The organism is Streptomyces sp. NPDC041200 (assembly GCF_055591805.1).
Genome location: NZ_JBVIZF010000006.1, coordinates 1 through 52,753 on the forward strand (window position 1 = coordinate 1; position 52,753 = coordinate 52,753).

General features: G+C 72.3%; 64 protein-coding genes (1 of these 64 cut by a window edge). 35 read left to right on the plus strand and 29 right to left on the minus strand.

Annotation, left to right across the window (positions count from 1 at the left end; all coding sequences use genetic code 11):
- The 3 genes from ACZ6CL_RS16945 to ACZ6CL_RS16955 all read right to left on the minus strand — a co-directional run.
- On the minus strand, positions 1-1,018 hold a 1,018-nt coding region (locus tag ACZ6CL_RS16945), incomplete at its 3' end, for a PAS domain-containing protein (RefSeq protein WP_468936838.1).
- Positions 1,019-1,106: 88 nt separating this feature from the next.
- On the minus strand, positions 1,107-1,961 hold the full coding sequence (locus tag ACZ6CL_RS16950) for a caspase family protein (protein ID WP_468936840.1): 855 nt from the start codon (positions 1,959-1,961) through the stop codon (positions 1,107-1,109).
- Positions 1,962-2,088: 127 nt separating this feature from the next.
- Entirely contained in the window at positions 2,089-2,718 is a 630-nt protein-coding gene (locus ACZ6CL_RS16955) for a TetR/AcrR family transcriptional regulator (RefSeq protein ID WP_468936842.1), read from the minus strand.
- A gap of 94 nt (positions 2,719-2,812) precedes the next feature.
- Here ACZ6CL_RS16955 and ACZ6CL_RS16960 point away from each other — a divergent pair, with 94 nt between their 5' ends.
- Both ACZ6CL_RS16960 and ACZ6CL_RS16965 read left to right on the plus strand, forming a co-directional pair.
- Positions 2,813-3,238, plus strand: a complete 426-nt coding sequence (locus ACZ6CL_RS16960; protein ID WP_468936843.1) for a nuclear transport factor 2 family protein — start codon at positions 2,813-2,815, stop codon at positions 3,236-3,238.
- Positions 3,231-4,079 carry an NAD(P)H-binding protein gene (locus ACZ6CL_RS16965; protein ID WP_468936845.1) on the plus strand — a complete coding sequence of 283 codons (849 nt, stop codon included), beginning with the start codon at positions 3,231-3,233 and terminating at the stop codon, positions 4,077-4,079. Before ACZ6CL_RS16960 ends, ACZ6CL_RS16965 begins: the two co-directional genes overlap by 8 nt.
- Before the next feature lie 30 nt (positions 4,080-4,109).
- Here ACZ6CL_RS16965 and ACZ6CL_RS16970 read toward each other — a convergent pair whose 3' ends face one another.
- The 3 genes from ACZ6CL_RS16970 to ACZ6CL_RS16980 all read right to left on the minus strand — a co-directional run bounded on the left by ACZ6CL_RS16970 (position 4,110) and on the right by ACZ6CL_RS16980 (position 5,996).
- Complete coding sequence (locus ACZ6CL_RS16970; RefSeq protein ID WP_468936847.1) at positions 4,110-4,871, minus strand: sulfite exporter TauE/SafE family protein; 762 nt, start codon at positions 4,869-4,871, stop codon at positions 4,110-4,112.
- A gap of 61 nt (positions 4,872-4,932) precedes the next feature.
- Positions 4,933-5,418 (minus strand): hypothetical protein, encoded by a 486-nt coding sequence (locus tag ACZ6CL_RS16975; RefSeq protein WP_468936849.1) that lies wholly within the window; start codon positions 5,416-5,418, stop codon positions 4,933-4,935.
- Complete coding sequence (locus tag ACZ6CL_RS16980) at positions 5,415-5,996, minus strand: ATP-binding protein (protein WP_468936851.1); 582 nt, start codon at positions 5,994-5,996, stop codon at positions 5,415-5,417. The genes ACZ6CL_RS16975 and ACZ6CL_RS16980 overlap by 4 nt, the downstream gene beginning before the upstream one ends.
- Before the next feature lie 354 nt (positions 5,997-6,350).
- On the opposite strand from ACZ6CL_RS16980, the gene ACZ6CL_RS16985 reads away from it, so the two are divergent.
- Complete coding sequence (locus ACZ6CL_RS16985; RefSeq protein ID WP_468936853.1) at positions 6,351-7,136, plus strand: SDR family NAD(P)-dependent oxidoreductase; 786 nt, start codon at positions 6,351-6,353, stop codon at positions 7,134-7,136.
- A gap of 108 nt (positions 7,137-7,244) precedes the next feature.
- On the opposite strand, the gene ACZ6CL_RS16990 is transcribed toward ACZ6CL_RS16985, so the two are convergent.
- Entirely contained in the window at positions 7,245-8,645 is a 1,401-nt protein-coding gene (locus ACZ6CL_RS16990; protein ID WP_468936855.1) for a hypothetical protein, read from the minus strand.
- 292 nt (positions 8,646-8,937) lie between these two features.
- On the opposite strand from ACZ6CL_RS16990, the gene ACZ6CL_RS16995 reads away from it, so the two are divergent.
- The 5 genes from ACZ6CL_RS16995 (at position 8,938) to uppS (ending at position 12,647) form a co-directional block, all read left to right on the plus strand.
- Positions 8,938-9,807, plus strand: coding sequence for a helix-turn-helix domain-containing protein (locus ACZ6CL_RS16995; protein WP_468936857.1), 870 nt, complete (start codon positions 8,938-8,940; stop codon positions 9,805-9,807).
- Positions 9,804-10,043, plus strand: a complete 240-nt coding sequence (locus ACZ6CL_RS17000) for a DUF397 domain-containing protein (protein ID WP_468936859.1) — start codon at positions 9,804-9,806, stop codon at positions 10,041-10,043. Before ACZ6CL_RS16995 ends, ACZ6CL_RS17000 begins: the two co-directional genes overlap by 4 nt.
- A gap of 193 nt (positions 10,044-10,236) precedes the next feature.
- Entirely contained in the window at positions 10,237-10,839 is a 603-nt protein-coding gene (locus ACZ6CL_RS17005; protein ID WP_468936861.1) for a hypothetical protein, read from the plus strand.
- Between the two features lie 65 nt (positions 10,840-10,904).
- Positions 10,905-11,723, plus strand: a complete 819-nt coding sequence (locus ACZ6CL_RS17010) for an SAM-dependent methyltransferase (protein ID WP_468936863.1) — start codon at positions 10,905-10,907, stop codon at positions 11,721-11,723.
- 114 nt (positions 11,724-11,837) lie between these two features.
- Positions 11,838-12,647, plus strand: coding sequence for a polyprenyl diphosphate synthase (gene uppS / locus ACZ6CL_RS17015; RefSeq protein WP_468936865.1), 810 nt, complete (start codon positions 11,838-11,840; stop codon positions 12,645-12,647).
- Positions 12,648-12,675: 28 nt separating this feature from the next.
- Here the strand turns inward: uppS and ACZ6CL_RS17020 are convergent, their stop codons facing one another.
- A complete protein-coding gene (locus tag ACZ6CL_RS17020; protein WP_468936867.1) occupies positions 12,676-13,902 on the minus strand; it encodes an acyl-CoA dehydrogenase family protein in 1,227 nt (408 codons plus the stop codon).
- A 178-nt stretch (positions 13,903-14,080) separates the two neighbouring features.
- Here ACZ6CL_RS17020 and ACZ6CL_RS17025 point away from each other — a divergent pair, with 178 nt between their 5' ends.
- Positions 14,081-14,740, plus strand: coding sequence for a TetR/AcrR family transcriptional regulator (locus tag ACZ6CL_RS17025; protein ID WP_385444196.1), 660 nt, complete (start codon positions 14,081-14,083; stop codon positions 14,738-14,740).
- Between the two features lie 82 nt (positions 14,741-14,822).
- Here the strand turns inward: ACZ6CL_RS17025 and def are convergent, their stop codons facing one another.
- Positions 14,823-15,371 carry a peptide deformylase gene (gene def / locus ACZ6CL_RS17030; RefSeq protein WP_468936869.1) on the minus strand — a complete coding sequence of 183 codons (549 nt, stop codon included), beginning with the start codon at positions 15,369-15,371 and terminating at the stop codon, positions 14,823-14,825.
- 176 nt (positions 15,372-15,547) lie between these two features.
- On the opposite strand from def, the gene ACZ6CL_RS17035 reads away from it, so the two are divergent.
- The 5 genes from ACZ6CL_RS17035 (at position 15,548) to ACZ6CL_RS17055 (ending at position 20,003) form a co-directional block, all read left to right on the plus strand.
- On the plus strand, positions 15,548-16,786 hold the full coding sequence (locus ACZ6CL_RS17035) for a Mur ligase family protein (RefSeq protein ID WP_009712884.1): 1,239 nt from the start codon (positions 15,548-15,550) through the stop codon (positions 16,784-16,786).
- Positions 16,787-16,810: 24 nt separating this feature from the next.
- Positions 16,811-17,551, plus strand: a complete 741-nt coding sequence (locus ACZ6CL_RS17040) for a type 1 glutamine amidotransferase (protein WP_468936871.1) — start codon at positions 16,811-16,813, stop codon at positions 17,549-17,551.
- 156 nt (positions 17,552-17,707) lie between these two features.
- Positions 17,708-18,733 carry a 6-phosphofructokinase gene (locus ACZ6CL_RS17045; RefSeq protein WP_468936873.1) on the plus strand — a complete coding sequence of 342 codons (1,026 nt, stop codon included), beginning with the start codon at positions 17,708-17,710 and terminating at the stop codon, positions 18,731-18,733.
- Between the two features lie 73 nt (positions 18,734-18,806).
- Positions 18,807-19,757, plus strand: a complete 951-nt coding sequence (locus ACZ6CL_RS17050) for a cytochrome c oxidase assembly protein (RefSeq protein ID WP_468936875.1) — start codon at positions 18,807-18,809, stop codon at positions 19,755-19,757.
- 93 nt (positions 19,758-19,850) lie between these two features.
- Entirely contained in the window at positions 19,851-20,003 is a 153-nt protein-coding gene (locus ACZ6CL_RS17055) for a hypothetical protein (protein ID WP_385444205.1), read from the plus strand.
- 39 nt (positions 20,004-20,042) lie between these two features.
- Here ACZ6CL_RS17055 and ACZ6CL_RS17060 read toward each other — a convergent pair whose 3' ends face one another.
- From ACZ6CL_RS17060 to ACZ6CL_RS17090, 7 genes are all read right to left on the minus strand, one after another.
- Positions 20,043-21,467, minus strand: a complete 1,425-nt coding sequence (locus tag ACZ6CL_RS17060; protein ID WP_468936877.1) for a cytochrome P450 — start codon at positions 21,465-21,467, stop codon at positions 20,043-20,045.
- A complete protein-coding gene (locus ACZ6CL_RS17065; RefSeq protein ID WP_468936879.1) occupies positions 21,464-22,087 on the minus strand; it encodes a GTP-binding protein in 624 nt (207 codons plus the stop codon). The genes ACZ6CL_RS17060 and ACZ6CL_RS17065 overlap by 4 nt, the downstream gene beginning before the upstream one ends.
- Entirely contained in the window at positions 22,068-22,430 is a 363-nt protein-coding gene (locus ACZ6CL_RS17070; protein ID WP_468936881.1) for a DUF742 domain-containing protein, read from the minus strand. Before ACZ6CL_RS17070 ends, ACZ6CL_RS17065 begins: the two co-directional genes overlap by 20 nt.
- Entirely contained in the window at positions 22,427-22,834 is a 408-nt protein-coding gene (locus tag ACZ6CL_RS17075) for a roadblock/LC7 domain-containing protein (RefSeq protein WP_468936883.1), read from the minus strand. The genes ACZ6CL_RS17070 and ACZ6CL_RS17075 overlap by 4 nt, the downstream gene beginning before the upstream one ends.
- Positions 22,835-22,837: 3 nt before the next feature.
- Positions 22,838-24,373 carry a sensor histidine kinase gene (locus tag ACZ6CL_RS17080; protein WP_468936885.1) on the minus strand — a complete coding sequence of 512 codons (1,536 nt, stop codon included), beginning with the start codon at positions 24,371-24,373 and terminating at the stop codon, positions 22,838-22,840.
- A gap of 378 nt (positions 24,374-24,751) precedes the next feature.
- Positions 24,752-26,341: an alpha/beta hydrolase gene (locus tag ACZ6CL_RS17085; protein WP_468937121.1), complete on the minus strand. Its 1,590-nt coding sequence runs from the start codon at positions 26,339-26,341 to the stop codon at positions 24,752-24,754.
- A 176-nt stretch (positions 26,342-26,517) separates the two neighbouring features.
- Entirely contained in the window at positions 26,518-27,102 is a 585-nt protein-coding gene (locus ACZ6CL_RS17090) for a TetR/AcrR family transcriptional regulator (protein ID WP_468936887.1), read from the minus strand.
- A 117-nt stretch (positions 27,103-27,219) separates the two neighbouring features.
- On the opposite strand from ACZ6CL_RS17090, the gene ACZ6CL_RS17095 reads away from it, so the two are divergent.
- Together ACZ6CL_RS17095 and ACZ6CL_RS17100 are read left to right on the plus strand one after the other, a co-directional pair.
- Complete coding sequence (locus ACZ6CL_RS17095) at positions 27,220-27,672, plus strand: tautomerase family protein (RefSeq protein WP_468936889.1); 453 nt, start codon at positions 27,220-27,222, stop codon at positions 27,670-27,672.
- Positions 27,665-28,693 carry a zinc-dependent alcohol dehydrogenase gene (locus tag ACZ6CL_RS17100; RefSeq protein WP_468936891.1) on the plus strand — a complete coding sequence of 343 codons (1,029 nt, stop codon included), beginning with the start codon at positions 27,665-27,667 and terminating at the stop codon, positions 28,691-28,693. Before ACZ6CL_RS17095 ends, ACZ6CL_RS17100 begins: the two co-directional genes overlap by 8 nt.
- Here the strand turns inward: ACZ6CL_RS17100 and ACZ6CL_RS17105 are convergent.
- The 6 genes from ACZ6CL_RS17105 to ACZ6CL_RS17130 form a co-directional block, all read right to left on the minus strand.
- Complete coding sequence (locus ACZ6CL_RS17105; protein ID WP_468936893.1) at positions 28,644-29,453, minus strand: urease accessory protein UreD; 810 nt, start codon at positions 29,451-29,453, stop codon at positions 28,644-28,646. The genes ACZ6CL_RS17100 and ACZ6CL_RS17105 overlap by 50 nt on opposite strands.
- On the minus strand, positions 29,450-30,142 hold the full coding sequence (gene ureG, locus ACZ6CL_RS17110) for an urease accessory protein UreG (RefSeq protein ID WP_468936895.1): 693 nt from the start codon (positions 30,140-30,142) through the stop codon (positions 29,450-29,452). The genes ACZ6CL_RS17105 and ureG overlap by 4 nt, the downstream gene beginning before the upstream one ends.
- Positions 30,143-30,166: 24 nt before the next feature.
- Positions 30,167-30,883 carry an urease accessory protein UreF gene (locus ACZ6CL_RS17115; protein WP_468936897.1) on the minus strand — a complete coding sequence of 239 codons (717 nt, stop codon included), beginning with the start codon at positions 30,881-30,883 and terminating at the stop codon, positions 30,167-30,169.
- A gap of 254 nt (positions 30,884-31,137) precedes the next feature.
- Positions 31,138-32,859, minus strand: coding sequence for an urease subunit alpha (locus ACZ6CL_RS17120; protein WP_468936899.1), 1,722 nt, complete (start codon positions 32,857-32,859; stop codon positions 31,138-31,140).
- Positions 32,856-33,161, minus strand: a complete 306-nt coding sequence (locus ACZ6CL_RS17125; RefSeq protein ID WP_468936901.1) for an urease subunit beta — start codon at positions 33,159-33,161, stop codon at positions 32,856-32,858. The genes ACZ6CL_RS17120 and ACZ6CL_RS17125 overlap by 4 nt, the downstream gene beginning before the upstream one ends.
- Before the next feature lie 16 nt (positions 33,162-33,177).
- Entirely contained in the window at positions 33,178-33,480 is a 303-nt protein-coding gene (locus ACZ6CL_RS17130) for an urease subunit gamma (RefSeq protein ID WP_468936903.1), read from the minus strand.
- A 179-nt stretch (positions 33,481-33,659) separates the two neighbouring features.
- Between ACZ6CL_RS17130 and ACZ6CL_RS17135 the strand changes: the two genes are divergently transcribed.
- Complete coding sequence (locus ACZ6CL_RS17135; RefSeq protein ID WP_468936905.1) at positions 33,660-34,613, plus strand: M28 family metallopeptidase; 954 nt, start codon at positions 33,660-33,662, stop codon at positions 34,611-34,613.
- A gap of 22 nt (positions 34,614-34,635) precedes the next feature.
- Here the strand turns inward: ACZ6CL_RS17135 and ACZ6CL_RS17140 are convergent, their stop codons facing one another.
- The gene (locus ACZ6CL_RS17140; protein ID WP_468936907.1) at positions 34,636-34,935 is read right to left on the minus strand and encodes a type II toxin-antitoxin system Phd/YefM family antitoxin; all 300 of its coding nucleotides are present in this window, start codon (positions 34,933-34,935) and stop codon (positions 34,636-34,638) included.
- 67 nt (positions 34,936-35,002) lie between these two features.
- On the opposite strand from ACZ6CL_RS17140, the gene ACZ6CL_RS17145 reads away from it, so the two are divergent.
- The 6 genes from ACZ6CL_RS17145 to ACZ6CL_RS17170 all read left to right on the plus strand — a co-directional run bounded on the left by ACZ6CL_RS17145 (position 35,003) and on the right by ACZ6CL_RS17170 (position 38,847).
- Positions 35,003-35,638, plus strand: coding sequence for an ATP-dependent Clp protease proteolytic subunit (locus ACZ6CL_RS17145; RefSeq protein WP_468936909.1), 636 nt, complete (start codon positions 35,003-35,005; stop codon positions 35,636-35,638).
- A gap of 8 nt (positions 35,639-35,646) precedes the next feature.
- A complete protein-coding gene (locus ACZ6CL_RS17150; protein WP_468936911.1) occupies positions 35,647-35,955 on the plus strand; it encodes a hypothetical protein in 309 nt (102 codons plus the stop codon).
- Positions 35,956-36,223: 268 nt separating this feature from the next.
- Positions 36,224-36,697, plus strand: a complete 474-nt coding sequence (locus ACZ6CL_RS17155) for a C40 family peptidase (protein ID WP_468936913.1) — start codon at positions 36,224-36,226, stop codon at positions 36,695-36,697.
- An 85-nt stretch (positions 36,698-36,782) separates the two neighbouring features.
- Positions 36,783-37,004, plus strand: a complete 222-nt coding sequence (locus ACZ6CL_RS17160) for a VOC family protein (RefSeq protein ID WP_468936915.1) — start codon at positions 36,783-36,785, stop codon at positions 37,002-37,004.
- Between the two features lie 73 nt (positions 37,005-37,077).
- Positions 37,078-38,283, plus strand: coding sequence for a nucleotidyl cyclase domain-containing protein (locus tag ACZ6CL_RS17165; RefSeq protein WP_468936917.1), 1,206 nt, complete (start codon positions 37,078-37,080; stop codon positions 38,281-38,283).
- Between the two features lie 24 nt (positions 38,284-38,307).
- Positions 38,308-38,847 (plus strand): DUF6328 family protein, encoded by a 540-nt coding sequence (locus tag ACZ6CL_RS17170; protein WP_468937122.1) that lies wholly within the window; start codon positions 38,308-38,310, stop codon positions 38,845-38,847.
- On the opposite strand, the gene ACZ6CL_RS17175 is transcribed toward ACZ6CL_RS17170, so the two are convergent.
- A complete protein-coding gene (locus ACZ6CL_RS17175) occupies positions 38,844-39,272 on the minus strand; it encodes an ATP-binding protein (protein WP_468936919.1) in 429 nt (142 codons plus the stop codon). The genes ACZ6CL_RS17170 and ACZ6CL_RS17175 overlap by 4 nt on opposite strands.
- A 278-nt stretch (positions 39,273-39,550) precedes the next feature.
- On the opposite strand from ACZ6CL_RS17175, the gene ACZ6CL_RS17180 reads away from it, so the two are divergent.
- Both ACZ6CL_RS17180 and ACZ6CL_RS17185 read left to right on the plus strand, forming a co-directional pair.
- Positions 39,551-40,423 carry a helix-turn-helix domain-containing protein gene (locus ACZ6CL_RS17180; protein WP_468936921.1) on the plus strand — a complete coding sequence of 291 codons (873 nt, stop codon included), beginning with the start codon at positions 39,551-39,553 and terminating at the stop codon, positions 40,421-40,423.
- Between the two features lie 9 nt (positions 40,424-40,432).
- Entirely contained in the window at positions 40,433-40,666 is a 234-nt protein-coding gene (locus ACZ6CL_RS17185) for a DUF397 domain-containing protein (RefSeq protein ID WP_468936923.1), read from the plus strand.
- 33 nt (positions 40,667-40,699) lie between these two features.
- Here the strand turns inward: ACZ6CL_RS17185 and ACZ6CL_RS17190 are convergent, their stop codons facing one another.
- Positions 40,700-41,869 carry an 8-amino-7-oxononanoate synthase gene (locus ACZ6CL_RS17190; RefSeq protein WP_468936925.1) on the minus strand — a complete coding sequence of 390 codons (1,170 nt, stop codon included), beginning with the start codon at positions 41,867-41,869 and terminating at the stop codon, positions 40,700-40,702.
- A gap of 212 nt (positions 41,870-42,081) precedes the next feature.
- Here ACZ6CL_RS17190 and bioB point away from each other — a divergent pair, with 212 nt between their 5' ends.
- The 4 genes from bioB (at position 42,082) to ACZ6CL_RS17210 (ending at position 46,137) form a co-directional block, all read left to right on the plus strand.
- Positions 42,082-43,308, plus strand: coding sequence for a biotin synthase BioB (gene bioB, locus ACZ6CL_RS17195; protein ID WP_468936927.1), 1,227 nt, complete (start codon positions 42,082-42,084; stop codon positions 43,306-43,308).
- Positions 43,301-44,617 carry an adenosylmethionine--8-amino-7-oxononanoate transaminase gene (locus tag ACZ6CL_RS17200; protein WP_468936928.1) on the plus strand — a complete coding sequence of 439 codons (1,317 nt, stop codon included), beginning with the start codon at positions 43,301-43,303 and terminating at the stop codon, positions 44,615-44,617. Before bioB ends, ACZ6CL_RS17200 begins: the two co-directional genes overlap by 8 nt.
- 43 nt (positions 44,618-44,660) lie before the next feature.
- Positions 44,661-45,395, plus strand: coding sequence for a dethiobiotin synthase (bioD, locus tag ACZ6CL_RS17205; protein WP_468936930.1), 735 nt, complete (start codon positions 44,661-44,663; stop codon positions 45,393-45,395).
- A gap of 70 nt (positions 45,396-45,465) precedes the next feature.
- Entirely contained in the window at positions 45,466-46,137 is a 672-nt protein-coding gene (locus ACZ6CL_RS17210) for a class I SAM-dependent methyltransferase (RefSeq protein WP_468936932.1), read from the plus strand.
- 6 nt (positions 46,138-46,143) lie between these two features.
- On the opposite strand, the gene ACZ6CL_RS17215 is transcribed toward ACZ6CL_RS17210, so the two are convergent.
- Positions 46,144-46,515 carry a fic family toxin-antitoxin system, toxin component gene (locus tag ACZ6CL_RS17215; protein WP_468936934.1) on the minus strand — a complete coding sequence of 124 codons (372 nt, stop codon included), beginning with the start codon at positions 46,513-46,515 and terminating at the stop codon, positions 46,144-46,146.
- On the minus strand, positions 46,512-46,757 hold the full coding sequence (locus ACZ6CL_RS17220; protein ID WP_468936935.1) for an antitoxin: 246 nt from the start codon (positions 46,755-46,757) through the stop codon (positions 46,512-46,514). The genes ACZ6CL_RS17215 and ACZ6CL_RS17220 overlap by 4 nt, the downstream gene beginning before the upstream one ends.
- Positions 46,758-46,857: 100 nt before the next feature.
- On the opposite strand from ACZ6CL_RS17220, the gene ACZ6CL_RS17225 reads away from it, so the two are divergent.
- The 5 genes from ACZ6CL_RS17225 to ACZ6CL_RS17245 all read left to right on the plus strand — a co-directional run bounded on the left by ACZ6CL_RS17225 (position 46,858) and on the right by ACZ6CL_RS17245 (position 51,579).
- On the plus strand, positions 46,858-47,652 hold the full coding sequence (locus tag ACZ6CL_RS17225; RefSeq protein ID WP_468936937.1) for an ABC transporter ATP-binding protein: 795 nt from the start codon (positions 46,858-46,860) through the stop codon (positions 47,650-47,652).
- Between the two features lie 55 nt (positions 47,653-47,707).
- Positions 47,708-48,607 (plus strand): TIGR03621 family F420-dependent LLM class oxidoreductase, encoded by a 900-nt coding sequence (locus tag ACZ6CL_RS17230; protein WP_468936939.1) that lies wholly within the window; start codon positions 47,708-47,710, stop codon positions 48,605-48,607.
- 42 nt (positions 48,608-48,649) lie between these two features.
- The gene (locus ACZ6CL_RS17235) at positions 48,650-49,075 is read left to right on the plus strand and encodes a GNAT family N-acetyltransferase (RefSeq protein ID WP_468936941.1); all 426 of its coding nucleotides are present in this window, start codon (positions 48,650-48,652) and stop codon (positions 49,073-49,075) included.
- A gap of 126 nt (positions 49,076-49,201) precedes the next feature.
- The gene (locus ACZ6CL_RS17240) at positions 49,202-50,578 is read left to right on the plus strand and encodes a hemolysin family protein (protein ID WP_468936942.1); all 1,377 of its coding nucleotides are present in this window, start codon (positions 49,202-49,204) and stop codon (positions 50,576-50,578) included.
- A complete protein-coding gene (locus ACZ6CL_RS17245; protein WP_468936943.1) occupies positions 50,575-51,579 on the plus strand; it encodes a hemolysin family protein in 1,005 nt (334 codons plus the stop codon). Before ACZ6CL_RS17240 ends, ACZ6CL_RS17245 begins: the two co-directional genes overlap by 4 nt.
- A gap of 90 nt (positions 51,580-51,669) precedes the next feature.
- Here ACZ6CL_RS17245 and ACZ6CL_RS17250 read toward each other — a convergent pair whose 3' ends face one another.
- Both ACZ6CL_RS17250 and ACZ6CL_RS17255 read right to left on the minus strand, forming a co-directional pair.
- Entirely contained in the window at positions 51,670-51,891 is a 222-nt protein-coding gene (locus ACZ6CL_RS17250; RefSeq protein ID WP_039936516.1) for a hypothetical protein, read from the minus strand.
- A 149-nt stretch (positions 51,892-52,040) separates the two neighbouring features.
- Positions 52,041-52,253 carry a hypothetical protein gene (locus ACZ6CL_RS17255; RefSeq protein WP_468936944.1) on the minus strand — a complete coding sequence of 71 codons (213 nt, stop codon included), beginning with the start codon at positions 52,251-52,253 and terminating at the stop codon, positions 52,041-52,043.
- A gap of 67 nt (positions 52,254-52,320) precedes the next feature.
- Between ACZ6CL_RS17255 and ACZ6CL_RS17260 the strand changes: the two genes are divergently transcribed.
- Positions 52,321-52,753, plus strand: the 5' portion of a protein-coding gene (locus ACZ6CL_RS17260; protein ID WP_468936945.1) for an SGNH/GDSL hydrolase family protein. 338 nt of this gene lie beyond the right edge of the window; the window shows 433 of its 771 coding nt (coding positions 1-433); the start codon lies at positions 52,321-52,323; its stop codon lies beyond the right edge, outside the window.

The following is a 52,753-nucleotide window of genomic DNA, read 5'->3' on the forward strand; positions in this document are numbered from 1 at the left end:
CGGCGAGCGCCCGGAAGCGGGCCGAGCCGTCGCTGCGCACCCGGGCCACGGGTTCGCGGTGCACCACCGCGTCGAGGACGTCGACGGCCGCGAGGTCGGCGAGCCGGGGCACCGCCACGTCGGTGAGTTCCTGGGCGGTCTGCCGCAGGTCCAGGGTGGTGCCGATGCGGACGCCCGCGTCGGCGACGACGGCCAGCCGCTCGCGCGCCTCGGCGACCTCGCTGGCCGCCCGGTGGCGTGCGGAGACGTCGATGACCGAGACGGCGATGCCCAGGACCCGGCCGCCGGAGTCCTCCAGCCGGTAGTACGACTCCGACCAGGCGTGGTCGTGGTCGGGGTCGGCGGGGGTGCGGCCGATGGTCTGCTGGTCCAGGATCGGTTCCCCGGTGGCCAGGACGCGCCGCATGGCGGTCTCGATGGCCTCGGTGTCGAGGCCGGGCAGCATCTCGCCGATCCGGCGCCCGCGCACCAGGGATTCGGCCATGCCGTTCATGCTCTGCAGCGACGGGTTGGCGCGCAGCCACCGCAGCTCGGTGTCGAAGACCGCGAGCCCCACCGGCGACTGCTCGATCAGCAGGCCCGATACGGCCAGGTCGGTCTCGACGCGCCGTACGGTCGCCTCGTCGGCGGCCAGCCCGAGTGCGTACGCGTCGCCGTGGCTGTCGTGGAGGCCCATGGTGTGGAACTCGACGCGCACGGTGGTGCCGTCCCGGCGGCGGACGGGGAAGACGCCCGCCCAGGTGTCGCCCGCCCGGACCCGGGCGAACAGGTCCGCGGCCGCCCGCCGGTCCTCCGGGCGGACGAGCAGCTGGTCCGCGCGGCGCCCCAGCGCCTCGGCAGCGCGGTAGCCGAACAGCAGCTCCGCCTCGGGGCTCCACAGGGTGATACGGCCGTCGGCGTCGAGCACCACGGCGGCGACCCGCAGGAGGTCGAGCACCCCGCCCGCGACGGTGGCCAGGCCGTCGCCACCCGCCCGGTCCGCCTCGCTGTCCTGGTCAAGACGGTCATGCGTCGTCATACCGGCACCTCACCGGCTCGCCGTGCCCTCCCTCTGTCATACCTCGCCGCGCGCGCCACCGCACCACCGATGGGGGACCCGGACACGGTCAGATGGTGAACGGGCGCTGGCCGGCGAAGGCGGGGCGCGCGGCTCCGGCCATGAGCAGATGGGGGGTCTGGTCCGGGGGCATCCTCCGGACGATCTCCCGGTGCAGCGCGCGGTAGCTGCCCGGGAACACCCCGCCCCGCCAGACCTCCAGCAGGGTGCCGGTGAACAGTCCGTTGACGGTGCCGTCGGCGGAGGTCTGGTTGTCCTGGCAGCCGGAGATGTGGAGCACCCCGGCGTCGATCTTCGTGAGGTCCTTGGCGGTGCGGGTCTTCTGGATGCGGTCGTAGAGGTCGCGGTCGCGCGCGTAGACGGCGGCCTGTACGGGCTGGGGCATGGCCCGCAGCCGCCTGCCGATCTCGCGGGGGTCCTCGGTGTCGAAGCGGCGTCCGAGTTCGCCCGCGCTGAGTATCTCGGGCAGCCGCCGGGCGACCGCACCGCTGTGGCAGCTGTCCGACAGCATCCAGATGCGCACGCCCTTGGCGAACTTGCCGAACAGCCCGAACAGCTCGTCGTCGACCAGCTGACGGTCGTACAGCGCCCAGGTCGCGTCCAGCCGGTCGCCGCTCTCGTCGTGGTTGAGATCGGGCACCTGGCCGCCGTGGCCGGAGTAGGTGAGGAAGAGGATGTCGCCCTCGGCGAGCCGCCCGGCCGCGGTCTCCAGTGCGGAGGTGACCGCCTCGGCGGTGGCGCCGCCGCTCAGCAGCGGGCCGGTGACCTCGAAGCCCGCGGCGGCGGCGAGCCGGGCCATGTCGGCCGCGTCCTGCTCGCAGGCCTTCAGCTCGCCGCTCCAGCCGTCGTACGCCACGGGGTCGACCTGGTTGAGTCCGATGTGGACGGAGAGACCGGTGGGCATGGGGGCTCCTCGGGTGGCGGTCGACTGGCCAGTGCGCGGCGCGGCCGCCCCGCGGGCGACGGATCGCCCTCCCCAGGATGATGCGGCGCCCTCCCCCGCCCCGCCCTGTTTTCCGAGCCCATACGGGCTAGGAGGCACCCCCGGCCCCGGTCAGGGCGTGCACGACGAGGTCGGCGGTGCGCTCCAGATAGCCGGGCTCGGGCGGCACTCCCCGCACCGCGATACGCCAGTAGACCGGCGCGGCGAGCAGATCGAGCGCCAGCTCGCGGTCCAGGTCCGGCGGCAGCTCACCGCGCTCCACCGCCCGGTCCAGCAGCCCGGCCGCACGGGCGCGGCGCGGCCCGCCGATGCTGACAGCGAGCGCCTGCGCCAGCGCCTCGTCCCGGCGCGCCTCGGCGACCAGGTCCGGGAGGATCCGGCTGAACTGCGGATGGGTCAGCCAGTCGGCGACCGCCCGCAGCGCGGCGAGCACATCGCCGCGCAGCGACCCGGAGTCGGGCAGGTCGACCATCGCGACGCTCAGCTCGGACGCGACGTCGATGACCATCTGCTGCTTGGAGGGCCACCGCCGGTACAGCGCGCTCTTGCCGACCCCGGCCCGCTTGGCGACCGCCTCCATCGACAGCCGCCCGTAGCCCTGTTCGGCGAGTTCGTCGAGGACGGCGGCGCGGATGGCCTCGGTCTTGGCCGGGCGGAGCGTGGCGGCGCCGCTCGGGGCGCGCCGGGTGGGCGAGGAGGGGCGAGTGGGTTCCGGCATGGGCAGACCCTAGCAGATGGACGAGACGGTACCGTTCTGTTTAGATGGTGGACGGGACGGTACCGTCCCGTCCAGTCAGTGGAGGAGAAGCGTCATGGACGAACGCGTCAGGGTGTACGAGCGGATGAAGAAGCTGCTGCTCGCCCACGACATGCAGGGGTTCGCGGAGCTGTGGGCCGAGGACGGCACCATGGAGTTCCCGTTCGCCCCGCCCGGCTGGCCGCGCAGGCTGGAGGGGCGCCAGGCGGTGCGGGAGTACGTACGCGACTACCCCGACCACATCGATATACGGGCCGTCGCCCATGAGACGGTCCACCGGACCGCGGACCCCGGCGTGCTGATCGTGGAGTTCGCGGTGGACGCCGTCGCCGTCCCCACCGGCCGCCCGCTCCGGATCGACTACGTGGCCGTCATCTCCGTCCGGAACGGCGAGATCACGTCCTACCGGGACTACTGGAATCCGCAACTGCTGAACGACGAACTGGACTTCACCGCCGAAGGAGACCGGACCCATGGCTGACCCCACCGTGCTGGTCACCGGCGCGACCGGGAACACCGGCTCGCGCGTCCTACGACTGCTGCGGGAGCGCGGCGCGGCGGTGCGGGCGGCCGCCCGGCGGCCCGATCCGGCGGCGGGCTCGGACGGGGTGCGCTTCGACTGGTACGACCCGGCCACCCACGCCGCCGCGCTGGCCGGGGTGGAGCGCGTCTACCTGGTCGCCCCCGTGGGCGAGGCCGATCCGGTGCCGGTGGTCGAACCGTTCCTGACCGCCGCGCTCGACCGGGGCGTGCGGCGGGTAGTGCTGCTCACCTCCTCCGCGGTCCCCGCCGACGCGCCGGGCATGGGCGCGCTGCACCGGCTCGTACGGGACACGGTGCCCGAGTGGGCGGTGCTGCGGCCGTCGTGGTTCATGCAGAACTTCACCGGCGACCACGCGGTGGCCCATGCCATCCGCGGTGACGGGCAGATCGTCACCGCCACCGGGGATGGCCGGGTGGCCTTCGTCGACGCGGACGACATCGCCGCCGTCGCCGTCGGAGCCCTGCTGGACGACCGTCCGCACAACACGGACCACGTCATCACCGGTCCGGCCGCGCTCAGCTACGCCGACGCGGCGTGCGTCGTGGCCGAGGTCTCCGGGCGTCCGGTCAGCCATGTGCCGGTGACGACCGGGGCGTTGCGGGAGCGGCTGGTGGCCGCGGGGCTGTCGCGGGAGTTCGCGGCGATGCTGGCGGGCTTGGACGAGGACATCCGGGACGGCGCGGAGGACCGTACGACGGACACGGTCCGCCGGATCACGGGCCGCGACCCGCGGTCGTTCGCGGACTTCGCCAAGGCCCACCGGGCGGCCTGGGACTAGGGGTGTCCGCACGATCCCGCCGGGCCCGCGTCACCGCAGCAGCAGCTGGACCCCGCCCAGCACGGTCGCCGCGATCACCAGCCGCTCGAAGAGCAGCTGGTTGATGCGGTCGACGCACATCTTGCCGAGGATCGCGCCGGGTATCACGAAGAGCGCGAGGCCCGCGTCCAGCAGCAGGGAGGGGCCGTCGATCAGGCCGAGACCGACGCTGAAGGGCACCTTGCACACGTTCACGATGAAGAAGAACCAGGCCGAGGTGCCCAGGAAGCCGAGCTTCCGGAAGCCGGAGGAGATCAGGTAGAGGGACATCACCGGGCCGCCCGCGTTGGCGACCATGGTGGTGAACCCGCCGAGCGCGCCGTACGAACCGGCCTTGACCCGGCCCCCGGCGCCGCCGTCCGGCTGGGCGGACGCGGCCGCGTCCGCCCCCGTACGCCGCCGCCACAGCGTGACCCCGGCCATGAACAGCAGGATCGCGCCGATCGACACGCGCACCGCCGCGTCGTCGGCCCACAGCATGAACACCCAGCCCGCCACCACCCCGACGGCGACCGCCGGAAGCAGCCGCCACAGGGTGGCCCAGTGGGCGTGCCGCCGGTAGGTGACCACGGCGAGCACATCGCCGACGATGAGCAGCGGCAGCAGCACGCCCGTCGACTCACGGGCGGGCAGTACGGCCGCGAAGATGGCGAGGCTGACCGTATTGGCCCCGCTGACGGCGGTCTTGGAGAAGCCGACGAGCAGGGCCGCACACGCGAGCACGGCCAGTTCCCAGAGGGCGAGGGTGTTCATGCCACGACACGATGCTACGTCCCCACCTGCGGGGATACGGCGGGGTGGGGCAAGACACCCCCTAAGCCGTCCAGGGCGGCCGAGGGGGGCCCGCCTCCTCCAGCGCCGCGCGCAGCGTCCCGCTGTCGGTGAGGCCGTCCCCGGGCCGGGTCAGCCAGACGTGGCCGCGCCGCACGCACCCCGGGCGCGGGCACCGCAGTACCCGGCCCGCCCCGGCCGCCGCGACCGTGCGGCGGCGGGCGTACGGGGTCCCGGCCAGCCAGCGTTTCCACTCGGTCGCGGAACCGGGCGGGACCAGGAACGTCAGCACATGGCTGGAGGTCGCCAGCATCACGGGTCCCGTCGCGGCGTCGCGCCGCTGCAGGGCCTGGATCACCGCCGTACCGATGTCGTCGGCCATCCGGACCAGGTCGAAGACGGTGCCCACCGGCAGGTCGGCGAGGCCGTCGCCGCTGGCCCACTGGAGCCGTACCCGCCCGGGGTCGTCGCTGGCGGACAGCAGCCAGTCGGCCGCGTCGGTCTGCACGGTGCCGCCCACAGGGCTCATGAAGCCCGCTCGAGCGGCAGGGTGAACCACACCTTCTTCCCCTCGCCCCCGGGGTCCGGCGGCTCGGTGCCCCAGTCGCTGGCCAGGCAGTCGACGATGGCGAGACCCCGGCCGGACTCCTCGGTCGGCGAGGCGCTGCGGAAGATGGGGATGACGGGCGAGCCGTCGGCCACTTCGACCCGTAACTCATGGCCGAAGGGTCCGGCGGCGACCTCCAGGGAGACGGTGATGGTCACGGTGTCGGCGGGGCCGTTGCTGCCGTGCTCGACCGCGTTGGCGAACAGTTCGTTGGTGGCGAGGACGGCGCCGTCCACGAGCGCGCCGAGCCGCCAGTCGTTCAGATGGCCGGTGACCATGCGCCGCACCGCGGCGGCACGGTCGGGAAGGGCGGGGAATTCGGCCCGGAAGAGCCGACGGGTGACGAGGGCGCTCATCGTCCCCTCCCCGCACGGTTCGGGGCCGGTGATCCGGATGCGGCAGCGGTTGACGGACACCGCGAGGGCAGGGCGGTCGCGCCCCAGGTCCTCGTCATCGGCCGGTGCCGGCCGCTGCGGCAGTCCTGGGAGGGATCGGCTCACGGTGTCCGTCCTCGTCGGTCTGTGGGCTCTCATGACATACAGGCACATGGGGTGGTTGATGTCCGGGTATGCGGGTAGGCGCTTGCTGGCGACTGACAGCGCTGCATCTGAGCCGGTGGCGGTAGGTGCGCGCCCCCCGTCCGACCCGCCTGGACCGGCTGCCACGGACGGAGTCGACGCGGTCGCGATGGGTGCCGGAAACCGGCATGGTTCCTCCTTCGAAGGCAGCTCGGAGCGTCATCGGTCACCGTCATGTAGAAAAACGGTTGAACCGACCGGCGGGCGAGAGGGCATGGGGGTTGTCCGGTTGTACGGGCGTAGTGGTTCGGGCTGTACGGCCCGTGCGGGGCAGCCGTGAACGGGGCGTTCCGCCTGGACGGCAAGCGGGTGCTGGTCACCGGGGGCACCCGGGGGCTCGGCGAACAGATCGTGCGGCTACTGGCCGCGTCCGGCGCGCGGGTGGCCACCTGCGCGCGGACGGCCGAGAGTCTGCGAGCCCTTGAGGCGTCGTTGGATACGGCGGGACCCGGGGCGCTGTTCACCGAGGCCCTCGACCTCACCGCACCGGACCGGCTGGAGGCATTCGTCCAGGCCGCGGCGGAACGTTTCGGTGGGCTGGACGGCGTGGTGGCGAGCGCCGGTGGCGCACGCGGCCGCGGCCTGGAGGAGGCGGACGCCCGCGACTGGTCCGCGACCTGGGAGCTGAACGTCGGCCATACGGCGCGGCTGGTCAAGGCCGCGGCACCGCATCTGCGGCGGTGCGGCGGCGGCTCGGTGGTGGTGATCGCCTCCATCTCCGGGTGGAAACCGGGACCCCAGGCGCAGTACGGGGCCGCCAAGGCCGCCCAGATCCACCTGGCGGCCTCACTCGCCCGCGAACTCGGCCCGGACCATATCCGGGTGAACGCCGTCTCGCCCGGCTCGATGCTCATCCCCGGCAAGCGCTGGGACCGGATGCGCGCCGAGGAGCCCGAGCGGTACGCCCGGTTCACGGCCGAGGTCCCGGGCGGCGGGCTGGTCACCCCGCTGGAGGTCGCCCAGGTCGTGGTCTTTCTGCTCTCCGACGCCTCCAGCGGGGTCTCCGGCGCCCATCTGCCCGTGGACCGGGCCCAGAACGCCCCTACCCCGAACGGCTACTGACGCTGCGTCACCACGGACTCAGGGGTGTCTCCCGGATCGGAAGACACCCCTGGCTCCTACACACGGCAGCCCCCCGGTCCCCCGCTCCGGGGGCCCGCCGCGCGCCCGTCAGGCCACGGACCCGAGCACCGACCGGGAGCGGTGCTCGAAGTCACGCACCATGGGCTCGCCCCGCCGGGGCCGCAGCCGGGAGCGGAAGTCGCGCAACGCCTGGATCGAGCGCTCACTGTGCACCCCGCTGAGGGTGTCCAGCGCCTCGCCCGCGGTACCGATGGCCTCGTCCAGCCGGTTCTGCTGGAGATAGGCCGTGGCGAGGACGGAGCGGCTGATGGCCTGGCGGCGGCGGCGGTCGGCGTTGGCACGCACCGACTCGGCGGCCGCCAGCTCGGCCTCCGCCGCGTTTCCCAGGTCCCGGAAGCACAGGGCCGCCTCGGCCGCCAGATAGTGGTGGTCCAGGAAGCGCACCCAGGGCGACTCCTGCTGGGCGCCCCGGCTCGCCTCCAGCTGGGCGTCGGCGGCGCGCAGCGACTTGGACGCCTCCCGGGGCTGGTCGAGCGCGGCATGGCCGCGGGCGGCCATGGCGTGCAGCCGCATCAGGCCGAGCGGGCTGCCCGCGTTCTTCGCGGTGGCGACGCCGACCCGGGCCAGCTCGACCCCCGCCTCCGGCTGACCGAGGTTGGTGGACAGATGGGACAGACCGGCCAGGATCTGGCCGCCGAGCACCCGGTCGCCGCCCTCGGCGCACAGCCGCAGCGCCTGGGTCATATAGCGCTGGGCCAAGCCGTATTCGGCGTTGTCGTAGGAACTCCAGCCGGCCATCGCGGCCAGCTTGGCGGCCGCGATGAACAGCTGGCGCCGCTCGTGCGGCGGCGCGCCGCGCTGCTGGAGCATGGGCACGACCTCGGTCGACAGATAGAGCACGATGCTGGCGCGGACCTGGCCGCCGCCGAAGCGGTTGTCCATCTCGTCGAACATGCTGATGGCCGCGTGGACCTGCTCGACGCGGCCGCCATCGGCCACGGAGGAGAGCCGGGGGGCGTCCTGGTTCTCGACCAGCCACAGCAGCCATTCGCGCTGCGGGGTCACCAGGGCTCCGGCGACGAAGGGCACCGCGCCCAGCAGGCTGCGGCGGGAGATATCGGTGGAGCCGAGTTCGGCGAGCGTGTGCAAGGTCTCTGCTACGTCCTCCCGGTAGGCCAGCGCTCTGGCGACGACGGGGCGCTGACGGTCGGCGATGAAGCCGAGCTCGGCGGGCGCCAGCGGCCGGCCGAGCCGGTGGGAGAGCACGGCGGCGATCAGCTCCGGCGTGTTGCCGCGCGGCTGACCGCCCTGCAACCAGCGGGTGACGGACGCCTTGTCGTAGTTCGACTCGTGTCCTTGCCTGCGTCCCAGTTCATTGACCCGGTGCGCCAACGAGGCGTAGGAGCACCCGGATTCCTTGAGGGCCGCGGCCAACGCGGCGTTGGCGGGGGCACTCTGGCGCCCGCTTCCCGGCTGTGCGCCCGGCATCACCGTAACCCTCCCCGGCACGCGCCACGGAGGTGTACGGGATCCCCGCCGCGCGGCGCCGCACTGCTCAGCGGCTTCGTCAACGACGTTGTGGACGAAGGAGGTTGGGAGCCCCCGCCGTGGAGGGTGAGATGGGTCACCCGCTCACTATGCGTGGTGACTCGCTCACCCCGCAACCTTCGTTCTGATAATTTCAGAACGATCCGCATAGCTCTGTCTGTGTCGTCCGGCTCGTGGCACACTGTCCAGGCACACTGTGCAGGCATATGACAACCCTTCCGGGAGGCGGGACGTGAGCGAGGCACGGCCGAGCGGCGCCGCCCCCACCGTCTTACGCAGGGTCCTCGGGAAGCGCCTGCGGCACTTGCGGGAGCGGGCCCGGTTTTCCTTCGAAGAGGCAGCTCAGGCCATCGAAGTGACCCCGTTGACGGTGCGCCGGATGGAGAAGGCGGAAGTCGGCCTCAAGATCCCGTACGTCAAGGAACTGCTGCGGAATTACGGCGTCCGGGGACCCGAGATCGAAAGCTTCCTCGCCCTCGCCCGAGAGGCCAACCAGCCCGGCTGGTGGCATCAGTTCCGGGACGTACTGCCCGACTGGTTCAGTGCGTATGTCAGCCTGGAAAGCGAGGCCACGGTCATCCGTGCGTACGAGCCGCACTACGTCCCCGGGCTGCTGCAGACCGAGGACTACGCCCGTGCGGTGCTCCGTATCGGCTTCCCCAATGACACCGAGGAGGAGCTGGAGCGCCGCATCGCGCTGCGCCTCCAGCGGCAGACCCTGCTCACCAAGCCGGACGCGCCGATCATGTGGGCCATCCTCGACGAAACGGTGCTGCGCCGCCCTGTCGGTCCCAGCGAGGTGATGCGGGACCAGATCGACCACATCGTCGAGACCCTCGCGATGCCCAAGGTCCGGCTGCAGATCATGCGCTTCGCGTCCGGGCCGCACCCCGGGGCCTTCGGCCCCTTCCACTACTTCCGCTTCGGGTTCTCCGAACTGCCCGACGTCGTCTACACCGAGAGCCTCACCGGCGCGGTCTACGTGGACCGGCCGCATGAGGTCGTGGCCTATCTGGAGGTCCTGGACCGGATGGCCGTCCAGGCGGACCCGATCGGCGACACCAGCACCATCCTGGCCGAACTGCGTAAGGAGCTGTCATGACGGACCCCGTCTACACCGGGATGCCGGCCACGGACCTGGGCACGGAGGGCTGGGAGAAGCCCTGGAGCGGGTCCAACGGAGGCACGTGCATCGAGGCCAAGCGACTGGAGGACGGCCGGGTGGCCCTCCGCCAGTCCACCGACCCCGGCGGCCCCGCCCTGATCTACAGCCGCTCCGAGGTCGCCTCCTTCCTGGAGGCCGCCAAGGCGGGCGAGGCCGACTTCCTGATCGCCTAGGGGGTATCAGGGAGTGCGCCGGGCGCACCCCTGACGGGCCACGATGCGAAAACCACTACGGTCGCACAACCGCACAACCCCGTAGCGCACTCCCGCCCCCGCCGTACCGCCACGCACACTGAAGGCGCCGTGGCGGGCGGCGGTGTCGTCCCTCCATCCAATCCGGGTCGCTCCGGAACGACGGGAAGACGGGATGAAGCTCCAGCATGCGGTCGCACAGCGGCGCACACTGATCGTCGAGGGCTGTGACGGCGTCCGCCGGGACGGGCTGCTGGCCGGGCTCGCGGACCGGCACGGCTTCGCCGTCACCCGCGCCTCCCCCGACCTCCCGCACCTCGACCCGGTTCGCCCTTACCGCGAGTTGCTCCAGCACGACGGGGCGCTCGCGGTGGACGCGGGGCTGGTCGGCGAGCTGGTCTACGGGCCACTGCGGCGCGGGCACTCCCGGGTGACCTGGATCCAGGCATTCGACTTCGCGGAGGCGGTGGCCGAGCGCGACGGGGCCTTCGTCCATGTGACCGCGCCCGCGTCGGTGCTGGAGGACCGGCTGACGGCCGCGCGCGGCGCGGGCGCCGCGGATCTCGCGGAGATCGGCGCCGCGCTGATCGGGTTCGACCGGGCCTTCCGCACCCTCGCCCAGCACGCCCCGGTGCTCACGGTCGGCGAGGAGCCGGATGCCGGTTCCGGCCCCGAGCCGGGCCCCGGTGAGACTCCGGTGACACTCCAGACGGCCTCCTTCGCCCGCCGCCTGCCACGGATTCGCTCACCCGTCCGCCGCTATGCCGGGAATCGATGAACTCCCGGGCAGAGTGGGTAAGTTGGAGCCTCTCGCAGGCATGACGTACGGCAGGAGAAGCACCGATGACCAACGGTTCGTCCGCCCCCGGCACCAGCCAGCAGGCGTGGTCGAAGATCGACACCACCGTGCCGCACTCGGCCCGGATCTGGAACTACTGGATGGGCGGCAAGGACAACTACGAGGTCGACCGGACCGCCGGTGACCAGTACCGGGAGGTCGCCCCGAACATCGAGGTCATGGCCCGCGCCTCACGCGCCTACCTCATCCGCACCGTCACCCATGTGGCGGGCGAGTGCGGCATCCGCCAGTTCCTGGACATCGGCACCGGGCTGCCCACCTACGACAACACCCACCAGGTCGCCCAGCGGATGGCGCCCGAGGCCCAGATCGTCTACGTCGACAACGACCCGCTGGTGCTCCGGCACGCCCAGGCGCTGCTGACCAGCACCCCGGAGGGCGTGACCGACTACATCGACGCCGATCTGCACGAGCCCGAGCGGATCCTGGAGATGGCCGCCAAGACGCTGGACTTCGACCGGCCCGTCGCCCTGATGCTGATGGGCATCCTCGGCCACATCCAGGACTACGACGAGGCGGTGTCGATCGTCCGCCGCCTGCAGGCGGCGCTGCCCTCCGGCAGCTACTTCGTGCACTACGACAGCACCGACACCGACCAGGCGCTCCAGGAGGCCCAGCAGGGCTACGACGACACCGGCGCCGTGCCGTACGTGCTGCGCGGCGTGGAGGAGATCAGCCGCTTCTACGACGGCCTGGAGCTGATCGAACCGGGTATCGTCTCCTGTCCGCTGTGGCGGCCCGGGCCGTCCGAGACACCCGTCGAGACGACGGACGTCCACGGGGGTGTCGCGCGGAAGCCATGACGACAGCTGTCGCCGTGCCGACCAAACGAATGGTTCGGCCACCGGGGAGGTAACCCGCGGCCCCGCCCCGTCGTCAGACACGGCACCGGGAAGCCGAGGCGGAGGGACGCGCGGGTGTTCGAGGTCGGAGCCTGGAGAGTGCCCTCGGTCAAGCGGCTGCTGCGGGCGTCCGTCACCGGCCCGCCGCCCGCCGTCGTACGGCAGTGCCGAGGCCCCCGGGACGACATCCCGGGGCCGCCCCGGCATCTCGCCATCATCATGGACGGCAACGGCCGCTGGGCCGCCCTGCGCGGCCTCTCCCGCACCCGGGGCCATGAGGCGGGGGTGCTGGCACTGCCGCGGGTGGTGGACACGGCGCTGGAGGAGGGCGTCGAGCATCTGTCGCTGTTCTTCTTCTCCACCGAGAACTGGAACCGCCCGCGCGGCGAGGTGGCCGCCCTCATGCGGCTCACCGCCCAGCTCGCCGACGTCTTCCGCGCGTACGGCGAGCGCGGCGTACGGCTGCGCTGGCTGGGCTCCGAGGCCCGCCTCCCCCGGTCCACCCTGGCCGCCCTGCGCCGGGCCGAGGCCGAGACGGCCGACAACCGCGCGATGACGCTGGCCTTCTGCTTCAACCACGGCGGGCGGGAGGAGATCGCCCGCGCGGCGACCTCGCTGGCCCGGGCCTCGGCGGACGGGGCGCTGGATCCGGGCCTGATCGACGAGGCGCTGTTCACCCGGCACCTGCCGCACGGCGACCTCCCGGACATCGACATGCTGGTGCGGACGTCCGGGGAGCAGCGGATCTCGAACTTCATGCTGTGGCGCGCGGCCTACGCGGAGCTGTTCTTCGTGGACACCCTGTGGCCGGATTTCACCGCGCAGGAACTGCGGGACCTGCTGGCGGCGTTCGCCCGTCGCAAACGCCGCTTCGGCGCGAGGTGACGCGGCGGATCCAGCGGATCTAACGGATTCAGCGGATCGGGACGCCGGAGAGGGTGCGGGCGATGACCAGGCGCTGGATCTCGCTGGTGCCCTCGAAAATGGTGTAGATGGCGGAGTCGCGGTGCATGCGCTCGACCGGGTACTCGCGGGTGAAGCCGTTCCCTCCGAGGATCTGGACCGCCTGGGCGGTGACCGTCTTGGCGGTCTCACTGGCGAACAGCTTGGACATGGACCCCTCGGCCGAGTCGAAGGGCTTGCCGTTCACGGCCATCCAGGAGGCCCGCCAGACCAGCAGCCGCGCGGCGTCGATCCGGGTGCGCATGTCGGCGAGCTGGAAGGCGACACCCTGGTTGTCGATGACGGGGCGGCCGAACTGCTGCCGGGTCTTGGCGTAGTCGAGCGCGACCTCGTAAGCGGCGCGGGCGGTACCGACGGCCATGGCGCCGACGGCCGGGCGGGACGCCTCGAAGGTGGCCATCGCGGCGTTCTTCAGCCGCTCGCCGCCCGCCGTGGCCCGCTCGCGGGCGCGGGCGAGGCGCTCGTCCAGCTTCTCCTTGCCGCCGAGCAGGCAGCTGCCGGGCACTCGTACGTCGTCGAGGACCACCTCGGCGGTGTGGGAGGCGCGGATGCCGTGCTTCTTGAACTTCTGGCCCTGGGACAGGCCGGGGGTGTCAGGCGGGATGATGAAGGACGCGTGGCCCTTGGAGCCGAGCGCGGGGTCGACGGCCGCGACCACGACGTGGACGCTCGCGATGCCGCCGTTGGTCGCCCAGGTCTTGGTGCCGTTGATGACCCATTCGTCCTTGGCCTCGTCGTAGACGGCCCGGGTGCGCATGGCGGAGACGTCGGAGCCCGCGTCGGGCTCGGAGGAGCAAAAGGCGGCGACCTTCACGTCATTGGCGTCGCCGTACATCTGCGGGATCCAGGTGCCGATCTGCTCCTCGGTGCCGTTGGCGAGCACGCCGACGGCGGCCAGGCCGGTGCCGACGATGGACAGGGCTATCCCCGCGTCGCCCCAGAACAGCTCCTCCATGGTCATGGGAATGCCGAGACCGGTGGGGTCGAAGTACTGCTGGGCGTAGAAGTCCAGCGAATACAGGCCGATCTTGGCGGCCTCCTGGATAATCGGCCAGGGCGTTTCCTCGCGCTCGTCCCATTCCGCGGCGGCGGGGCGCATGACGTCCGCGGCGAAGCCGTGGATCCACTCGCGCACTGCCTTCTGATCTTCGTTGAGGTCGAACGAGAACTCCGCCATGGCCCCTCCACCTGCTGCATCTGCTGTTACCTGCGGTAACAGCAGTGTGTTACTGACGAGTAGGCGATGTCAACTCCACGGCTGCGCGAACCCCTTACCCCGGGCGGGTGTTACGTTGCGCAGATACGCGGAGCCCATATATACGCGTGAACACGTCAGGGGGCGGGGAGGCCACGTCATGGAGACCGGGACCAGTCAGCGCGAGGATCAGCAGCAGGCGGCCGCACGGCGCCGCAAGGAGCTGCTGGAGGCCGCCGACCGGGTGGTGCTGCGCGACGGCCCCGAGGCCTCGATGAACGCGATCGCCGCCGAAGCGGGCATTACCAAGCCCATTCTGTACCGCCATTTCGGCGACAAGGGAGGGCTCTACCGCGCCCTCGCGGTACGCCACACCGACGCCCTGCTCGCCTCGCTGCGCAAGGCCCTGGACGCCCCCGCGCCCGACCGCCGCGGCCGGGTGGCGGCCACGCTGGACACCTATCTGGCGGCGATCGAGGCCCGCCCTCAGGTGTACCGATTCCTGATGCACCCGGCCGACCAGGGCCACCAGCAGGAGCAGGAACAGGGCTTCGACGTGGGCCACCACTCCGCCCCGCTGCTGCGCCGCATGGGCGACGAGCTGGCCAAGGTGATCGCCGACCGGGTCGAACTCGGCCCCGGCGGCGAGGAGGTGGCCCGGATCTGGGGCCATGGGATCGTCGGCATGATGCACGCCGCGGGCGACTGGTGGCTGCGGGAACGGCCCTGCTCCCGCGAGCGGCTGGTGCACCACCTCACCGATCTGCTGTGGGGCAGGCTGGCCCTGGTGGACGACCGGTTCGGCGCCCCGGGATTCTGAACCGGAGTTCTGAGCCGGGATTCTGAGCCGCAGTCCTGAGGCGGAGTCCTGAGCGCCTCCCGAAACACCCCGGAAGCGCGCTCTACGCCCGCTCGCGCGCCCACGGCGCGCGACGGGCCGCCCACAGCACCCGGCGGCGCCGCAGCCCGTCCAGCCGGTCCAGGAACAGCCCGCCGTCCAGGTGGTCGCATTCGTGCTGGAGACAGCGGGCGAAGAAGCCGGTGCCCTCGACCCGCACCGGGTCCCCGGTCACCGTCACGCCCTCCACCACCGCGCGGTCGAAGCGCGGGGTGCCCGACTCGACGCCCGGCAGCGACAGACAGCCCTCGGTGCCCCGCACGGTCACCCCGTCGGCCTCCGCGAGCCTCGGGTTGACCACATGCCCCAGATGACGCCGGTCCTCGTCGTCCGGGCAGTCGTAGACGAAGACCCGCAGCCCCACCCCGATCTGGTTGGCGGCAAGACCGACCCCGCCCGCCGCGTACATCGTGGCGTAGAGGTCCTCGACCAGCCGGGCGAGCGCGGCGTCGTACGCGGTGACCTCCTCGCACGGCGCGCGCAGCGCCTGATCGCCGAGCAGCCGCAGGGGCCGTACCCTCCCCCGGCTCCCCGGGATCGCGCCGTTTCGCATGAGAGCCAAGCGTACGGTCCCCCGGAAGGGGCGACGGGATTCGGGACACCGCCCGGATCTCGATAGGCTGATCCCCGACCGTGGCCTCCCGGCTGGCGATTCGGCGCGGAGGGGGCGTACCACCGGTGCCTCGGGGGGCAGGTGCGGCGCCGGTATGCGAGGAGGATCGAGAGACGATGGCAGGCAACTCAGAGCCGCTGTCGCCACGTGCCAAGCTGGCCGTGACGGCGGGCAAGGCCGCGGCGGCGGTGTCGAAGGCCGCGGGCCGCGGCAGCGGGTCGGTGATCGGCGGCAAGGTGGCCCTGCGCCTCGACCCCGATCTGCTCAGCAGGCTGGCGCACCACCTGGACGTGATCCTGGTGTCGGCGACCAACGGCAAGACCACGACGACCCGGCTGATCGCCGAGGCGCTGCGGGCCGCCGGCCCGGTGGTCTCCAACGCGCTCGGGGCCAATATGCCCGCGGGCATCACCTCGGCCCTGGCGGGCGGCTCCGACGCCCGCTACGGCGTGATCGAGGTCGACGAGAAGTACCTCGCCGGGGTGGCCCGCGACACCGAGCCCAAGGCCATCGCGCTGCTCAACCTCTCGCGCGACCAGCTCGACCGGGCCGCCGAGACCCGGATGCTCGCCGAGAAGTGGCGCGAGGGCCTGGCCGGTACGAAGGCCACGGTGATCGCGAACGCGGACGACCCGCTCATCGTCTGGGCCGCCTCCTCCAGCCCCAATGTGGTGTGGGTCGCGGCGGGCCAGGAGTGGAAGGACGACGCCTGGTCCTGCCCGGCCTGCGGCGGCGTGCTCCAGCGCCCCGGCGACGACTGGGTGTGCGGCGAGTGCGGCTTCCGCCGCCCGGTGCCCAGCTGGGCGCTCAACGGCGAGTACGTACTGGACCCGCACGGCGCTGCCTGGCCGATCCACCTCCAGTTGCCCGGCCGTGCGAACAAGGCGAACGCGGCCACCTCGGCGGCCGTCGCCGCGACCTTCGGCGTGCCGCCGCAGGTCGCGCTGGAGCGGATGTACCAGGTGCAGGCGGTCGCGGGCCGCTATGACGTGGTCACCTTCCAGGAGCGCGAGCTGCGGCTGCTGCTGGCGAAGAACCCGGCCGGCTGGCTGGAGACGTTCTCGCTGATCGACCCGCCGCCCACCCCGGTGATCCTCTCGGTGAACGCGCGCGGCGCGGACGGGACCGACACCTCCTGGCTGTGGGACGTGGACTACACCCGGCTCGCCGGGCACCCGATCTGTGTGATCGGCGACCGCAAGCTGGACCTCGCGGTGCGCCTGGAGGTCGCCGGGCTGGACTTCCGGGTCTGCGCCGACGCGGACGAGGCGGTGCGGATCTCGCCGCCCGGCCGCATCGAGGTGATCGCCAACTACACCGCGTTCCAGGACCTGCGCCGCCGGGTCGGGAACTGACCCCCCGCACGAGGAGACACGACGATGCGTAGCACGAGCCAGAACGGCCTGCGTCTGGTCTGGGTCTACCCCGACCTGCTGAGCACGTACGGCGACCAGGGCAACGTCCTGGTGGTGGAGCGCCGGGCGCGCCAGCGCGGGCTGGACGTCTCCCGCCTGGACGTCCGCTCCGACCAGCAGATCCCGACCTCCGGGGACATCTACCTGATCGGCGGCGGTGAGGACCGCCCGCAGCGGCTGGCCGCCGAGCGGCTGATGCGGGACGGCGGGCTGAACCGCGCGGTCGCCAACGGGGCGATCGTCTTCTCGGTGTGCGCCGGGTACCAGATCCTCGGCCATGAGTTCGTCAACGACCTCGGCCAGCGCCAGCAGGGCCTGGGCCTGCTGGACGTGATCAGCACCCGTGGCGAGGGCGCCCGCTGCGTCGGCGACGTACTGGGCGACATCGACGAGCCGCTGGGGCTGCCGCCGCTGACCGGGTTCGAGAACCACCAGGGCGTCACCCACCTGGGCCCGACCGCGCGCCCCTTCGCGCGCGTCCGGTTCGGCAACGGCAACGGCACGGGTGACGGCTACGAGGGCGCGTACAAGGACACCGTCTTCGGGACGTACATGCACGGCCCGGTGATGGCCCGCAACCCGCACATCGCGGACCATCTGCTGAAGCTGGCACTCGATGTGAACGGGCTGCCGCCGGTCGACGACCAGTGGTACGAGGCGCTGCGCAACGAGCGCATCGCGGCGGCCACCGCCCAGCCCGCCTGAGCGCCCTCGCGCACGGTTGAGCCGCCAGGTGACCGCATCGCGGACACCTGGCGGCGAAGCGCGTCCCGTGGCGTCCGCCGCTTGTAGGGTGTCGTCGTCCAGCCGGACAGCGCGGTCCGGATGTCGGCTCCAGTGCAGACAGAGGAATCACGCGCCATGCGCATCGGTGTGCTCACATCCGGCGGCGACTGCCCCGGACTGAACGCGGTCATCAGGTCCGTCGTCCACCGCGCCGTCGTCGACCACGGCGACGAGGTGATCGGCTTCCAGGACGGCTGGAAGGGCCTGCTGGAGGGCGACTACCGCAAGCTCGACCTGGACGCCGTCGGCGGCATCCTGGCCCTCGGCGGCACCATCCTCGGCTCGACCCGGGTGCAGCCCGCGCATCTGCGGGACGGGGTGGAGCGCGCGAGGGGCCATGTCGAGGAACTGGGTCTGGACGCGGTCATCCCGATCGGCGGCGAGGGCACCCTGAAGGCGGCCCGGCTGCTGTCGGACGCCGGGCTGCCGATCGTCGGCGTTCCCAAGACGATCGACAACGACATCGCGTCGACCGATGTGACCTTCGGCTTCGACACCGCGGTCGGGGTGGCGACCGAGGCCCTGGACCGGCTCAAGACCACCGCGGAGTCGCATCAGCGGGTGCTGATCGTCGAGGTCATGGGGCGGCACACCGGCTGGATCGCGCTGCACTCGGGCATGGCCGCGGGCGCCCACGCGATCGTCGTACCGGAGCGCCCGTTCGACATCGAGGAGCTGGCCCGGACCGTCGGAGCCCGGTTCGAGGCGGGCAAGAAGTTCGCGATCGTGGTCGCGGCCGAGGGCGCCAAGCCGCGCGAGGGCACGATGGAGTACGCGGCGGGGGAACGCGACGTCTACGGCCACGAGCGGTTCGCCGGTATCGCCCGCCTGCTCTCCGTCGAGCTGGAACACCGGCTGGGCAAGGAGGCCCGGCCGGTGATCCTGGGCCATGTCCAGCGCGGCGGCACGCCGACGGCGTACGACCGGGTGCTGGCCACCCGCTTCGGCTGGCACGCCGTCGAGGCGGCGCACCGCGGCGAGTTCGGCAAGATCACGGCGCTGCGCGGTACGGACATCGTGACGGTGCCGCTCGCGGACGCGGTGGAGCAGCTGAAGACGGTCCCCGCCGAGCGGTACACCGAGGCCGAGTGCGTGCTCTGAGCTGACGGGTTCTACGCTGGTGCGGGCACATTTGGTGCACACCGGGTAGAGCAGGAAGGCCGGGGATACTCAGATGGATCACGGCGGACACGGCATGATGATGGATCTGCCGCCGTTCACCCTCGCACGCGGATTGGCGTTCGGCGGTGATCCCTTCTTCCTTGTCGGCTGTGTGCTGGCGCTCGCGCTGTACGGCTGGGGCGTGACGCGGCTGTGGCGGCGTGGCGACAGCTGGCCGGTGGGGCGGCTGGTGGCGTTCGTGGCCGGTGTGCTGACGATCGCGGTCTCGATGTGCACCGCGCTGAACGACTACGGCATGGTCATGTTCAGCGTGCACATGGTCCAGCACATGATCATCAGCATGGTCTCCCCCATCCTCCTGCTGCTGGGCGCCCCGGTGACGCTGGCCCTGCGCGCCCTCCCGGCGGGCGGGCGGGGCCGCAAGGGGCCCCGGGAACTGCTGGTGGCGCTGCTGCACAGCCGCTACATGCGGATCATCACCCACCCCGTGTTCACGATCCCGCTGTTCATCGCGAGCCTGTACGGGCTCTACTTCACGCCGCTCTTCGACTTCCTGATGGGCTCCAAGGCCGGGCACATCGCGATGATGGTCCACTTCCTGGCGGTGGGCCTGGTCTTCTTCTGGCCGATCATGGGCGTGGACCCGGGTCCGCACCGGCCGGGCTATGTGATGCGGATGCTGGAGCTGTTCGCGGGGATGCCGTTCCACGCGTTCTTCGGGATCGCGCTGATGATGGCGAGCGCGCCCATGGTCGGCAGCTTCGAGCACCCGCCCGGCTCGCTGGGGATCGACGCGCTGGCCGACCAGAACGCGGCGGGCGGCATCGCCTGGGCGTTCAGCGAGGTGCCGTCGGTGATCGTGCTGGTGGCGCTGGTGTACCAGTGGTACAAGTCCGATCAGCGCCAGGCGCGGCGTGACGACCGTACGGCGGACCGTGACGGCGATCAGGAACTCGCCGCGTACAACGCCTATCTGGCCTCGCTCCAGGCTCGCGGACGCTAGCCGAGGACCCCACGGCCGAGAGACGATGGAGTCTCGGCCGTGGGGCCGGTGTTCCGGCGTCGGGGTGCCGGGACCGCCGTGAGGAGGTCGGGGATGACCGGATCTGCCAAGGGAATGACGGCGTGCGCGGTGGGCGGCCTGGTGGTGGTGACGGCCTACACCGTGGCACTCGGGAGCAACGGCTGGCTGTGGTTCGCCTGGGTCGTGCTCGCGCTGCTGGCGGTGGGGACGCTGCTGGCCCGCTGAAGGGGCGTTACGTCACGCAGACGCGTCACGCGGTTGCCGTCACACGGGGGTACCGCGCAGCCACCGCCACAGGGACGTCCACCACGGAACACGGGCGGGCGGCGACGCGGTACCGGTGGCGCCGTCCGCGGGTAAGGCCTCCTCCTCGCCCGCGGGCCGTCGGCGCATGGGGCGCAGCTTGGGCGCGAGCAGCATGCCGGAGGTGTCCACCGGATCGGTCTCGGGCCTGCGCGGCATGAACGCGGCCGGCAGCGCGACCAGATGGCGGGAGATCCACGACGCCACCCAGGACAGCTCGGTTTCCGGCACGTCCAGACGGAGGTCGGGCAGGCGCAGCAGCAGGGTGTCGATGGCGGTGTCCGCGATGGCGCGGCCGATGTCCTGGCCGGGGCATTCGTGCGGGCCGCCGCTGAACGACAGATGTGAGCGGTTGCCGTACATGGGCGCGCCGAGGTCGGGGCGGATCGCGGGATCGACGTTCCCGGCGGCGAGGCCGAGCAGCAGCATGTCCCCGGCCTTGATCTGCCGTCCGCCCAGTTCGGTGTCGCCGGTGGCCCAGCGGCCGGGGATCACGGTGAGCGGCGGTTCGTTCCACAGCACGTGCTCGATGGCGTCCGGCAGGGTCATGTGGCCGCCCGCCAGGGAGGCGCGGAAGCGCGGGTCGGTGAGGACCATGCGCAGCGTGTTGGCCATGAGGTTGGTGGTGGTCTCGTTGCCGGTGAGCAGCACGAGCCGCAGATGCTGGACGACCTCCTCCTCGGTGAGTCGGGAGGGGTGGCTCAGCAGCCAGGACGCGAGGTCGCTGCCGGGGTCGGCGCGCTTGCGCTCGACGAGCTGGCGGAGGGTGTCGGTGACGTACTGGTCGCTGCGCAGGGCCGTGTCGGAGCCCTTCATCAGGTCGCGGGTGGCCGCGACCAGCCGTGGGCCGTATTCATCGGGCATGCCGAGCAGCTGGGTGAGGACGAGCATGGGCAGCCGCTGGGCGAATCCGGTGACCAGTTCGGCCTGTCCGTCGGCGCAGAAGTCGTTGACCAGCTGATGGGTGAAGCGGGTGATGTGGCGGCGGATTCCGCGGCGGTCGACGCGGTTCATGCTGTCGGTGAGCGCGGCGCGCAGCCGTTCGTGCTCGTCACCGTCGGCGAAGGTGCACATGGGCTGCCAGCCGACCACGGGGAGCAGCGGCGAGTCGTCCGGGATCCGGCCCTCGGCCCAGGCGCTCCAGTACCGGGAGTCGCGGGAGAAGCGGGAGGGGGTGCGGGCGACCTCCAGGTTCTCGCGGTAGCCCAGCAGCAGCCAGGCCGGTACGTCGCCGCCGAGCCGCACCGGGGCCACCGGTCCGTGTTCGGCGCGCAGCCGCTCGTACAGGCCCATCGGGTCCTTCTCGTTCTCGGATCCGAAGAGGTCCACCACACCGGCGAGCGGGCTCCGGGCGCGGGCGGGGCACTGATCGGGAGGAGGGGTCACGGTGTCTCCGGGGTCACGGTGGTGAGGTGTCGCAGATAGCGCACGAGGCTGAGGAGGGTGTCGCGGCTGGAGGCGCGGTCGCGGGCGTCGCAGTCGATGATGGGCACGGTGTCGGGCAGGTCCAGGGCCGCGCGCAGCCGTTCGACGGGGTGGACGGGCGCCCCGGGGAAGGCGTTGATGGCGACGACGAAGGGGACGCCGCGTTCCTCCAGTCGGCCCAGGACGTCGAAGCTGACCTCCAGGCGGCGGGTGTCGATGAGGACCACGGCCCCGAGCGCGCCCTCGAAGAGGCCGTTCCACAGGAACCAGAAGCGCTCCTGGCCGGGGGTGCCGAAGAGGTAGAGCACCAGCCGTTCGTTGAGGCTGATCCGGCCGAAGTCCATGGCCACGGTGGTCTCGGTCTTGCGCTCCACCCCGGCGATGTCGTCGACGCCGACCCCGGCCTGGGTCATCGTCTCCTCGGTGGTCAGCGGGCGGATCTCGCTCACCGAGCCGACCATGGTGGTCTTGCCGACCCCGAATCCGCCGACGATCACGATCTTGACGGCTGCCGTGGCGGAGGCCGGGAGGGTGTCCTCGCTGCGGGGTCCGGCGATCGTCTCAGAGGTTCTGTAGTCCATGCATCACCGCTTGGAGGAGTTCGGTGTCGGGCAGCACGGCGGCCGGGACCGGGGACCTGGCCTCCACCTGGTGGTGGGCGAGCAGGTCCGCGAGGAGTACGGTCACGGTGCTGACGGGCAGGGTCAGGTACGCGGAGATCTCGGCCACGGAGAGCGGGAAGTGGCACATCCTCAGCACGGCGGCGGCCTCGGGCAGCATGCCGGGCTCGGGTTCGGTCCGGGCCACGATCAGGCTGACCAGTTCGATGGTGTCCGCCCGCGCGGACCGGCCGGGGGCGCCGCCGTCGACCATGTACAGCCGTTCGGGGCCGCCTTCGTCGGCACCCTTTCCGGTCCGGCTCATGTCACGCGTCCGTCGGACCGTGGCGGGCTGCTGAGATGTTCGCCGAGCCGGGCGACCAGGTCTCTCATGCACTGGCCCATCAGCCCGGCGTCCACGCCGTCCTCGGCGAGCACCGCGAGGTAGGAGCTGGTGCCGGCCGCCATCAGATAGAAGAAGCCGCCGTCGACCTCGATGACCACCAGCCGCATCCGCCCGTCGCCGGTGGGGAATTCGGCGGCGATCGCCGTCGACAGGCTCTGCAGCCCCGCGCAGGCGGCGGCCAGCCGGTCGGCGGTGTCCCCGTCCGTACCGACCTGGGCCATGCACAGGCCGTCCGAGGACAGCAGGACCACGTGGCGGGTCTGCGGAACGCTCTTGGCGAGGTCCCGGAGCATCCAGTCCATGTTGAACCGCGCTTGCGTCACTTGCTACTCACCCTTATCCGAGGCGTTGTCCCAGGCGTGCGACGTGTCCGATGGCTCTTCGCCGTACGTGTGGCCGGAGGTGTCCACCGGATCCGCCTCGCCGGAGACGGCCTTGGTGAACGCGGCCAGCCACATGCCCGGCTGTACGGGCGGCTCGGCCGGGGCCGGGGGGCCCGCCGGGGCGGGCTCCGGGTCGGCCTGGATCCGGATGGGCGGGGTCACGGTCGGCATCCGGCGGCGGCGCTGGGGCAGTCCGGCGGTGTTGTGGCGGATCCCGTTGTGGTCGTGGGCGACCGGGCCGGTGGCGTCGGCGGGGAACGGCGGATAGGGCGCGGCGCGCTTGATGGGCTTGGGCGGCGGCAGCTTCTGGGCCCGGGCGATGGCGCCGCCGGGGGCGGGGGTGGGGCAGATGACGTCCTGCGGGACGACGAGGACCGCGCGGACGCCGCCGTACGCGGAGGGCCGCAGCGAGACCTGGAACCGGTACTTCACGGCGAGGCGGCCGACCACGGCCAGGCCCAGCCGGGGTGTCTCGCCGAGGTCGTCGAGGTCGAAGCCGGTACCCGCCTGGTCCAGCACGTACTCGGTCCGCCTGCGGCTCTCCTCCGACAGGCCGACCCCGGCGTCCTCGATCTCGACCGCGACCCCGGACTGGACCTCGACGGCGGTCAGATGCACCCGGGTCTTGGGCGGGGAGTAGCGCGTGGCGTTGTCCAGCAGTTCGGCCAGGGCGTGGATCAGCGGCTCCACGGACGGGCCGACGATGCCGACGTCGGCCACCGAGTGCAGGTCAACCCGCCGGTATTCGAGGATGCGGGACATGGCGCCGCGCAGCACGTTGTACAGCGGCACCGGGTTGCGCCACTGGCGGCCCGGGCGGGAGCCGCCCAGCACGGAGATGCTGTCGGCGAGGCGGCCGATCAGGGCGTTGCCGTGGTCGAGGTGGAGCAGATCGTGGAAGACCTCGGGTGCGGCCCCGTGCTTGTCCTCCATGTCCCGCATGTCCATGGCCTGTTGATGGACGATGGCCTGCACCCGGCGGGCGATGTTGACGAACGCCCGCCCGGCCGCGTCCCGCAGGTCCTCCTCGGCCCGCACGATCTCCAGCACCGACCGCAGGACGGCCAGGTGCGCGGACTCGAAGTCCGGGTCGAGGACGGGCGAGGGCTCGACGCTCTTCATCACGGCGTCGACCTCGGCCCCGCGCTGCAGCCGGGCCACGGCCGCGGGCAGCACCTCCTGGGCCAGCCGCCGGGTCTCCGTCTCCTGGTGGGCCAGGCGCCGCTGGTACGCGGCGTCCTGTTCGGCGAGCCGTGCGCGCAGCCTGCCGATCAGGCGGCCGCGGCGGGCAGCCTCGGCCGCCGCCAGGGCCACCGCGAGCGTCGCCGCCGCGCCGCACGCGGCGACCGTGGCCCGCGCCCCGGCGGACACCACGGTCACGGCGAGCGCCGCGCAGGCCGCCATCGCGGCGGGAGGGATGAGCCATACGAGCACGGAGGCGGGCCGTCGGCCTCCAGGTGACGCGCCGGCGAAAACCATCGGCTTCCTTAAAAGCAGCGGGAGAAAATACGTGCGAAGAACTCGCTATGGGCCCTGGAGCATAGCGGTTATGACACATCCCGAAATGACGATGATTTTTTCTTGGTAACAAATTCAGAGAGCGAATTCCGTGAGCGTAAAAAAGCGATCGCATTCGCTCACACCTCTGGGGCATTCGAAACCCCACACCACCAATATGCGGCGCATACTCGGTGATTACGGACATCGTGCGCCGACTCGCCGAACCCTGTGGTGAGTTGTACAGTCAGCAGTTTTCCCGGACATACGAACGGCGGCCGCCCCGGGTGGGGCGGCCGCCGCAGAGACCCGCTTCCGTACGCGCCGACTCGTACGGAAGCGGGCCCGGCCGAGGGTTACTTACTCGACGGCCCCGGCGGCCTTCGCGGCCGTGCCGGTCTTCGCGGGCTTCGGCGTGGCGTGCGGAGCGCACGTCACGTCCTTGGCGTCCACCGTGCCCTTGAGCAGGTAGGCGTCCACCCGGTCGTTGATACAGGCGTTGACCAGCCCGGTGACACCGTGCGAACCGGCGTCCTTCTCCGTGATCAGACGCGAACCCTTGAGCCGCTTGTGCAGCTCGACCGCGCCCTCGTACGGGGTCGCGGCGTCACGGGTGCTCTGCACGATGAGCGTCTTCGGCAGCCCCTTGCCCGCGCCGACCTCCAGCGGGGTGTGCTGCTTCGACGGCCAGGTGGCGCACGGCAGGTTCATCCAGGCGTTGGACCAGGTCAGGAAGGGGTAGTCACGGTGCAGCCGGGTGTTGTCCCGGTCCCACTTCCGCCAGCTGGTCGGCCACTTGGCGTCGGCGCACTCCACGGCGGTGTACACCGCGTTGCCGTTCTCCGAGGCGATGTTGCCCGCGGTGTCGGACAGGTCCGGGCCCGCGGCCTCGACGAGCGCCTTCTCGTCACCGGCCAGGTAGTCGCTCCACACCTGGGCGACCGTGGCCCACGACGAGTCGTAGTACGGCGCGCTCTGGAAGAAACCGAGCAGCTCGGCCGGGCCGACGACCCCGCCGATCGGGTTCTTCTTGGCGGTCGCGCGCAGCTTCTCCCACTGCGCCTGGACCTCTCCCGGGGTGTCACCGATGTGGTAGGCCGCGTCGTTCTTGGCGACCCACGCCTTCCAGTCGTCCCAGCGCATTTCGAACGCGACGTCCTGGTCCAGGTTGGCCTGGTACCAGATCTTCTCCCGCGAGGGGTTGACCACGGAGTCCACGATCAGGCGGCGCACATGGTCCGGGAAGAGCGTCGCGTAGACGCCGCCGATGTACGTCCCGTAGGACACGCCCAGGTAGTTGAGCTTCTTGTCGCCGAGCGCGGCCCGGATGACGTCGATGTCCCGGGCGGTGTTGGGCGTCGTCATGTGCGGCAGCATCCAGCCGCTGCGCTCCTCGCACCCATCGGCGTACTCCGCGGCGAGCTTGCGCTGTGCGCGCTTGTCCGCCTCGCTGTCGGGCACCGGGTCCATCTTGGGTGCCTTGACGTACTCCTGCGGGTCGGCACAGGAGATGGCGGCCGAGTGGCCGACCCCGCGCGGGTCGAAGCCCACGAAGTCGTACGCCTTCGCGGTCTTCGTCCACAGCGGGTTCTTGTTGGTGACCCGGGTCGGGAACTTCAGCCCGGAGCCGCCCGGTCCGCCCGGGTTGTAGATCAGCGAGCCCTGCCGCTCCGAGGCGGTCCCGGTGCTGCGGGCGCGGTCCACCGCGATCTTGATGGTGCGTCCGTTCGGCTTGGCGTAGTCGAGCGGAACGGTCACGTAGCCGCACTGGACGGGCTTGGCCAGGTTCCAGTCGGCCGGACAGTCCGTCCAGTCGATGCCCGTCTTCGCGGCCCGGGCCGCGGCGACCGCCGCCCCGCGGGCCTCGGCGGCGCCCCCCGGCGTCCGCGTGGGCTCCGATGCCCCCGCCGTGGGGGCGGCCAGCGCACCGGTTATCAGCGCACCGGTCATCACGCCGCCAGCCACGCCGAAGAGTGCTGTTCGTCTCACGTAGTAATCCCCCTGCTTGGTCGCGCCGCCCGTGCGGCGATGATCACAGAGTGTCAGGAGGATCCTCGCGCCTCGCTTACCGCTGAGTACAGGGCAAACCACCGTTTCTTTATCAACACGTCACCTTCACAGCCCACTCAGCCTTCGATCGCGGCGGCGATGAGGGCCTGAAGCTGCTCGGCGGTGTGGTCGAGAGGCCGAACGCTGCGCTTGGCGCGGCACATGGCCACGGTTCCCTCGACGGCCGCGACGACGAGCGTCGCGAGCTGCTCCGCCTGCCCGGGCGCGGCGCCGTGCTCCCGCAGGGAGGCGGCGAGCAGCTCCTCCCAGTCCTCGAAGACGGCCGCGGCGGCGGCCAGGGCGGGCGGGGCCTCGCCGGGCGGGGGTTCCTCGATGGAGACGGCCAGGACCGGGCAACCGGCCCGGAAATCGGTGTCGATGACGATCCCGCGCCACAGGGCGAGGAACGCCCGGAGCCCCGCGGCCGGGCCCGCCTCCAGCTCCTCGCGGAGGATGTGGGCGACGGTCTCGCCCGCGTACCGGACGGCCTCGGTGGCCAACTGCTGCTTGCCCTCGGGGAAGTAGTGGTACGTGGAGCCGAGTGGCGCCCGGGCGTGCTTGGCCATCTCGCGGATGCTCGTGGCGTTCAGGCCGCGCCGACTGATCATGTCGGCGGCACCGGCCACGATCCGCTGCCGGGCCTGCGGGCCGCCCTTGGTCATGTTCACTCCACCCTCTGGCTATAACGCTCGTCATAGCCTAGCGTGACCCGCGTTATAACGACTGTCATAACGCGGCGCCGTCGTCGCGTTCGCAAGCACGAGAGCTGAGGAACTGCCATGCCGATGATCCGGCTGACCGCCCCGACCGGTGCCCTCACCGAGGAGGGCCGCGCGGGCATTCAGCGCGATCTCGCCGCCCTGCTGCTGCACTGGGAGGGCGCGCCCGACACGGCCTTCTTCCGCGCCCAGGCGTGGAGTCATCTGATCGAACTGCCCGAGGGGGCCCAGACCACCGCGGAGGACGACGCTCCGCGCTTCCTCGTGGACGTCACCGCGCCCCAGGGCGCCCTGTCCGAGCGCCGCAAGGCCGGTCTGGTCGAGGACGCGACCCAGGCCGTGCTGAAGGCCGCCGGGCTCTCGCCCGACGAGGCGCTGCGGGTATGGGTGCTGATCCACGAGCAGCCGGACGGCACCTGGGGCGCCGGTGGATCGGTCATCCGGTACGCCGATCTGGTCGCCCTCGCCCGCCAGGGCAAGGAGCAGAGCGCGGAGGGGGAGAGCGATGCGTGAACTGACGTACGTCGCACGGCACACCGTCGAGTGGCGCGAGGCCCCCGACCCCCGGCTGGAGTCCGGCCGGGACGCGATCGTCGCACCGGTGGCCGCCACCGCCTGCGACGTGGACTCCGCGATCCTCGCCGGGCACAGCTTCATCGACCCGCCGTTCCCGCTCGGCCACGAATGCGTGGCCCGCGTCGTCGACGCGGGCGACGCGGTGACCGGTGCCGCCCCCGGCGATCTCGTCGTCGTGCCCTGGTCCATCAACTGCGGCGACTGCGACCACTGCCGCGCCGGGCTGACCGCCCACTGCGCGTCGGTCCCGCACATGGCGATGTACGGCGCGCCGATCGGCGGCAGTTGGGGCGGGCTGTTCTCCGATCTGGTGCGGGTACCGTACGCGGACGCCATGCTGGTCCCGCTGCCGCCGGGTCTCGACCCCATCGCCATGGCCTCGGCCAGCGACAACTGGTCCCTCGCGCGGCGCCTGGTAGCCCCGCATCTGGCGGCCCGCCCCGGAGCGCGGGTGCTGGTCGTCGCCCGGGGCAGCATCGGGCTGTACGTGTGCGACATCGCCCGCGCGCTCGGCGCCTCCGACGTGCTGTACGTCGATCCCGACGCGGAGCACCGGAAGCTCGCCGAGAGTTATGGCGCCCGTACCGCTGAGGCGATCGAGCCGATCCGGCACGGCTTCGACATCGCCGTCGAGGCCACCGGCCGTGTCGATCAGCTGACCCTCGCCCTCACCTCGCTCGCTCCCGAGGGCATCTGCGAGAGCGCGGGCAACCACTTCCGGCCCGGCGAACTGCCGCTGCTCGACATGTACCTCACCGGTGTCACCCTGCGCGTCGCCCGGGACAACGTGCGCAGCCATCTGCCCGACGCGCTCGCACTCGCCGGGTCCGGGAAGGTGGCGCCCGAGCGCGTCGTCTCCCATGTCCTGGACTGGGAGCAGTTGCCCGAGGCCCTGCCCGAGAAGCGGCTCAAGCCGGTGTTCGTACGGGACATCGCCCCGGCGTCGGCAGCGAGCTGAGCGCCTCGTCCAGGATCCGGCGCAGCCGGAGCCCATCCGCCGCCACGGCGCTGACCAGGGCGGCGGGACCGGCGAGCGGGGTGATGACGGCCGTGTCGGCGAGCAGCCGGGGCGGCACGGGGTCGCCGCCGAACGCCTGGTCGACGACGAGGAGCTGACCGGCCGCCCGGTGCCCGCCGAGCACCGCGCCGCCGTCCCAGCCGGGCGCGCCGGGACCGTACGACAGCTCCTGGTCCAGCAGCGGGCGCCCCCCGCGGTGCACGGTGAGGCGGCTGGTCAGCCGCCCCGGGGGCTCGCCGGAGCGGCCGAGGATCTGTTCCTCGCGCAGCACCAGGCGGGCGGTCGGGGCGAGTTCGACGGTGGTGGTCATGCGCAGATCGCTGCCGTGTGCGGAGATCAGGGGTTCGGGCAGCCAGTGCAGGGTGGCGCCGTCCGCGACGGTCAGCCGGACCGCGTAGTGAGCGGGCTCGGCGGAGCGGCCGGGCAGCGCGAGCGTGGCGGCCGCCGAGCCGACGCGGAGCCGGGCGCCGGGGCCGACCGTCGCGGTCAGCGCGATGTGGTCGCCGCCGAGCGGGGCGCTCATCGCGCCGACCACGGTGACGCACGCCTCGCCGTCGCCGGACGCCCGGGTCCGCCGCAGGGCGAGCGGCCCGTCCCCGGCCAGCACGGGCAGCGCGGTGCCGCCTCGGCCGTCCGCGGCGGCGTCGAGGCGGGCGGCGGCGCGTACGGCGGTGCCGGTCGCGCCGCCCGTACTGGTCACGCCGGGGCCGCCGTCCAGGCGGCCAGCCGCTCCCGGACCCAGTCGGCGATCGGACGGACGCCGTCCGCCGCGACCAGGGAGGTGAAGGCGACGGGCAGTTCGCCGCGCTGCTCCTTGGCGTCGCGCGCCATGCGCTCCAGGTCGGACCCGACGTACGGGGCGAGGTCCGTCTTGTTGACGACGAGGAGGTCGGCCGTCGTCACGCCCGGGCCGCCCTTGCGCGGGATGTCGTCGCCGCCCGCGACGTCGATGACGAACACCTGCGCGTCGACCAGGCCCTTGGAGAAGGTCGCGGTGAGGTTGTCGCCACCGGACTCGACCAGTACGAGGTCGAGCGGGCCGACGCTCTCCTCCAGGTCCTCGACCGCTTCGAGGTTGGCGGAGATGTCGTCACGGATCGCGGTGTGCGGGCAGGCGCCGGTCTCCACGGCGGTGATGCGCGCCGCGGGCAGCACCGCGGTGCGCAGCAGGAACTCGGCGTCCTCGCGGGTGTAGATGTCGTTGGTGACGACGGCGATCGACCACTCGTCGCGCAGCGCCCGGCACAGGGCGGCGACGGTCGCGGTCTTGCCGGAGCCGACCGGTCCGCCGAGCCCGACGCGCAGCGCCCGGCGGGTGCCGTCGGGGCGGCGGGGGGCGGCGCCGTGGGTGTGGCGCTGCGGGTAGGTCTCGGGGTGGTCGAGGTGCATGGCGGCTCCGGGATGTTCGGGCGATTACGAGGCGAAGAGGCGTACGGGCCAGGTGGCGTGCTGCTCGGCGGCGATGTCGAGCAGCGGCGCCGAGGCGGCGGGCAGCACACCGGGCCCCTCGACGAGGGCCCGGTGCGCCGCCTCGGCGGCGCGGGCGGCGACCTGGTCGATCTCGGGGGCGAGGCGGGCGAGGACGCCGGTTGCGTCGAACGGGTCGAGGCTGAGCAGCCGTACGGCGGCGGACGCCGGTCCCCCGGCCGACTCGTACGCGGCGGCGTACGCGGCGGCCGTGGGATCGAGCCCGGCGGCGCGCGCGGCCAGCCCCTGGACGACGGGCTGGTGGGCGCCGCGCGGACGGGCGGCGGCGAGGGCGTCCAGCTCGGGCGAGGGCCAGGTGGCGCGGGCGGCGCGCATCAGCTGCCGCCCGAGGCGCCGCGCGGTGGCGCGCAGCGCGGGGGCGGGGGTCCGGGCGTCGGCGGCCTCGTCGAGCACGAGCGGATCCACCCCGGCGGCGGCCGCGGCGGCGAGCGCGGCGGCGGTGAGCCCGGCGGTGTGCAGCCGCCCCCGGCAGAACGCCTCCAGACTGCCCGCGTCCCGGACCCGCCCAGCCTTGACGGCGGCCTCGCCCCCACCGGAGTGCGCGTGTCCCCCGGCCGGAAACCGCCCATCGGCGAGGATGAGCAACGCGCCGACGGCCCCACCGAGCGCCGGAGGCGCGCCCCCACTCGGGGCAGCCGCCACGGCCCCGCCGTGCGCCAACGCCGCAGCCCCACCAAGCTCCGCCGACGCGCCCCCAGCCGCGGCCGGGAGCGAAACCCCACCAGGCACCACGGGGGCGGCCCCACCGGGCCCCGGCGCGACCCCGCCAAGAGCGGCGGACGCACCCCCGCCAGGGGTCAACGGCGCGGCACCGCCGGGCGGCATGGCGGGCGAGCCGGAGGTCGGGGCGCCCAGGGGCGGCGGCGTGGGCGCGGTGTCGTTCGTCGTCATCGCGGTCAGAAGAGGAAGTACCGCTGGGCCATGGGGAGTTCCGTGGCGGGGGCCGGGTCGACGGGGTCGCCGTCGATGGTCACCGTGAAGGTGTCCGGGTCGACCTCCACCCGCGGCAGCGCGTCGTTCTCCCGCATGTCCGCCTTGGTCACCCCGCGCGTCCCGCGGATCGGCACGAACCGCTTCCCGAGGCCGAGGCGGTCCGCCAGGCCGTCGTCCAGGGCGGTCCGCGTCACGAAGTTGAGGGAGTTGGCGGCCGGGGCGCGGCCCATCGCGCCGAACATGGGCCGGGGCAGCACCGGTTGCGGGGTGGGGATGGACGCGTTGGCGTCGCCCATCTGCGCGTACGCGATCTGCCCGCCCTTGAGCACCAGGTGCGGCTTGACGCCGAAGAAGGCGGGCTCCCACAGCACCAGGTCGGCCAGCTTCCCCGGCTCCACCGAGCCGATCTCGCCGTCGAGGCCCTGTGCCACCGCCGGGTTGATGGTGTATTTGGCGACGTAGCGCCGCGCCCGCCGGTTGTCCGCGCGCCCGTCCCCCGGCAGGGCGCCCCGGCGCCGCTTCATGACGTGGGCGGTCTGCCAGGTGCGCAGGATGACTTCGCCGATGCGGCCCATGGCCTGGGAGTCGGAGGAGATGATCGAGATGGCGCCGAGGTCGTGCAGGATGTCCTCGGCCGCGATGGTGCCGGGCCGGATGCGGGATTCGGCGAAGGCGAGGTCCTCGGGGACGGCCGGGTTGAGGTGGTGGCAGACCATCAGCATGTCGAGGTGCTCCTCGACCGTGTTGACGGTGTGCGGCCGGGTCGGATTGGTGGAGCTGGGCAGCACGTTCGGCTGGGAGACCACCGTGATGATGTCGGGCGCGTGGCCGCCGCCCGCGCCCTCGGTGTGGTACGCGTGGATGGAGCGTCCGGCGATCGCGGCGAGGGTGTCGGCGACGAACCCGGCCTCGTTGAGGGTGTCGGTGTGGATGGCGAGCTGGGCGCCGCTCTCCTCGCAGACACCGAGGCAGGCGTCGATCGCGGCGGGGGTCGCGCCCCAGTCCTCATGGATCTTGAACCCGAGGGCCCCGCCGCGCAGTTGGGACCACATGCCGTCCCGCGAGACGGTGTTGCCCTTGCCGAGCAGCCCGATGTTGACGGGGTACGCCTCCAGCGCCTCGAACATCCGGGCAAGGTGCCAGGGACCGGGGGTGATGGTGGTCGCCTTGGTGCCCTCGGCGGGCCCGGTGCCGCCGCCGACGAGGGTGGTGATGCCCGAGGACAGCGCCTGGTCGACGAGGGTCGGGGAGATGAAGTGGACGTGGGCGTCGATGGCGCCCGCGGTGAGGATCCTGCCGTTGCCCGCGATGACCTCGGTCTCGGGGCCGATGACGAGATCGGGGTGGACACCGTCCATGGTGTCGGGGTTCCCGGCCTTGCCGAGCCCGGTGATACGGCCGTCCCGCAGCCCGACGTCGGCCTTGATCACGCCCCAGTGGTCGAGCACCACGGCACCGGTGATCACCGTGTCGGGGGCGCCCTCGGCGCGGGTCGTCCGGGCCTGGCCCATGGACTCGCGGATCACCTTGCCGCCGCCGAAGACCGCCTCGTCGCCGGAGCGGCCGGGGCCGCCGCAGCGGTCCTCCTCGATCTCGACCACGAGGTCGGTGTCGGCGAGCCGTATACGATCCCCCGCGGTCGGTCCGAACAGGTCCGCGTACGTGGCGCGGCTCAGCTCCGTCACAGCGCGCCTCCCGTCTCGCCGCGCAGCCCGGGGACGACCCGCGCGCCCGCCAGCGGCACCAGCTCCACCTCGACGGGGAGGCCCGGTTCGAAGCGCACGGCGGTGCCCGCCGCGATGTGCAGCCGGTGGCCGCGGGCCGCGGCGCGGTCGAACGTGAGGCCCGGGTTGGCCTCGGCGAAGTGGTAGTGGGAGCCGACCTGGACCGGCCGGTCGGCCGCGTTGAGCACGGTGAGCCGGATGACCGGCCGCCCCTCGTTGAGCCGTACCGGCTCGTCCGCGTAAAGGATCTCTCCGGGGATCATGGAACGCGGCCTCCCGTCAGACGATCGGCTGGTGGACGGTGACGAGCTTGGTGCCGTCCGGGAAAGTGGCCTCGACCTGGACGTCGTGGATCATCTCGGGGACACCCTCCATGACCTCGTCGCGGGTGAGCACCTTGCGGCCGGAGGCCATCAGTTCGGCGACGGTACGGCCGTCCCTGGCACCCTCCAGGATGTGCACGGTGATCAGCGCGATGGCCTCGGGATGGTTGAGCACCACCCCCCGAGACCGTCTCTTTTCAGCCACGTCAGCAGCCACATGGATCAGCAGGCGCTCCTGCTCGTGCGGCGTCAAATGCACGTCGTCCCACCTCATCCTCACGCACGACTACCGAAGGCTAGTTGGGCGGCGTTTCAGGCTGGTTAACGCGTCGGCAAAGAATCGCTCTTGACGATTACACGTAAAAACGATGATCCTCATGTCCGCATCATGATCCATCAGCTCCGCACAAACCCCCCACATCACTACGGAGCCCAACTGTGCATCGAATAGCGCCATTTCGCCGTGGCACGCTCGCGGCCGGAACCTGCGCCGCCCTCGCCGCCGCCCTGCTGAGCGGGGCCTCCGCGGCCCAGGCCACCACCACCCCCCGCGCCGCCGCACCGGACATCGACGTGAAGGCGGTCAAGGCCGACCTGGACCAGCTCCAGACGATCGCCGACGAGAACGGCGGCAACCGCGCCCACGGACAGCCGGGCTACCGGGCGTCCCTGGACTACATCAAGGGCAAGCTGGACGCGGCCGGATTCAAGACCTCCGTCCAGGAGTTCACCTCGGGCGGCGCCAAGGGCTACAACCTCGTCGCCGACTGGCCGGGCGGCAGCGCCGACCAGGTGCTCATGGCCGGTTCGCACCTCGACTCGGTCGAGGCGGGCCCCGGCATCAACGACAACGGATCGGGCTCCGCCGCGATCCTCGAGGTCGCGCTCGCCGTGGCCAAGGCCGACCTCAAGCCCACCAAGCATCTGCGGTTCGCCTGGTGGGGCGATGAGGAGGACGGCATGGTCGGCTCCACGCACTACGTGGACAGCCTGAAGTCCGACGAGAAGTCGAAGATCGACTCGTATCTGAACTTCGACATGCTCGGCTCGCCCAACCCCGGGTACTTCGTCTACGACGACGACCCGGAGCTGGAGAAGGTCTTCAAGGACTGGTACGCGGCCAAGGACATCGCGACCGAGAAGGAGACCGAGGGCGACGGCCGGTCGGACCACGCCCCGTTCAAGGACGCCGGAGTGCGGGTCGGCGGGCTGTTCACCGGCGCCGAGTCCGCCAAGACCCAGGCGCAGGCGGACCAGTGGGGCGGCGAGGCGGGCGAGCCCTTCGATCCGTGCTACCACTCCGCGTGCGACAAGACGTCCAACGTCGACGACACCGCGCTGGACCGCAACAGCGACGCCATCGCCCACGCGGTGTGGCAGCTCAGCTCCTAAGCCGAACCCTCAAGGACCCGCATCATTCGCGGCCCGGATGCCGATCCCCGGCGTCCGGGCCGCGGTGTTCTGCCGCGATACCGAAGCGCCGCCGTTCGCCGGGAGCGGACGAAGAAGAGCGCGTCACCGACACCGTACTGATCACCTGCTCCTCCGCCTCCGCCTCGATCGCGTCGAGTCGTTGCAGGTCAGCCGAGGACACGAGGGCGACCAGCGGCTTTCCATGCCGGGTGAGGACCACCCGCTCACCGCCGTAGACCACGCGGTTGATCAGCTCCGCCAGCTCCGCCCGGGCTTGCGTCACCGGAATCTCGTACGCCATGCTCCCCATCGTACGGGACGTACATCCTGTACATTTTTTACGGAACCGAGTCCCAGAGGTGACCGCGATGGAACGACCTGCCGCGCGCTATGTCCTGCCCGAGTTCACCGAGCGCACCAGCACCGGCGTGCGCACCATGGACCCCTATTCCAAGCTGCTCTCCGAGCGCATCGTCTTCCTCGGCACGCCCATCGACGACACCGCCGCCAACGATGTGATCGCGCAGCTCATCCACCTCGAACACGCCGGGCCCGACCAGGACATCTCGCTCTACATCAACTCCCCGGGCGGCTCGTTCGGCGCGATGACGGCGATCTACGACACGATGCGCTTCGCCACCTGCGACATCGAGACCATCTGCCTGGGCCAGGCCGCGTCGGCGGCCGCCGTGCTGCTCGCCGCCGGGGCGCCGGGCAAGCGGCTGGCACTGCCGGGTGCGCGGGTGCTCATCCACCAGGCCGCGTTCAGCGAGCCCGTCGAGGGCACCACCTCGGATCTGGCGATCCAGGCCACTGAGCTGCTGCGGACCCAGGCGCTGCTGGAGGAGATGCTGGTGCGGCACACCGGCCAGAGCGCCGAGCGGATCCGCGCGGACATCGAGCGCGACCGGATCTTCGACGCCGCGGCCGCGGTGGCGTACGGGCTGGTGGACGAGATCACCCAGAGCCGTAAGCGTGCGGGTTCGCTGCCCGGGGAGAGGTGAGCGCGCCGATGTTTCCGCCGGAACTGCCCCCGCTGCCCGCGCTGACCCGGGCCGAGGGAGACCTCGTGGACGGCTACCTGGAGGCGGTCGATCTGCTCGGCCGGATCAATCCGGCCCGCGGCCATGACACCTACAGCGGGCTGCGCGCCGCCCAGGCCCTGGTCGGGAAGGCCATCGCGCTACGGGACGCGCTGACGCTGATGCACGAGCGCGGCGAGAGCGAGCTGCACACCGCGACGCTGGCCCGGGCGCTGCGGGTGCTGGACGGGGAGCGGCGCTCCGAGCGGGTGACGCTGCCGACCGTCTCACCACACTGAGCCCGGTCGGCCCGCCCCGGGGCCTGGCGGCGTCACCCGAACGGCGCAGTCCGGATCCCGGCGCGCCGCTGTCCCCGGCTTGCGGCCGCCGTCGCCGATACCGCCGTCGTCGCGGGCCGGGGGCCGGGCCACGGCCCGCCCCGGTCACCCGAACGGCAGAGCCATGACCACCCTCACACGCCGCCCGCTCGGCTCGGAACCGGCGACCGCGGCGGGTGACCATCCCTGGGAACGACCGAAACCCGGTCACCGAAGGGTGGTGTGCGAGATGACCGCGCACATACGGATCCCCAGAATGGTCTCCCGGGCCAGTGCCGTCTCGGCCCTCACCGCCGCCGCCGTCGGCAGCACCGTGGCGGTGCCCGCGCTGCCACAGCAGGCCGACGCGGCGACCGCGGCGGTCAAGGCGCTGCGGATCGCGGCGTCGAAGAAGGGCGCGCCCTATGTGTACGGCGCGGCGGGGCCCCACCGCTTCGACTGCTCGGGGCTCACCCAGTACGCGTACAAGCGGGCCGGGAAGCGGCTGCCACGCACCGCCGCCGCCCAGTACAACCGCACCCGCCACATCAAGACCTCCGCCCGCAAGGGCGGTGACCTGGTCTTCTTCCATTCCGGCGGCAGCGTGTACCACGTCGGCCTCTACGCGGGCAGCGGCCGCGTCTGGCACGCGCCGAAGGCGGGCACGGTGGTGCGCCTGGAGCGGATCTGGACCACGAAGATCTCGTACGGGAAGGTGCGCTGACAGGGGCGGGTGTCAGTGCCCGGGGTGAGGTTGACGGCGGGTCAGGGCAACGGCCCTGGTCCCCCGTCACCACCGGAGGAACCGCATGACGTATCTCAATCCGGTCCGGCACATCTCCTTCGACGCCCACGACCCGTACGCCCTGGCGCTGTTCTGGTCCGAGCTGACCGGCTACGCCATCACGGACGAGGACGCGCCGGGCGACGACCGGCGCACGGACGACGGGATGGGGTGGGTCGTGATGGCCGACCCCGAGGGCAACGAGTTCTGTGTGGAGCGCGGCGCGGTCGAGCGCGGTCTGGTGTGAGCGCCGTCGTGAGGCGTTAGCGTGGGCCGGGGCCGCTGGTTCGGGGAGACCGGCGGCGGGAGGGGGAGCTACGTTGAACGATCAGTTCCAGGCGGACCGGACCTACGACCAGGTGTATCTGGTCTTCGTCGACACCTCCGGCTATTCGACGATCGTCCGCTCGAATCCCAGGGACCGGGCCGCCCACGGCTTCGATCTGCTGCGGGAGCGGATGCGGGCGCGCATCGGCCAGGTCTCCGCGCGGCACCGCTGTGCCCGCAGCGATCTGTGGAACTGGCGCGGGGACGGCGGGTTCTTCGCGATCCACGACGACAGCGAGAGCGTCGCCCGGGATGTCGCGCTGGAGGCGGCCCGGGCGTTCCTCACCCTCGACCTGCGGCATCTGCGGGACGAGTTCGCGCAGGCCGGGGTGGACGGCGAGCTGCATGTGCGGATGGCGGTGCACAAGGGGGCGATCCGGCACACCGGCGAGGGCCGCACCGGCACCATCCACTCCCCCGACATCAATCTGGCCGCGCATCTGGAGAAGGCGACACCGCCGGACTGTCTGGCGGTCTCGGAGGACGTGTACCGCACCGCGGGCCGGTATGCGGAGCTGTTCGCGCACGTCGGCAGCCATGAGGGCAAGGACGTCTATCTGATGGCGGGCGAGGGCGGCCCGGGCGAGGCGGCCAAGGCGTGGCTGGCGGGCCGGGGGCTGGCGGGCGGCACGCCCGTGCACGCCTATCCCGAGCGGCCCAGCTCGCCGGAGAAGGCGCGGCTGCTGGACGCGGCGTCGGCGGAGGTGCTCGACATGGGCACCGCGCTGCGCACCTCGTCGTCCCGGCTGGTCACCACGGAGCGCCCGGCCCGCTACCGCGACGCGGTGCTGGGCCTGCTGCGCCGGGGCGGGGTGTACCGCTGCTATCTGCTGGATCCGTCCTCGGACGCGGCGGCGACCCTGTCGCGGCAGTACCAGGAGGACATGACCCGGAAGATCAAGGATTCGCTGGAGCGGTTCGGCCGGTTCAAGGAGCGGTACGGGGCGGCGGCGGACGGTTTGCGGGTCTACCAGACGGACGAGTTCCCCGGCTTCTCGGCGCTGGCCGTCGATCCGCGCCAGCGGAACGGGCTGATCCTCTATTCCTCGTATCTGATGGGCACGAGCCCGTGCGGGGTGATCGAGCGCGGCGATATGCCGCACTATCTGATCAGCCCGGACGCGGGCCGTACGTACGCGCGCATCCTGGAGCTGACCGAGGCGCGGACGGCTACGGGGCAGGTCGAGCGCGTAGTGTGACCGGTTCCGGTAACCCGGATGCGTATGAAGAACGACGCCCCGAGAACCGTCCGTCGCGAGACCGCGCTGGAGCGTGACGACCGGAACTTCGCCGAGCTGCTGCAGGAGCTGCGGGTCACCCAGACGGGTGTGCAGATCTTGTTCGCCTTCCTGCTGACCCTCGCCTTCACCGACCGCTTCGGATCGCTGGATGCGGTGCAGCGCGGCACCTACGTCTCCACGCTGCTGCTCGCGGTCGTGGCGGCAGCCCTGTTCACGGCCCCGGCGGCGCTGCACCGGGCGCTGTTCCGGAGGGGGGCCAAGCGGCGGGTCGTGGATGTTTCGGGGAAGCTGGCCTCGGCCGGTCTGTGCGTGCTGACGATGGCGTTCACCGGGGCGGTGCTGCTGGTGGTGGACGTGGTGCTGGGGCGCGCCTCGGGGATCGCGGCGGCGGCGGGCACGTTCGCGGTGTGCTGCGGGCTGTGGGGCGTCCTCCCTCGGTGGATCCGCCGCCAGGTGGGCCGCGGCGCACCGGCCGCATCGACCGCACCGGCCGCGCACGCGCCGCACGACGACAAGTCCTAGCGCACCGGCACGGTCCATGGCAGGGCGATCCATACGGTCTTGCCCCCGTCCGGGGTGGGGGTGACGAACACCTCGCCGCCCGATTCGGCGGCCAGAGCGCCGATGATGACCAGGCCCCGCCCGTTGTCCTGGTGGGCGGCGGCGGTCAGCCGCCGCGGGCGGCGCGGATGGCTGTCGGTGACGCCGATCTCCAGCCTCCCCTCGTGGTCGAGCCTTATGTCCAGGGTGAAGGTGGGCGACTGGCCCAGGGTGTGCTGTACGGCGTTGGTGGCGAGCTCGGAGACGATGAGCCGCACGGTGTCCGCGGCCTCCTCGCCTTCCCCGAGTCCCCATTCGGCCAGCACGTTCGCCACGTAGGCGCGGGCCGCGGGGACCGAGGCGGGCGCGCTCGGCAGAGTGACGGATGCTTCCTGGTGGTCTGCCATGACGGCCTGTCCCTTTCCCGCCGGGGAGCGGCTGCGGACGCGTTCGGATGGCGCCGGCGCAGCCTTGGGGTCCGGGTGGGCGGCCCCGGCGGCTTTGACCGTCAGACTGCCACCGATGCTCGCCGTGACGGGGGCGATCCACCGAGTTATGCATATATCTGTCGCCCGAAGCGGTGAACTCTGCTACGGAAGACCGGATTTGCCGGGCAGACTGGGCCACGGTCACGACACGGCATGACAGGGCGGGACAGCGGACCGGCAAGCGGGAGGGAATTCGGATGCGGTACGGCCCGGCGGTACGCCGCCGCAAGCTCGGCGCGGAACTGCGCCGCCAGCGCGATCTGGCGGGACTCACCAGCGGCGAGGCCGCGCGGCGGCTGGACTGGCACCAGTCGAAGGTGAGCCGGATCGAGACCGGGCGCAGCGGGGCGAAGCCCGGGGACGTGGCACGGCTGCTGGAGGTGTACGGGGTCACCGACCCGCAGCTGCGGGCGCTGCTGGAGGCGCTGTGCGGCGGCGGCCCCTCGGACCCGGAGGGGTCGCGGCGCGGCTGGTGGTACGCGTACCGCGATCTGCTGCCGCCCGCCTACCGGGACTTCATCAGCCTGGAGGCGGAGGCGTCGGACGCGTACACGCTGGAGACCACGGTGGTGCCGGGGCTGCTGCAGACCGCGGACTACGCGCGGACGGTGACCCGGGCGGCGCTGCCGGACCTGCCGGAGGACCAGCTGAACACGCTGGTCGAGGTGCGGATCGCACGCCAGTCCGTGCTGCGCGAGGGCCGCCGCCCGCTGCGGCTGCACGCGGTGCTCGACGAGGCGGTGTTACGGCGCGGAGTGGGCGACGCCGAGGTGATGCGGGCTCAGCTGCGGCAACTGGCGGAGCTGGCCGCGTTACCCCAGGTGCGGCTGCAGGTACTGCCGTTCTCCGCGGGAATGCCCATCGGTATTACCGGTCCTTTCATTATCTTCTCTTTTCCACACATTACTGACCTTGACGTGGTAGTTCTCGACCATTTGACGAGTAGCCTCTATCTGGAGCGGAAAGAAGACCTCCGGGCGTACAGCAGCGCATTCGATGTGTTGCGGACCAACGCCCTGACACCAGAGGATTCCTTGTCCTTCATCAAAGAAATCGGGGGCGGCGCCTGAGGGGGCACCATGTCCGATCTGTCCGCCAAGTCCGTCGTCTGGCTGCGCAGCAGCTATAGCGTCGGAATGAACAACTGCGTCGAAACGGCCCGGCTGACTCCGGGCCTGCTCGCCGTGCGGGACTCGAAGAACACCGCGGGACCCGCTCTGCTGTTCCCCCCGTCCGCCTGGGCCTCGTTCGTCGGGGATCTGTGCGACGGCGATCTCGGTGACCCCGGCTCCGGGGGTGCCTCCCGGCCGTAGCCGGGAGTCTCCACACCGCCGGACACCGATCCGTCAGGCGGCCGGTGCGGTCCCCACGATCACGTCGGCCGCCTTCTCCACCTGCTGATCCGTCAGATCCGCGCGAGCGGTGAGCCGTACCCGGGAGATGCCGTCGGGGACGGACGGGGGACGGAAGCAGCCCACCACCAGACCGGCCGCACGGCAGTCCGCGGCCCAGCGCACCGCCTGCTCCGGGGACGGCGCGCGCACCGACACCACCGAGGCGTCGGGCCGCGCCGCCCTCAGCCCGGCACCGGTCAGCCGCGCGTGCAGCCGCGCCGCGACCGTACGGGCCCGGGCGGCGCGCTCCGGCTCCCCGCGCAGCAGCCGCAGGGCCGCCAGGGCGGCGCCCACGGCGGCCGGGTTGAGGCCGGTGTCGAAGATGAACGTGCGCGCGGTGTTCACCAGGTGCTCGATCACCCGGGCGGGCCCCAGCACCGCCCCGCCCTGGCTGCCCAGCGACTTCGACAGCGTGACCGTGACCACCACGTCCGGCGCGCCCGCGAGCCCGGCGGCGTACGGGGCGCCGCGCCCGCCGTCGCCCACCACCCCCAGGCCGTGCGCGTCGTCCACGACGAGCGCCGCACCGTGCGCCCGGCAGGCGGCGGCGAGCCCGGTCAGCGGCGCCACGTCGCCGTCCACCGAGAAGACGGAGTCGGAAACGGCCAGCGCGCGGCGGTCCGGGTCCTCCTTCCGGGCCCCGTCGAGGACCTTGGCGGCGGCGCCGGGGTCGGCGTGCGGGGCGACGGCGACCTCGGCGCGGGAGAGCCGGCAGCCGTCGATGAGCGAGGCGTGGTTGCCCGCGTCGGACACGATGAGCGCGCCCCGGCCGCTCAGCGCCGAGACCGCGGCCAGGTTGGCGGCGTACCCGGACGAGAACACCAGCGCCGCCTCGAAGCCGCAGAACGCGGCCAGCTCCTCCTCCAGCGCCGCGTGCAGCTCCGTGGAACCGGTGACCAGCCGGGACCCGGTCGAACCGGCGCCCCAGCGGTGCGCCGCCTCCGCCGCGGCGGCCGTCACCTCGGGGTGCCGGGACAGGCCCAGATAGTCGTTGCTCGCCAGGTCCAGCAGCGGCGAGTCGGCGGGCCGGGGGCGGAGCACGCGCCGCAGCCCGGCTCGGCCGCGCTGCTCCCGCCCCGCGTCGATCCACGCGAACGGGTCGTCCTGGCGGTCCTGGGGCATCGGCTTTCTCGCCTTCCTTCGGGCACGGGCGGGTACGGGCGGGCTCGGGCCGGGCACCGGCCGGGCGGGTACCGGGCACCGACTGTGGGGTCCGGATAGAAGGTAGTCGTGCCCACGCGTGGGCAGGGTGTGGCAATACACACACCCCGAACGCCGCGTCTTGTACGGTCCCTCCTTGGCCAGGAGCGGTGGGGTAAGACAGGATCTCCGCCATGGACCTGCTGAACACGCTGGTGGACAAGGGGCTGCGGGGCGAGTCGCCGACCCGCGCAGAGGCTCTCGCGGTATTGGCGACTTCCGACGACGACGTACTGGACGTGGTGGCCGCCGCGGGCAGGGTGCGCCGTCGCTGGTTCGGGCGGCGGGTGAAGCTCAACTACCTGGTGAACCTCAAGTCCGGGCTGTGCCCCGAGGACTGCGGGTACTGCTCGCAGCGGCTCGGCTCGAAGTCCGAGATCCTCAAGTACAGCTGGCTCAAGCCGGACCAGGCGGCGGCCGCGGCGGAGGCCGGGGTCGCGGGCGGCGCCAAGCGGGTCTGCCTGGTCGCCAGCGGACGCGGGCCGACGGACCGGGACGTGGACCGGGTCTCGAAGACCATCGCCGCGATCAAGGAACAGAACGAGGACGTCGAGATCTGCGCCTGTCTCGGACTGCTGTCCGACGGCCAGGCGCAGCGGCTGCGGGACGCGGGCGCCGACGCGTACAACCACAACCTCAACACCTCCGAGGCCACGTACGGCGACATCACCACCACCCACACCTACGCCGACCGGGTCTCCACCGTGCAGCAGGCCCAGTCCGCGGGCATGTCGGCCTGCTCCGGGCTGATCGCGGGCATGGGCGAGCGCGACGAGGACCTGGTGGACGTGGTCTTCTCGCTGCGCGAGCTGAACCCGGACTCGGTGCCGGTCAACTTCCTCATCCCCATCGAGGGCACCCCGCTGGCCGGGGACTGGAACCTCACCCCGCAGCGCTGTCTGCGCATCCTCGCCATGGTGCGGTTCGTCTGCCCGGACGTGGAGGTGCGGCTCGCGGGCGGGCGCGAGATCCATCTGCGGACGCTCCAGCCGCTGGCCCTGCACCTGGCGAACTCGATCTTCCTCGGCGACTACCTGACCACCGAGGGCCAGTCGGGCAAGGACGACCTGGACATGATCGCCGACGCCGGTTTCGAGGTGGAGGGCACCGACACCAGGACACTGCCCGCGCACCGCGCCGACGCAGCTGCCGGGGGCGGCTGCGGCTCGCACGGCGCGGAGGGCGGCGGCTGCGGCCCGTGCGGTGACACGCCCGGCACCGCCGCCGACACCGAGCCCGTCGTCGAGCCGCTCGCCGCGCCCGCCGCCGAGCCGGTGGCCATGACGGCCGGGGAGTCGCACGCGGACCTGGTCGCGGTGCGCCGCCGCGGCGCGGGAACGGAACTGCCGCCCAATGCCTGAGCCGCTGACGCCCGACGCGCTGCTGGCCCTGGACCGGCAGCACGTCTGGCATCCGTACGGCCCGATGCCCGGCCGCACGGACCCCCTCGTCGTGGAATCCGCGGCCGGGGTCCGGCTGCGGCTCGCCGAACCGGCCGAGGGCGTACGGGAGCTGGTGGACGGGATGTCGTCGTGGTGGTCCGCCATCCACGGCTACAACCACCCGGTGCTCAACGAGGCGGCGCGCGGCCAGCTCGACCGGATGAGCCATGTGATGTTCGGCGGGCTCACCCATGAGCCCGCCGTGCGGCTGGCCGCCCGGCTCGTGGAGATCACGCCCGAACCGCTCCAGCACGTCTTCCTGGCCGACTCGGGCTCGGTGTCGGTCGAGGTCGCGGTCAAGATGTGCCTCCAGTACTGGCGCTCCCTCGGCCGCCCTGCCAAGCAGCGGCTGCTGACCTGGCGCGGCGGCTACCACGGCGACACCTGGCAGCCGATGGCCGTGTGCGACCCGGACGGCGGCATGCACCGGCTGTGGTCGGGCGTCCTGCCGGAGCAGATCTTCGCGGACGCGCCGCCGCCCGGCTTCGACGCCGAACCCGACCCCGCGTACGAGGCCCACGTACGCGAGCTGGTGGCCCGCCACGCCGACGAGCTGGCCGCGGTGATCGTGGAACCGGTGGTGCAGGGGGCGGGCGGTATGCGCTTCCACTCCCCCGCCCTGCTGCGGATGCTGCGCGAGGCGTGCGACGAGCACGACGTACTGCTGGTGTTCGACGAGATCGCCACCGGGTTCGGGCGCACCGGCACGCTGTTCGCGGCGGAGCACGCGGGGGTCAGCCCGGATGTGATGTGCGTGGGCAAGGCGCTGACCGGCGGTTATCTGACACTGGCCGCCACCTTGTGCACCTCGCGGCTGGCGGAGGGAATCTCGCGCGGCGAGCTTCCGGTGCTCGCCCACGGCCCGACGTTCATGGGCAACCCGCTGGCCACCGCCGTCGCGGGCGCCTCCATCGACCTGCTGCTGTCCTACGACTGGCGGCAGGAGGTCAAGCGGATCGAGACGGGGCTGCGGGACGGGCTGACGCCCGCCGCCGAGCTGCCCGGCGTACGGGACGTACGGGTGCTCGGCGCGATCGGCGTCGTCCAGCTCGACCACCCGCTGGACGACGCGGGCATGGCGGCGGCGTCCCGGGCGGCGGTGCGCGAGGGCGTCTGGCTGCGGCCGTTCCGCGACATGCTCTACACCATGCCGCCCTTCATCACAGGCGACGACGATCTGGCCCGTATCTGCGCGGCGGTACGGTCCGCCGCGGCCGTGGCGGGCTGACGCCACAACAGACAAGACAACAGCGAAAGGCGCGAAGCAATACATGTCAGTACTGGTCGTGACCGGCACCGGCACGGAGGTCGGCAAGACCGTCACCACAGCGGCCGTCGCGGCGGCCGCGCTCGCGCGCGGCCGCTCGGTCGCCGTGCTCAAACCCGCGCAGACCGGTGTGGGTCCGGACGAACCGGGCGATGCCGCCGAGGTGGTCCGGCTCGCCGGTGACGTGACCCTCCGGGAACTCGCCCGCTACCCCGAGCCGCTGGCGCCCGACACCGCGGCGCGCCGCGCCGGGCGCCCCGCCGTGCGGCCGCAGGAGATCGCGGAGGCGGCGGAGAAGCTGGCCGCCGAACACGATCTGGTGCTCGTCGAGGGCGCGGGCGGGCTGCTCGTACGGTTCGACGAGACGGGCGCGACGCTCGCCGACGCGGCCCGGCTGCTCGACGCCCCCGTCCTGGTCGTCGCCCACGCGGGGCTGGGCACGCTCAACGCCACGGCCCTCACGGCGGAGGCGCTGCGCGCCCGGGGCCTGCGCTTCCCCGGCGTCGTCATCGGCAGCTGGCCCGCCGGCGCGGACCTCGCCTCCCGCTGCAACAGGACCGACCTGCCCCGGGCGGCGGGCGCCCCGCTCCTGGGCGCCGTCCCCGCGCGGGCCGGGGCCCTTTCGCCCGCCGACTTCCGCGCGGCGGCCCCGGAGTGGCTGGCCCCGCGGCTGGACGGCGTCTGGGACGCGCGGCGGTTCACCGAAGAGCACGGCACAACGGAGGGCTTCACGGCGTAGCGGTGGGGACGGCATGGGCAGACTCCCGGTACCGGTACACAGCCGTCCCGCCGGAAAAGGGGTGTCACCCATGCCCGTCCGCCGCCTCAGGCCCCCGCGTGAAACCGTCCACCACCCTCTCTTCGCCCGCTTCTATGCCAAGGTCAGCCCGCTGGCCGACGAACGGGCCGGGGTCGCCGAACTCCGCGGCGAGCTGCTGGCCGGGCTGTCCGGCCGGGTCATCGAGATCGGCGCCGGTAACGGGCTGAACTTCGCGCACTACCCGAACACCGTCTCCGAGGTCGTCGCCATCGAGCCCGAGCGCCATCTGCGCCGCCTCGCGGTGCGGGCGGGCCACCGGGCCGACGTGCCGGTGGACGTGGCGCCCGGGGTCGCGGAGGCGCTGCCGGTCAAGAGCGAGGCGTTCGACGCGGCGGTGGCCTGCCTGGTGCTGTGTTCCGTACGGGACGTCCAGCGCGCCCTGGCGGAGCTGCTGCGGGTGCTGCGGCCGGGCGGGGAACTGCGGTTCCTGGAGCACGGACGGGCCGAGGGGCGGGCGATGGCGGCGGCACAGGGGGTGCTGGACCGGACGGTGTGGCCGCTGATGTTCGGCGGCTGCCACACGGCGCGCGACGTGCGGGCGGAGCTGGCGCGGGCCGGCTTCGAGCCCGTCACCCACCGGTCGCCGCGGCTCCCGGAGCGGGGGCTGCCGCTGCCCACATCGCCCTGCACGCTGGGCGTGGCACGGCGCCCGGCCGCATAGGCGCTGCTAGACGCTCCAGCGGCGCAGCTCGTCCGCGATCGCGTGCACATCCACCGCGCCGTCGTGCACCAGGCGCGCCAGGTCCCGCACCCGCTCCGGCGAGGTGGCCACCTTCAGCCCGCTCGCGACCAGATACGCGTACGCGACGGCCGACGCGAACAGCGCGTTCGACCGCTCCAGAGCCGGGACGAGGAGCAGCAGCTGCAACAGCGCCGCGGCCCGCTCCTGCGGGTCGGTGTAGATCGGGGTGCCGAATATCTCCGCTTCGTGGCGGCTCACGGCGGCCACCAGCACACCGTAGTCGGTGACGCGCGGGTCCCCCGGGGTGTTGTGTTCGGCGATCATCAGAAGCCAGGCGAGGTCGATACGCACGGTCAACGGCGCGTTTCGCCTCCGAGCCGCCGTCCGGGTTCCCGGCCGAACTCCTCGTCGAAGACCGACTCGTACTGCTTCATGAAGTCGGCGGCGGCCTCCACGAACTTCTGGCCCACCTCGCCCGCGTCCTGGCGGACCAGCTCTTCGATATAGCGGTTCACGCTCACGCCCCGCTGCAGTGCACGCTCCCGGGCCACCTCAGCGGTGGTCTCATCGACCCGGACGTTCAGCTGTGTCTTAGCCACACCCTCACGCTAGCGCATATTTGCTAGCGGCGCCAACGGCGCACAAAAGCGCGTCGGTCCCTACCATCGAGGGCAAACCGTTCCGACACGGGAGGCGTTTGTGTCCACACCGGCGGCAACGAAGACAGACGGGGACGCGGCGGGCGGCGCTCGCCCGGCGGCCCGGGCCCGCGGCCTGACCAAGGCGTACGGCAGCGGCGAGACCGCCGTGGTCGCCCTGGACGCGGTGGACGTGGAGATCGAGCGGGGCAGGTTCACCGCGGTGATGGGGCCGTCCGGCTCCGGCAAATCCACGCTGATGCACTGCCTGGCGGGTCTCGACACGGTCTCCGCGGGCCAGGTCTGGCTGGGCGACACCGAGATCACCGGGCTGGGCGACCGCCAGCTGACCCAGCTGCGCCGCGACCGGATCGGCTTCATGTTCCAGTCGTTCAATCTGCTGCCCACCCTGAACGCGGCCGAGAACATCACCCTGCCGATGGACATCGCGGGCCAGAAGCCCGACCCGGAGTGGCTGGAGCGGGTCATCGACACCCTCGGGCTGCGGGACCGCCTGAAGCACCGGCCCGCGCAGCTGTCCGGCGGCCAGCAGCAGCGGGTGGCCTGTGCCCGGGCGCTGGCCTCCCGCCCCGAGCTGATCTTCGCGGACGAGCCGACCGGCAACCTGGACTCGCGGGCGGGCCTGGAGGTGCTGACCTTCCTGCGCGAGGCCGTGGACGACCTGGGCCAGACGGTCGTCATGGTGACCCATGACCCGAGCGCCGCCGCCCACTCCGACCTGGTGCTCTTCCTCGACGACGGCCGGATCGTCGACCGGATGGAGCGGCCCACGGCCGAGTCGGTGCTGAACCGCATGCAGATCTTCACCCGGGCGTACGCGGCCCACGAGGGTTGACCAACGAGAGCCGTTCTCCGATACGTTCGGGGCATTCCCCGATCAAGGAGGGCTCATGGCAAGGCCGTTCCGCTTCGGAGTCAATCTGCTCTCGCTCGCCTCGGGCCCGGCATGGCGCGAGAAGTGCCGCCGCGCCGAGCATCTGGGCTACGACGTGCTCCTGGTCCCCGACCACCTGGGCATGCCCGCGCCGTTCGCGGCGCTGGTGGCCGCCGCCGAGGTCACCGAGCGGCCGCGGCTCGGCACCTTCGTCCTCAACCTGGGCTTCTGGAACCCCGCCCTGCTGGCCCGCGCCGTGGCCACCTGCGACGCGCTCACCGGGGGGCGGCTGGAGCTGGGCCTCGGGGCGGGGTATGTGCAGGCCGAGCACGACAGCGCCGGACTGCCGTTCGGGACGCCGCGCGAGCGGGTGGACCACCTGGAGCACACGGTCCGCGAGCTGGAGCGGCTGCTGACCGACCCCGACCAACAGCCGCGCCCCGCCCAGACCCCGCGCCCGCCGCTGCTGCTGGGCGGCAACGGCAACCGGCTGCTGCGGGTGGCCGCGCGCCACGCGGAGATCGCGGCCTTCACGGGCGCGGTCCAGGCCCCGGACGACGCGCCCGGCCCAATAAAGATCATCAGCCCGGAGGCGCTGGAGGAGCGGGTGGCCGCCTTTCACCGTTTCGCCGCCGAGGCCGGAAGAGAGGCGGAGCCCGCCGAGCTGAACTATCTGATCCAGAGGGTCGAGAACACCGGCGACCACCGCGCCAAGGCCCGCGAGCTCCAGCCGTACGCCCCCGACCTCACCGAGGAGCAGCTGCTGGAACACCCCGCGCTGCTGCTGGGCGACCCCAAGGACATGGCGGACCGGCTGCGGGCCCACCGCGAGCGCTTCGGCTTCTCGTACTTCACCGTGCTGGAACACAACATGGAGGCCTTCGCGCCGGTGATCGAGGAGCTGCACGGAGCGTGAAAAAGGTCGCCGGACGGCCCGGTGGTCTGGTTGGCTCGCCGCATGAATGATCTTCACATCCGCCACGCCATCCCTTCGGACGCCGATGCAGTGCTCGCCTTCTGGCGCGAGGCCGCGGAAGGTACGAGCATCAGCGACGACCGGGACGGGGTGGCCCGGCTGATCGCCCGGGACCCGGAGTCGCTGCTGCTGGCCGAGCGGGACGGGGCGCTCGCCGGGACCGTCATAGCGGGCTTCGACGGCTGGCGCTGCCATCTGTACCGGCTCGCGGTCCACCCCGCCCACCGCCGCCGGGGCGTGGCGACAGCGCTGCTCGCGGCGGCCGAGGAGCGGTTCGCGGCGCTGGGCGGGCGGCGCGGGGACGCCATGGTGCTCGACGAGAACGCGCCCGCCCACCACGCGTGGAGCGCCGCCGGGTACGCCCGGGAGCCGCAGTGGAGCCGCTGGGTGAAGCCGCTGACGTCCTGAGGCGGGGCCGTGCCTCGGCACGACGCCCCCGGCCGGGCTGCGCCGCCGCTTTACGATGAGAGTGCGCGGCGGCTCCCGTCGCGCGCTCCTCCGGGCCCTGCCGGATCATGGGACGGAGGTGAACCCATGACCGAAGTCCTCCTCCTGGCCGTGGCGCTCCTGCTGGCGCTCGCATGCGGTGGATTCGTGGCGGCGGAGTTCTCGCTGACCACGGTCGAGCGCAGCGAGCTGGACCGGGCGGTGGAGCGCGGCGAGCGCGGTGCGGACAGCGCCCTCAAGGCCGTGCGCGGTCTGACGTACCAGCTCTCGGGCGCCCAGCTCGGCATCACCGTCACCAACCTGGTCGTGGGCATGCTCGCCGAGCCGTCCATCGCCGCGCTGCTGGGCGGGCCACTGGGCGCGCTCGGGATGTCCCGCTCCGTCGCCCACACCACGGCCCTCGTCATCGGCACCGCCCTGTCGACGGTGGTGATGATGGTGATCGGCGAGCTGGTCCCCAAGAACTGGGCGATCTCCCGCCCGCTGCCGGTCGCCCGGGCCGTCGCCACCCCGCAGCGCGCCTTCAGCGCGGCCTTCCGCCCGCTGATCGCCCACCTCAACAACACCGCCAACCGCATGGTGCGCCGGATGGGTCTGGAGCCCGCCGAGGAGCTGGCCGGGGCGCGCGGCCCGCAGGAGCTGATCGCGCTCGCCCGGCACTCCGCGAAGGAGGGCGCGCTGGAGGAGGACACCGCGGAGCTGTTCGTCCGCACCCTCAATCTGGGCGAGCTGACCGCGCAGAACGTGATGACGCCCCGGCGGCAGGTGATCGCGCTGGACGTACGGGCCACCGCCGAGGACGTCGCCAACGCGACCCGCGCCACCGGGCTGTCCCGCTTCCCCGTGCACCGCGACAGCCTGGACGCGGTGGCGGGCATCGTGCACATCAAGGACGTCCTGGCGATCCCCGCCGGGGCCCGGCCGCGCCATCCGGTGTCCGAGCTGATGCGCGAGGCCCTCCTCGTCCCCGAGTCGCTCACCGTGGACCGGCTGCTGGACCGGCTCTCGGTCATGCGCAGCATGGCCGTGGTCATCGACGAGTACGGCGGCACGGCCGGTGTCGTCACCCTGGAGGACATCGTCGAGGAGGTGGTCGGCGAGGTACGCGACGAGCACGATCCCCATGAGACCCCCGATCTGGCCCCGGCGGGCGAGGACGCCGAGGGCCGGGCGGTGTACGACGCGGACGGCGCCGCCCGGGTCGATCAGCTGGAGCAGATCGGGCTGCGGGTGCCCCCGGGGCCGTACGAGACGCTGGCCGGGCTGATCGCGGCCGCGCTGGGCCGTATCCCGGTCGTGGGGGACACGGTCGAGCCGGAGGGCTGGCGGATGGAGGTGGTGAACGCGGCGGGCCACCGCGCCGCCCGGGTCCGGTTGCACGCCCCGCTCCCCCACCGCCACGAGCACCACCACGACCACCGTGGCCAGACCCGAGGCCGCGGCCACGGCGGGGCGGAACCATGACCGCCGTACAACTGCTGATCGGTCTGCTGACGCTGGTCGCGAACGCGTTCTTCGTGGGCGCCGAGTTCGCCCTGATCTCGGTGCGGCGCAGCCAGATCGAGCCGTACGCCGAGCGGGGCGACCGCCGGGCGCGAGCCGTGCTGTGGGGGCTGGAGCACGTCTCCGCGCTGCTGGCCGCCGCCCAGCTCGGCATCACGCTGTGCACGCTGGTGCTGGGCGCCGTCGCGGAACCGGCCATGGCGCATCTGCTGGAGCCGCTGTTCCACGCGGTCGGGCTGTCGCTCGGGCTGATCCACCCGATCTCGTTCGTGATCGCCCTGAGCCTGGCGACGTATCTGCACATGCTGGTCGGCGAGATGGTGCCGAAGAACGTGGCGCTGGCCGAGCCGGTGCGCACCGCGCTGCTGCTCGGGCCGCCGCTGGTGGGGCTCGCGCGGGCGCTGCGCCCGGTCATCTTCTCGGTCAACGCGTTCGCCAACGGTCTGCTGAAGCTGTTGCGGGTCGAACCCCGGGGCGAGGTGGCGGCCACGTTCTCGGATGACGAACTGGCCCGTATGGTCGCGGACTCCAGTGAGGCCGGGCTGCTGGACGACCGGGGTGCCGAGCGGCTGCGGGACGCGCTGGAGCTGGGGCGGCGGTCGGTGCGGGACGTGGTGCTGCCGATGGACCGGGTGGTCTCGGCGCGACTCGGGGTGACGCCCGAGGAGCTGGAGCGGATGTCGGCCGAAACCGGCTTCTCCCGCTTCCCCGTTACCGACGGCTCGGGGCAGATCCTGGGCTATCTGCACGTGAAGGACGCGCTGGACGAACATCCGCGCGATGTTCCGTTCCGCCCCGACCAGTTGCGGCCGGTCGCCCGGGTGCGGTCCCAGACGCCGCTGGACGACGTGCTGACCGCGATGCGCGACAGCGGAACCCATCTCGCGCCCGTGATCGACGCGGAGGGGCGGCTGGAGGGGCTGGTCACGATGGAGGACGTGCTGCGCCTCCTGGTGGCGTGACGAGCGTGCGGGCGTGACGGGCGTGCCGAGGCGACGCGCGTGACGCGGCGGCGTGACGGGGACCGGCAGGCCGGTCAGAGCGTGGCTCCGTCACTGGTCCCGTCTGGACTCATGGGCGATGATGCACGCCTGCCAGTGCGCCAGCGCCTCCTCCCGTCCGCCGCCGCCCTCTTCGGCCACGGCCAGCAGCGCGTCGGCGGCCATCGCGGCGAGCCGGACGGCGACCCGGCATACGTCGCGCGTCTCCAGCGGCTCCAGCAGGGCCGCGGCACCCTCACCGTCGTCGGCGAGGGCGGCGGCGACGATCGCCATCGTCGTACGGTCGCATTCAAAGGCATCCACGCGCACCAGACTGCCCTACTCGGCGCCGTCCGGAACCCTGCTCCGCCCAACCGAGCGACCCGTTCGTATCCGCGCGCCACCCCCGCCGCACATTCCCGGCCATACCCGGGCGGGGGCGGTCAGGGCCGACCGCCGGGCCGGGCGCCCGCCGGGTCGTAGCGGAAGACGACGTACTCGACGTGCCCGATCACCCTGGTGCGGTCCGTCCGCCGGTACAGCTCGGGCGGCCGGAAGATGTTGTCGTCGTAGATGTCCGCGCCCGGTTCGAGGTTCCAGCTCGCCGTCGTCCCGTTCCGGGCCCCGCCCTCGAAGTAGATGTGGGTCAGCGCCATGCGGCTCATGATGCGCGCGCCTCGGCCTCCGCGCAGCCCGCGTGCACCGGATAAGATCGCCCGAGTTATGCAGACGAACACCACCTATACAAGCTATGTCGCGGTCGGCGACTCCTTCACCGAGGGCATGTCCGACGTCCTCCCGGACGGCGGCTACCGCGGCTGGGCGGATCTGCTCGCCGCCCGGCTGGCGGCCCGCACCCCCGGATTCCAGTACGCCAACCTCGCCGTGCGCGGGAAGCTGATCGGCCAGATCGTGGACGAGCAGACGGGCCCGGCGGCCGCGATGGGCGCGGACCTGGTCACGCTGGTCGGCGGCGGGAACGACGTCCTGCGGCCGAAATGCGACGTCGGACGGGTGTGCGGGCTGCTGGAGGAGGCGGCCGAGCGGCTCGCGCCCAGCTGCAAGACGCTGGTGCTGATGCGCAGCCCCGGGCGGCGCGGCCCGGTGATGGAGCGGTTCGAGCCACGGATGGAGCAGCTGTTCTCCTTCGTGGACG

Excerpts from the sequence above, each read along its gene's own strand:
- ACZ6CL_RS17085 (WP_468937121.1), bottom strand. The coding sequence starts at position 26,341 with ATGACCGGTGCGCTGATAACCGGTGCGCTGGCCGCCCCCACGGCGGGG.
- ACZ6CL_RS16950 (WP_468936840.1), bottom strand. The coding sequence starts at position 1,961 with ATGCCCACCGGTCTCTCCGTCCACATCGGACTCAACCAGGTCGACCCC.
- ACZ6CL_RS17170 (WP_468937122.1), top strand. The coding sequence starts at position 38,308 with ATGAAGAACGACGCCCCGAGAACCGTCCGTCGCGAGACCGCGCTGGAG.
- ACZ6CL_RS17100 (WP_468936891.1), top strand. The coding sequence starts at position 27,665 with ATGCGTGAACTGACGTACGTCGCACGGCACACCGTCGAGTGGCGCGAG.
- ACZ6CL_RS17095 (WP_468936889.1), top strand. The coding sequence starts at position 27,220 with ATGCCGATGATCCGGCTGACCGCCCCGACCGGTGCCCTCACCGAGGAG.
- ACZ6CL_RS17250 (WP_039936516.1), bottom strand. The coding sequence starts at position 51,891 with ATGGCGATCGTCGCCGCCGCCCTCGCCGACGACGGTGAGGGTGCCGCG.
- ACZ6CL_RS17050 (WP_468936875.1), top strand. The coding sequence starts at position 18,807 with ATGGATCACGGCGGACACGGCATGATGATGGATCTGCCGCCGTTCACC.
- ACZ6CL_RS17045 (WP_468936873.1), top strand. The coding sequence starts at position 17,708 with ATGCGCATCGGTGTGCTCACATCCGGCGGCGACTGCCCCGGACTGAAC.
- ACZ6CL_RS17230 (WP_468936939.1), top strand. The coding sequence starts at position 47,708 with ATGGCAAGGCCGTTCCGCTTCGGAGTCAATCTGCTCTCGCTCGCCTCG.
- ACZ6CL_RS16970 (WP_468936847.1), bottom strand. The coding sequence starts at position 4,871 with ATGAACACCCTCGCCCTCTGGGAACTGGCCGTGCTCGCGTGTGCGGCC.
- bioB (WP_468936927.1), top strand. The coding sequence starts at position 42,082 with ATGGACCTGCTGAACACGCTGGTGGACAAGGGGCTGCGGGGCGAGTCG.
- ACZ6CL_RS17090 (WP_468936887.1), bottom strand. The coding sequence starts at position 27,102 with ATGACCAAGGGCGGCCCGCAGGCCCGGCAGCGGATCGTGGCCGGTGCC.
- ACZ6CL_RS17055 (WP_385444205.1), top strand. The coding sequence starts at position 19,851 with ATGACCGGATCTGCCAAGGGAATGACGGCGTGCGCGGTGGGCGGCCTG.
- ACZ6CL_RS17155 (WP_468936913.1), top strand. The coding sequence starts at position 36,224 with ATGACCGCGCACATACGGATCCCCAGAATGGTCTCCCGGGCCAGTGCC.
- ACZ6CL_RS17020 (WP_468936867.1), bottom strand. The coding sequence starts at position 13,902 with ATGGCGGAGTTCTCGTTCGACCTCAACGAAGATCAGAAGGCAGTGCGC.
- ACZ6CL_RS17005 (WP_468936861.1), top strand. The coding sequence starts at position 10,237 with ATGAAGCTCCAGCATGCGGTCGCACAGCGGCGCACACTGATCGTCGAG.
- ACZ6CL_RS16960 (WP_468936843.1), top strand. The coding sequence starts at position 2,813 with ATGGACGAACGCGTCAGGGTGTACGAGCGGATGAAGAAGCTGCTGCTC.
- ACZ6CL_RS17035 (WP_009712884.1), top strand. The coding sequence starts at position 15,548 with ATGGCAGGCAACTCAGAGCCGCTGTCGCCACGTGCCAAGCTGGCCGTG.
- ACZ6CL_RS17145 (WP_468936909.1), top strand. The coding sequence starts at position 35,003 with ATGGAACGACCTGCCGCGCGCTATGTCCTGCCCGAGTTCACCGAGCGC.
- ACZ6CL_RS17150 (WP_468936911.1), top strand. The coding sequence starts at position 35,647 with ATGTTTCCGCCGGAACTGCCCCCGCTGCCCGCGCTGACCCGGGCCGAG.
- ACZ6CL_RS17235 (WP_468936941.1), top strand. The coding sequence starts at position 48,650 with ATGAATGATCTTCACATCCGCCACGCCATCCCTTCGGACGCCGATGCA.
- ACZ6CL_RS17065 (WP_468936879.1), bottom strand. The coding sequence starts at position 22,087 with ATGGACTACAGAACCTCTGAGACGATCGCCGGACCCCGCAGCGAGGAC.
- ACZ6CL_RS17000 (WP_468936859.1), top strand. The coding sequence starts at position 9,804 with ATGACGGACCCCGTCTACACCGGGATGCCGGCCACGGACCTGGGCACG.
- ACZ6CL_RS17025 (WP_385444196.1), top strand. The coding sequence starts at position 14,081 with ATGGAGACCGGGACCAGTCAGCGCGAGGATCAGCAGCAGGCGGCCGCA.
- ACZ6CL_RS17245 (WP_468936943.1), top strand. The coding sequence starts at position 50,575 with ATGACCGCCGTACAACTGCTGATCGGTCTGCTGACGCTGGTCGCGAAC.
- ACZ6CL_RS17240 (WP_468936942.1), top strand. The coding sequence starts at position 49,202 with ATGACCGAAGTCCTCCTCCTGGCCGTGGCGCTCCTGCTGGCGCTCGCA.
- ACZ6CL_RS16965 (WP_468936845.1), top strand. The coding sequence starts at position 3,231 with ATGGCTGACCCCACCGTGCTGGTCACCGGCGCGACCGGGAACACCGGC.
- ACZ6CL_RS17190 (WP_468936925.1), bottom strand. The coding sequence starts at position 41,869 with ATGCCCCAGGACCGCCAGGACGACCCGTTCGCGTGGATCGACGCGGGG.
- ACZ6CL_RS17255 (WP_468936944.1), bottom strand. The coding sequence starts at position 52,253 with ATGGCGCTGACCCACATCTACTTCGAGGGCGGGGCCCGGAACGGGACG.
- ACZ6CL_RS16990 (WP_468936855.1), bottom strand. The coding sequence starts at position 8,645 with ATGCCGGGCGCACAGCCGGGAAGCGGGCGCCAGAGTGCCCCCGCCAAC.
- ACZ6CL_RS17125 (WP_468936901.1), bottom strand. The coding sequence starts at position 33,161 with ATGATCCCCGGAGAGATCCTTTACGCGGACGAGCCGGTACGGCTCAAC.
- ACZ6CL_RS16955 (WP_468936842.1), bottom strand. The coding sequence starts at position 2,718 with ATGCCGGAACCCACTCGCCCCTCCTCGCCCACCCGGCGCGCCCCGAGC.
- def (WP_468936869.1), bottom strand. The coding sequence starts at position 15,371 with ATGCGAAACGGCGCGATCCCGGGGAGCCGGGGGAGGGTACGGCCCCTG.
- bioD (WP_468936930.1), top strand. The coding sequence starts at position 44,661 with ATGTCAGTACTGGTCGTGACCGGCACCGGCACGGAGGTCGGCAAGACC.
- ACZ6CL_RS17200 (WP_468936928.1), top strand. The coding sequence starts at position 43,301 with ATGCCTGAGCCGCTGACGCCCGACGCGCTGCTGGCCCTGGACCGGCAG.
- ACZ6CL_RS17210 (WP_468936932.1), top strand. The coding sequence starts at position 45,466 with ATGCCCGTCCGCCGCCTCAGGCCCCCGCGTGAAACCGTCCACCACCCT.
- ACZ6CL_RS17180 (WP_468936921.1), top strand. The coding sequence starts at position 39,551 with ATGCGGTACGGCCCGGCGGTACGCCGCCGCAAGCTCGGCGCGGAACTG.
- ACZ6CL_RS17010 (WP_468936863.1), top strand. The coding sequence starts at position 10,905 with ATGACCAACGGTTCGTCCGCCCCCGGCACCAGCCAGCAGGCGTGGTCG.
- ACZ6CL_RS17040 (WP_468936871.1), top strand. The coding sequence starts at position 16,811 with ATGCGTAGCACGAGCCAGAACGGCCTGCGTCTGGTCTGGGTCTACCCC.
- ACZ6CL_RS17185 (WP_468936923.1), top strand. The coding sequence starts at position 40,433 with ATGTCCGATCTGTCCGCCAAGTCCGTCGTCTGGCTGCGCAGCAGCTAT.
- ACZ6CL_RS17080 (WP_468936885.1), bottom strand. The coding sequence starts at position 24,373 with ATGGTTTTCGCCGGCGCGTCACCTGGAGGCCGACGGCCCGCCTCCGTG.
- ACZ6CL_RS17175 (WP_468936919.1), bottom strand. The coding sequence starts at position 39,272 with ATGGCAGACCACCAGGAAGCATCCGTCACTCTGCCGAGCGCGCCCGCC.
- ACZ6CL_RS17140 (WP_468936907.1), bottom strand. The coding sequence starts at position 34,935 with ATGGCGTACGAGATTCCGGTGACGCAAGCCCGGGCGGAGCTGGCGGAG.
- ACZ6CL_RS16975 (WP_468936849.1), bottom strand. The coding sequence starts at position 5,418 with ATGAGCCCTGTGGGCGGCACCGTGCAGACCGACGCGGCCGACTGGCTG.
- ACZ6CL_RS17070 (WP_468936881.1), bottom strand. The coding sequence starts at position 22,430 with ATGAGCCGGACCGGAAAGGGTGCCGACGAAGGCGGCCCCGAACGGCTG.
- ACZ6CL_RS17160 (WP_468936915.1), top strand. The coding sequence starts at position 36,783 with ATGACGTATCTCAATCCGGTCCGGCACATCTCCTTCGACGCCCACGAC.
- ureG (WP_468936895.1), bottom strand. The coding sequence starts at position 30,142 with ATGCACCTCGACCACCCCGAGACCTACCCGCAGCGCCACACCCACGGC.